Raw genomic sequence first — 57,671 nt, forward strand, 5'->3', positions numbered from 1 at the left:
ACGGAACGCTTAACATAACCCTTGTTATGTAAAGCTTAACATAACAAGGGCAAAATCGAGCGCTTTTTCAAAACCGTCCGTAGCCGTTTCTATCCGCTTTTGACGGCTGCTGATCTTCTGGATCTTGATGTCCTCAACCAACGCTTTGAGGCCTGGCTGGCCCGGGATTATCATCATAAGGTTCATTCGAGTCTCAATGAAGCGCCAATGGTCTTTTATATGCGGGGGAGTGACCGGATCAGGCATTTCTCTGATCCCCGGATTATTGATGAAGCCTTTCTGATCCGGGTTACCAGAAAGGTCAAGTCGGATGCCACCATTTCGCTGCACAACGCCCTTTTCGAAGCCTCGCCGATGTTTATTGGTAAGAGCGTCGATATCCGTTATCCCAATGAATGCCCGGATGAAATCTATATTTATGAAAACAGTGTCCGGATTCTTACCTGCAAAAAAGTCATCATGACAGACAACGCCATTGCCAAACGCAATAACAATCCCATCAGCTACAGCGCGTTAGGTGGTGTGCCTCATGTATAAATCATTTTTCGGATTCCAGCAGGCGCCCTTTGACAAGGGTATTGATTCATCGATGCTCTTTCAATCGGAAGCTTACAGGGAAGTTCTGGCCCGTCTGGATTATCTCAAAACCACCAGAGGTTTTGGTCTGATTACCGGGGATCCCGGGGTTGGTAAAACATCGACCCTGCGGGTCTTTGCCGACAGTTTAAACCCGTCGTTATACAAGGTCATGTATTTCCCCATGTCTTCCGGGACAACCATGGATTTTTACCGGGGTCTGGCCTTTTCGCTTGGGGAACAGCCGAAATTTCGAAAAGTGGAGCTGTTCTTTCAGATTCAGAACGCCATTACCGATCTTTATGATAAGCGCCGCATCACGCCGGTCTTCATTCTCGATGAGATGCAATCGGCGAGCGCCCAGTTTCTTCACGATCTGAGCATCATTTTTAACTTTGACATGGATAAACGCAACCCTTTTATTCTGATTCTCACTGGTTTACCGACGCTGGCCAACCGCCTGGCCTTAAACCAGAATCGCTCCCTTGATCAGCGACTGGTGACCCGGTTTCATTTCTCGCCATTGACCCCGGATGAGGTCCGGGACTATATCAAACACCGGTTCAAACATGCCGGTGTTTCACGGAACCTGATCAACGAGAACGCTTATGAAGCCATTTCGTCTTCAACTGGCGGTTATCCGCGATTAGTGGGTAACCTGGTTACTCAGTGTCTGATTCTTGCCTTTCAAAAGCAACGTGATCTCATCGATGAAGAGATTGTTTTTGCCGCTTCTGCGGAAGCTGGGATTTAACGCCTGACGGCGTTATTTCCCTTTTTTTTCCAGAGAAATAAAGCGTGATTATGTGATTAAAAACTGGCATTATATTTTCAACTCACCATATTTTTCACACTCTTTCCCACATTTCGATCCGTTTTATTGTGATTAAACCAGTCCGAAATAATGTGAAAATTTACACCTTGATAATCTCATCGAAACTTGCCCTCAAATAACTCGAAATGCGGTTGTCCGCAAGGGCATGTGGGTTCGAATCCCAGCAGATATCTTCTGCAGATCGCCTTCATTTTGAAGTTTTCTGTGTTTTGTTTTATCACCGTCAGTAATCTTCATTGTTCTTCACCTCCTCTGGTTCAGTCCTTCCTTTGGTGTCATGACCACCTCCGTACTATGACTTCGGCTGACTTCTCACGATAAATCTTATTTCAACCATGTTTCATACTCTGTTTCCACACGTCCGTGAGATCTCCCCGGGTAAGAATGCAATCTTTCCTTCCATCCATCTGCCACATTTACATCATCAACTTCTGGGTAGTTTTGGGGCTTCGGTTTGTTTTGCAACCTTACCCAGTTGATAATGTCTGATGTGATTTCTGTTCGTCAGACCGGGAGTTTGCCGCCGGCTTCCTTCAGACTCCCCGTCGCCGGGGACACCCTTGCTTTAAGCTATGCACTTGGCACTACCTACCCGTGCTCGGGACTTTCACCCGTTAGATTGCGCCCATGCCGGGCGCACAGTAAAATCCTCGCCTTTCTCCAAAGAGAAAAGCGGGGATTTTTAGGGAGTGTTACTACACTCCCTATGCTTACTGCGTAAGTTTCCTGTCGTTCCTCTCCACGCGGTAGTTGAGTATTTATCGCTCGTATCGGCCAAGAGTATCGTCCCGTCGTAGGTTTTGCCGGTCTTAACGGAATACAGCCCTTCCACTCGTGCCTTGCCGCTTTTCAGCAGCGCGGCGGCGATCTTCGGGGTGAACGCTGTCCTGCGTTCCTCGAAAAAGCGGTTGTTCTTCCACATGACAAACTTACAGGCGCGGTTGCCGCAGTAATAGTTTTTCTTACCCTCATAAACGCTTTTGCCACAGCGGGGACATATGCCGACAACTTTTCTCTCCGGCTGGAACAGTTTTTTGCCGTGCCCGGAAATATGGGAACAGGTCGAAATCAACTCCCGCGTCATGTCTTCAATGCCCTGCATGAACTGTTCCATCTGATTTAAAGCAGGGAAACCTGCTTTTTTTCGATCATTTAATTTGCTCCGTCAAAGCGCTGTTTATTTAATCTTCGGAATCAGGTGTTTATTATGTGCCTTGATAGAGCTTGTTTCATGCAATTCCGGTTAAAATAAAGTGCCTGATTGTGCTTTTAATTTGACGGACAACAACAAAGTCATTAAAACATGATTATAATCGAAAAACTATTGAATCACTTTTGGGTGAAGACGGATCATTCGGTATTAAAATTTATCGGTTTAGCAGAAAGATTCTTTAAAAAAGATTAACCACCAAAACAGATAACGTTTCCAATAGTTATTTATTTAACAATCATTGGATTTTGTGTTATAATTCAGAAAAGATGATATTTTACAAAAATCGGCCAGAGCGTGGTGACGGTCCCGGTAAACAATGGCGGTGTCGTCGAGGTCAATCTGTTTCTGAGTAAAGGTTTTGGAGGCGAATCAATGAGCAAGACATATTTAGAAAACGAAAAAGTGAAAATTCCGCAAGAGGATAGGATCAGCGAAATTAAACTCACCTGTAACAGCTGCCCCCGTCAATGTGAAATGACCTTGCTGATGGAAGGGCTTTCGGTTTTGATGGTCAAGGATGATGGCTGTAAAAAAGGAACCAAGTTTGCCTATAAGGAAATGAAAAACCGTAAAAAAACCGAATTAAAGAAAGTGGTGTATTGTTGTGAAATGGATCGGATTGAAGAAGCGGTCTGAAACAGAGCGTGGTTTGATAAAAATGAGAAAACAGTCACAGACTGTTCAGACTGTCAAAAAAGATAACCTAGTACCGACAATTGTTACATCATGTTGTACGCATCGGAGCGGACACGGCATCGCCTGTCCGATTTCGCAGCGGACAACAGATTAACAATTGGTCGGTACGGGAGTTTATCGACAACCTCAACAGTCACAGACTGTTCATTCTGAATAAAACAATCGGGAAAACAGAAGTTTCCGGTTGTTTTATTTTTTTGTCAATTTTAACTCCTATGTGATGAAATCACAGAGAATCGGGTACAAATCTGGTAGGATGAATTACGTTAATTTATAAACAAATAAAGTCATAAATAAAAAAGAAATCAGGTGAGAGTAATGAAAGATGTAACCTTATTTACCACCCAGACCTGCCCGCATTGCAAGACCGCAAAGGCTTTTCTCAGGCAGAATCACATTCAATTTGTTGAGAAGGACGTTAATGTTGATGTCGCGGCCCAAGAGGAAATGGCCCGCAGGGGCATTCGTGGCGTACCGACCTTTATCATCGGCGATGATGCCGTGATCGGTCTGGATCAGGCCAAGGTACTGGAACTGGTCGATCATCGGGTGGTGACCTGTCCGAATTGTCAGACCAGAATGCGGGCCCCCAGTAATAAGGGCAAAATCACCATCCGCTGCCCTAAATGTAAAACCAGCTTTGAAACCAAATAATAAATAGCAAGAAGGAGATAACCCAATGAAAAAAATACTAATTGTCGGTGGTGTCGCTGGCGGTGCCACCGCAGCCGCCAGACTTCGACGTTTAAGTGAGGAAGATCAGATCATCCTGTTTGAACGGGACGAATATATCTCATTTGCCAATTGTGGATTGCCCTATTACATCGGAGATGTGATTACCGATCGTCAGAAACTGCTGGTTCAAACGGTTGGAGGGATGTCCAAACGGTTTAACCTGGATATCCGCAATTTCAGTGAGGTAACCGCCATCGATCCGGATCAAAAAACCGTGACGGTAAAAAACCATCAAACCGGTGCATCGTATACCGAGAGCTATGATAAACTGATCCTTTCACCGGGGGCCAAACCCATCGCACCGCCGATTCCGGGCTTAGCGGAAGCCAAAAATATCCTGACGCTGCGCAACATTCCCGATACCGATAAAATTAAGGCGGTGGTCGACAGCGGCCAGGTTAGCCGGGCCGTGGTCATTGGCGGCGGTTTTATCGGTGTTGAAATGGCTGAAAACCTCCAGGAATTGGGAATCAATGTGACTTTAGTGGAAAAAATGAACCAGGTCTTAAAACCGCTGGATTTTGAAATGGCCCAGCTGGTTCATCAGGAAATCAATGCCAATGGCGTTAATCTGATTCTCGAAGATGGGGTTGATCATTTCCAGAACGAGGGCCATGAAGTGGTGCTCGAAAGCGGCCAGGTGCTTAAAGCCGATCTGGTTATTCTGGCCATTGGGGTAGTGCCGGAAAATACCCTGGCCAAACAGGCTAACCTGAAAGTGGGGCCCCGGGGACATATCGTTACGACTGCTAATTATGAGGTCTTTATCGGCGAAAATGATGCTGTCAATCCCGATGTTTTTGCCATCGGTGACGCTGTAGAAGTGGTCGATTTTGTCAGCAAAACGCCGACGGCTATTCCCTTGGCCTGGCCAGCGAATCGTCAGGGACGGTTGGTGGCCGATTATATTAACGGTAAAAAAATCGGTAATGTCGGGATTCAGGGAACGGCCGTAGCCAAGGTGTTTAATCAGACCATTGCCGCCACCGGCAATAATGCTGCGCTGCTGGATCTCAAAAAAATCCCCTATCAGGTGGTAGTGGCTCACCGCAGCAACCATGCCGGGTACTATCCCAATGCCACCAATATTGCCTTAAAACTGCTGTATGACCCGCAAACCCTGAAAATTCTTGGCGCCCAGGCGGTTGGCCAGGAGGGCACTGAAAAGCGGATCGATGTGATTGCCACGGCGATGAAATTGGGTGCCACGGTACTGGATCTGCAGGACTTTGAACTTTCTTACGCGCCGCCGTTCTCATCGGCGAAAGATCCGGTGAATATTCTGGGCTATATCGCCGAGAATATTATCGATGGCGTTTATCAAACCGTTCAGTGGCATGAAATTGACCAGATTATCGCAGCTGGCGGATTTCTACTGGACGTCCGCTCACCGATGGAAGTCCGGGCAGGTGGGATTAAGGGTGCCGTGAATATTGAGCTGGATAGTCTTCGGGATCGGATTGGTGAAATTCCAATCGCCAAAGATGCCCCGATTTATGTAAGCTGTCAGGTGGGACAACGGGCGTATCTGGCGATCCGGATTCTTAAGGGCCATGGTTTTACCAATATTTACAATCTGGCTGGCGGCTACAGTACCTATAAAACCGCCCATTATCAATTGGCCGCACTTCAGTTTGAGACGACTGCAAACTAAGTTTAAAAAAGACGGTTGCAGAAGTAGCCGATAAAATTAATAATTTCACAACAAAACCCTCAACAATTCTCGGTTGTTGAGGGTTTTATTTATAAGTTCTTTTTTAATTTTTTCAGTTTTGTGTAAGTGGTTTCCGGTAAGATACCGATAATCGTCTCGCAAAACGCCAGCCCGGCCAGCCCACCGAGGATAAAGTGCAGGGCCGGTACTTCTGGGAACAGGTTATTGGTGAACAAATTGACGAGATTAAATAGGGCAAATAGTATAAGTCCGATTTTTAGTTCTTTTCGCATGGTTGCTTTCATATTAAAAACTCCCTTTCTTTTTATTGATGGTTTTGCTAATTTTTATCCGGGAATAAACCAGAACCGGCAAGTCGGCCAGCATCAGCAGGCCAAAGCTGCGAACGCTCCAATCTGGCAGGGGTACAATCAGCCAGTTAACGACCATGACGCCCAGACAGACCATCAGGATCGTGATAGTCACTGGAAACAAACGATTATTTTTCATCATCGTCCCCCCTTCACATGGTTTTCATACAATAAAGCTTGACCACGGCACTGACTGACAGTTGGGTAGCTACAGCAATGATCAGGGTATAAAAAACGGTGATATTAATGTACCCGGCAATAATAGCGGCAATAATCAGCAACACTGAGGTGACAGCAATCAGCGGCATCCCCGCTTTACTGCGGATGGCTTTCATGCGTTCGTCATGTTCTTTATTGTATAATAGCTTCAGTTTGGTCTCGTCCTTAATCGTCAGGCTCAGCTTGATGATGTCAATCACCGAGAGTACCAGAATGCTGACAATCAGACCAAACTGGAATCCTGCCACAAAACCGTCAGAATGGGTAGCTGTTGAGATATCTGCGGTAATGATTGAGTAAATGCTATAAGCCCCCAAGACCAGGGCCAACAAGGCCATTCCTGAAGAAATGGTAATTCTTCGTTTAACCGTTCTTTTAAATTTTTCCATGATCCTGCCTCCTAAAATTCATTTTCTTCTGAAAAGTCAAAAACTTCTTCGATGGTCAGCCCGAAAAAACGGGCAATTTTATAGGCCAATACCAGCGAAGCCGTATATTTGCCCACTTCAATGGAGGTAATGGTCTGTCGGGTTGTGCCCACCGCCAGGGCCAGTTCTTCCTGGGAGAGTTTTCGTTCTTTTCGTAATTCTTTGATTCGTGTTTTCATATGACACCTTCTAATAATCTGCATAGCATACTTTGCATTTTTAGTATAGTTTGCTTTGCATAAAATGTCAAGCAAACTTTGCAAAAAAGAAATGGCCAGAATTGTAGACTTAGAATAGTGCTGATGATACAAAATAAAAGGCGGTCTTTCAATAAAAAAACAGCCGTTATCCATATAGCCGTCACATAATCCGCCTATAATAAAAAAAGCGAGGCGGGCACCTTAAAATGATCAAGAGATTCTCATTTACTACAAAGTCTATCCCTGATTATGTGAGAATATTGCCGATATAAAAACGCCTCATAAAGTCTAACAGAAAAAGAGAGGAAAGAATTCAATGAAAAGATTAAAGAGGATGATACCATTTTTATTAGTGATAATGGTATTTTTGGGCGGTTGTAGTTCAAATTCACAGACGACAACGGCTGAAAGCACCGCCGAGGCAGTTACTGAAACGACTGCTGTTTTAAGCGCCGTGGTGTCACCAACATCAACGGTTGTTGTCGATCCGGAATTTACCGATCGTGACCTGGAAACAAGCTATGATGACGCCACTGCGGTTCAGGTCACTCTGGATGGCAGCACTATTCAGGTAACCGGAGACGGTGCCACGGCCAGTAATGGGGTTCTGACGATTACCAAAGAAGGGACCTACGTGGTCACCGGTAATCTGTCTGATGGACAGATTGTTGTGGCTGCCGCCGATACCGATAAGATTCAGATTGTGCTAAATGGTGCGACCATCAATTGTGCCGACAATGCCCCAATCTATGTGAAAAGCGCCAATAAGGTGTTTATTACCCTGGCAGCCAACACCGTCAATACCTTAACCGATGGTAGCGCCTACGTCCAGACCGATGATAATACGGTCGATGGGGTGATTTTCAGCAAGGCTGATCTGACTCTCAATGGCGAAGGGACCCTGAATATAACCGCAAATTATAAAGATGCCATTGTTTCAAAGGATGATCTGGTGATTACTGGCGGTACTTACACGATCAATGCGGCCAAAAATGGTCTGAGTGCCAAAGATGCGGTAAAAATCAAAGATGGCACGATCACCATCACTGCACCAAACGGGAAAGCGATCACCTCCCAAAATGATGAAGATGCAACCAAAGGTTATGTTTATATCGCTGGCGGAACCATCAAAATCACAAATAGTAACGAAGGGATCGAAGGCACTGCCATTGTGGTGGAAGGTGGTACCATCGATCTGATTTCCAAAGATGATGGTTTTAATGCCGCCAGTCCCGGGGCAGCCGAGACTGAATCCGGTGGCCGAGGCGCCGGTATGGAGGCAGACAGCAATGCCTATCTGTCAATTGCCGGTGGCACCATTTTTGTCAATGCCTCCGGGGATGGCTTGGACAGCAACGGCAATGTCTATATCTCAGGTGGTACAGTAGAAGTCAGCGGCCCGACCAATAATGGCAATGGAGCCCTTGATTATAACGGCACTGCTGATGTCAGTGGCGGAACGGTTGTGATTGCCGGTAGCACTGGAATGGCTCAGTCGTTTTCCGAAACCTCGACCCAAGCATCCCTGCTTTACAATCTGACCTCGAGTTGTGCAGCCGGGACAGAAATAAAACTGACCGATGCCAGTGGCAAAACGGTGGTTTCCTATACGCCGGATAAAACCTATCAATCGGTCGTGATCAGCACTCCTGATCTGGCCCAGGGATCAACCTATACCCTGATCTGCGGCAGTCAGACCGTCGAAATCCCCCTGACCGGGATGGTCACCAGCAACGGACAGACAGGCATGGGCGGACCGGGCCAGGGTCAACCCCAGGGCGGTCAAAAACCGCAATAGTGGTACAGCCTGCTTGATAAAGAACCGCAAATCAGGAAAAAGCATGTCCTTCTCATCAAAGGGCATGCTTTTTTATTTAGTTTGGTGAAAATGATTAAATCAGTGGGAATGAAGGAAAAATGAAATTTAGGCCCTTCGCCAAAAGGTCACCGTAACAGGAACGGATCGTTCCATAAACTATTTTTATCCTGGCACCGGGGTAATTTGCCATTTTGACACCACTTTTTGCTGCTAATCGGGTGCGGTCGGTCAGAACTGCATCCGTTATAAACTTCGGGTTTGTTAGATAAATATACAGTTTAGCATTGGCAAAAAGATTGCTATCGGCGTTTTCCATGGGCTTCCGGGAATTGATGAGTCATCAAAAATGACTTCAAACATCCATTTGGGTTTGCGTAACACCCCCGGTTTGTTTTTAATTGGGAGGTTTATCTGTTAAATGATCCTGCAGGTTGATATGTTGGCGAGATCAAAAACGGCGACCCCTTCCAGGCGAAGGGCTATCTTTTGGCGATAGCCAGAGATAGCTTATTAAAGAATGGCTTATTTTTGCAGCCACGAATTATATCATTTTAGAAAATTGATTATGTTAATCACAGTGCCAGTCGCTCTGGACTGGCATAGACATAGCCTTTGTTGCCTCTGACATAGCCTAATAAGGTCATATTATATTGTTTGGCCAGCCGGATGGCAGCGGTGGTTGGGGTCGACCGGGAAACCAGAATCGGGGTTCCCAGGCGGACCGCCTTGGTCATAATCTCTGACGAAATCCGTCCGCTGACAAATAGAATACTTTCTGACGCCAAGTCAAGGCGGCCAGCTTTTAATAGCATCCCGGTGATCTTATCAAAACAATTATGACGGCCAATATCTTCGTTTAAAATCTGATAGTCGGGGTGATAAAATAACACACTGTGAACCCCGCCGACCTCCATAAATATTTTAGACGATGTTAAAAAGTCTTTCATCACCTGCAAAATGGTATTCAACGAAAAGGTTTTTTCGGTTTCAATCGAACAATACTGGCTTTGTTTCAGGGGATTAATATAGGTATAACACTTGCCGCAGCCAGAGGTAATGCTGCGCAAGCTTTCCTGTCGATTAATCAGAATATCCTTTTTTAGGGTGATAATCACCGCAAACAGCATGTCGTTATAGCTGATCGATTCAACATCAGAATAGGCGTTGATCACCCCTTCACTATACAAAAATCCCAAAGCCAGTTCTTCCGGACACTGATTCAAACATAAGAGCGAGACCAGTTCTTCACCGTTGACCATAACTTTTAATGAAATTTCGGTAATCACCTTTTTGGTGGTTTCTGTTAATTTGCAAACTTGATCGACTTTACTGATTTCTAATACTTCATAGTTTTCATAGATAAGATCTTCCATGTTTCTCCCTACTGCAACTGCTCTTAAACAGCACGTCATTATTTATAAAACAACCCGCCATTGCCCAATTTGGCCAAATCACTGGTGGTGATGTCCAGATCGGCCAACAGCCGGGGGAACAGCAAATCAAAACTGAATCGGTCATTATAAATGCCGCATCCTGGGACGCCGACGATTTGGACATCATCGATTTTGGCGGTAACCAGCATTGAACCCGGCAACACCGGTACCCCATAAAGCAGGTCTTTGGCCCCAGCGTTAATAATTGCTTCCAGCGTCATATCATCAGGATCAACAGATAGTCCGGCAGTGGTAATAATTAAATCAGCCCCGGATTGAATCATCTGATGAATTTTGTCACTGATGGTGGCAACGTTATCCGGTGCCATTTCTCGGGCCACCACCTCACAGCCATAGGCTTCCACCTTGGCCTGCATGATCTCGGTATACTTGTCTTCAACCAGGTTTTCAAAAACTTCGGTGCCAGTGATTAAAATACCAACTTTGGCTTTCTTCAGGGGATGGACAGCAAAGACAGTTTCCTTTTTCAGGCAGTTTAGGGCTTTTAAATAGTCTGTATGTGAAATATATAAGGGAATGGCCCGGGTAGCGGCTACCACCTCGCCCTTTTTAACCACTGTATAATTGGGTAGGGTCGCACAAATAACCCCAGGGGATTCATTAAACAGCTGGAGCTGGGCTTCGTCGGCGACAAAGATCCCATCGCTTTCGGCGACCAGATTGATCCGGCCTTCTTTGGGGATCGGGTTATAATTCATATTTAACCCGCACATCTGGTCTGCAAAAGCCAGAGCGGCCTCATCTTCGTGGACATAACCTTTGACAAAAGGATTATGCTCGGCCACAAATAGATTATTTTTTCCCAGTTCCCGGAGCATCTGGACATTTTCGGTGGTGATTTCATGGCCTTTTTTAAATGCCACCCCTTTTTCTTTTTTATAAATAATGCGGGTCACATCGTGAAGTAAATGCATCCCCACTGATTCGGCAACCGGAGTTTTGGTTAATAATACTTCTGTTGGATTATTAGCCGGATCATCCGCCGTTTGATCAGCTTGAATTAAATCGTAGGGTAAATCGCTGGCGCAGCCCCGACAGATGCTGCCGTGTTTCGCCGGATAGGTTTCATTGCAAATGGGGCAGGTGGTGGTTTTGCCCATTTTTTCTTTTTTCAGGTAGTTTTGATGGACTTTTGCCGGTGTCATGCTAAAAACTGAAGTACCGGCTTGACGCATTTGGGCAAACAGTAAGTCAGAATCCTGATCGTGTTTGGGTTTGAGTTTTAAAAACCAGGTATGGATCTCGCCCCATTTTTCAAGTTCGCTTTTATCAATGGTAATGCGGATGCCGACACCGGTGTACTTGTCATAAAAGATCGCCGCATAGCGGCCGTGATCCAGGACTTTTAGCCAGCCATTGCCAATTGAGCAGGGGGTCAGCAGCTGAATGGCATCCGGTAAACAGGTTTTTGTTTCGCAGATGACATCATAGAAACCTTCTTTAGGAAGATTTTCCATGGCCAGATTGACCATAAAGCCCCCCAGCAGGATACCCGGTGCCACCGTGCCATGAAAAGCCTTAATTTTTTGGGTATAGTCATCATAAGTTAATTCGCCAAATTTCATTTTTCACCTCTAAAATATGTAATATCTCAATCTATCAAATAAATTTATATTTATTTCTAAAAAGCATTGGCTAAATAACAATGCTTTTTAGAAATAGTAATAGTTAGTGCAGATGTTAAAAAAGGGGGTGTTAAAGTCAGAACTCTAAGATAATGTAGTACCGACAATTGTTACATCATGTTGTACGCATCGGAGCGGACACGGCAACGCCTGTCCGAGTCCGTAGCGAACAACAGATTAACAATTGGTCGGTACGGGAGCTCACCGAAAACCTGATGGTATTGGGTGTAACACTCCCGTTAATAAGCTATTGTTTATTGAATTTTTTCTATCGCAACAGCGCAGGCTTTGTATTCAGGGGTTTTTGTGATGGTATCACCAGACCGGGTGGTTAACCAGTTGGCATTATTTTCAAAGTAATGCATGGCCATCCAGACAAGTCCTTCCGGAATCCGTTCTGACACCTGGGCTTTAACTTTTACCGTTCCACGACGGGATTTGACAACAATCATTTCGCCATGTTCGATTCCCAGCCTCGCTGCATCCACTTCGGAAATATCAGCATATTCTTCAGGCAACAATTCATTAAGACCTTCACAGCGACCGGTTTGAGTCCGGGTGTGGTAGTGGTACAGACGTCGACCGGTACTTAAGGTGAAAGGATAGTCAGCATCTGGCACTTCCGCCGGTGGGGTCCAGTCAAGGGCCATTAAATGACCTTTGCCATGGGTGAAATTACCGTCTAAATGAAGGATCTGGGTGCCGGGATCTTCTGGCGTTTTACAAGGCCATTGAATTCCACCCTGATCAAGTTTGTCGAAGGTCGCTCCGGCAAAGACGGGCGCAAGTGGGGCAATTTCATTATCCCATAATTCCTGTCCGCTGTCGGCTTCCCAGGTCTGGCCAAAACGTTTGGCGATTTCCCGGAAGATCCACCAGTTTGGTTTGGCAATACCGGGTGCTTCTTTGACTTTGCGAACCCGACTGATGCGGCGTTCACAGTTGGTGAAAGTACCTTCATCCTCACTCCAGGCAGCCGCTGGTAAAACAACATCGGCATATTGGGTGGTTTCGGTCTGGAAGATATCATTACAGACCACAAATTCAGCGGCTTCCAGGCATTTGATAACGTGGGAAATATCCGGTTCGGTTCCGACAACATTTTCACCAAAGATGTAGATCGCTTTCATTTCTTTGGTTTCCAGTTTTTCAAACATATCGGGAATCATCAGACCCAGTTTGTCCGGCAGGCCTTCGACATTCCAGGCCTGTTCGAATTTTGCTTTAGCAGCAGGATCGGTAACGCTCTGGTAGCCATGGTAGGTGTTTGGCAGAGCGCCCATATCGCAGGCACCCTGAACATTGTTCTGGCCTCGTAGGGGGTTGACACCGGTATTTGGTTTCCCCACATTGCCCAGCAGCATCTGCAGATTGGCAACGGACATAACATTATTGGTTCCGCAGGTATGTTCGGTGATACCCAGGGTGTAGATGGCCATACCCGGTTTATTGTCAGCCAGCATATGGGCAATACTGATAATCTGCTCTTCGGACACACCGCTGATTTCAGAGGCCCGTTTTGGAGGGTATTCCAGCACTTTTTCTTTTAATGCATCAAAATTATCACAGTGATCGCGGACAAAGTCTTTGTCATATAAATCTTCGGTGATTAATACATTCATCAAACCGTTGAGGAAGGCCACATCGGAACCTACTTTAATCTGGGCAAATTCATCAGCATAGTCAGCCAGTTTGGCTTTTCGGGGATCAACAACAATCAGTTTAGCGCCATTGCGTTGACCATTTTTAACAAAGGTTGAGGCGACCGGATGAGCTTCTGTCATGTTGCTGCCGATGACAAAGAGGCAGTTGGTGTCGGCGAATTCTTCAATCGAGTTGGTCATTCCACCAGTCCCGAAAGATTTGATCAAACCGGCAACGGTGGGGGCATGACAGACTCGGGCGCAATGATCGATATTAGGGGATTTAAAGGCAGCCCGGAACAGTTTTTGCATCTGGTAGGAATCTTCGTTGATGCTGCGGGCACAACTGATGCCACCCACGGCGTCGGGACCATCAGCAGCAATAATTTCTTTGAATTTATTGGCAACCAGATCCAGTGCTTCGTCCCAGGATGCTTCCCGGAATTTACCGTTTTCTTTAATCAGTGGTGTTGTTAAACGTTCGGGAGAGTAGATAAAGTCATAACCATAGCGACCTTTAACACAAAGACGGCCTTTATTGGGATAAGCATCTTCGACGCCGGTTACTTTAACGATTTTGTCACCTTTTACGTGCAGGTTCAGCTGACAGCCAACACCGCAGTAGGGGCAGGTGGTACGGACTTTTTTAACTTCCCAGGAGCGGGCTTTGCCAATCGATTTTTTATCAGTTAAAGCACCGACCGGACAGGCTTGAACACATTGGCCACATTGCACACAGGATGAGGAACCCATGTCGATGTTGTTATCGCAGATCACGGTAGTGTCGCTGCCTCTGAAACCAAGCGATAAAACGTCGTTGCAGACAATATCATTACAGGCAGTCACACAGCGGCGGCAGAGGATACATTTGCGGTTATCGCGAACAATCATCACGGAAGAATCGTCCACGGTTGGTTTTTCGATGCTTTCCATGATAAATGGTGGCGCTTCGATGCCCAACTCATAGGCAATGCTCTGCAGGCTGCACTCGCCGCTTTTTTCGCAGGATAAACAATGGTGTTCACCGTTGGATAAGAGCAGATTGACGATGTTGCGACGGGCACTGAGGACACTTTCGGTAGCCGTGTTGACGACCATCCCGTCAGCGACTTTTCCGGCACAGGCGGGAATCAGTGTACGGGCACCGACTACCTCAACCACGCAAATTCGACAGGAAAAAGAATCATGGATGCCATCCATGTGACAGAGGGTGGGAATATGAATGCCGTTATCAGTTGCCACTTGCAGAATGGTTTGATCTGCTTCGGCTTGACATAGTTTATTATTAATTGTTACTGTAATCATTACTAACCTCCTTAATTCAATTGTTATTATTTTTTGATCGCTTCAAACGGGCATTTTTCGAAACAGACACCACACTTGACACACACAGTCGGGTCAATGACAAAGGGGATTTTTTCTTTTTTGTTACCGCTAATGGCATTAACTGGACAGTTTTTCGCACAAAGTCCACAGCTCTTACAGTTTTCTTCGATAATTTCATAAGCCAATAACGCTTTACAGGAGCCAGCCGGACATTTTTTATCGCGGATATGGGCTTCATACTCATCCCGGAAATAATGCAGGGTACTTAAAACCGGGTTAGGAGCAGTTTGCCCCAGGGCGCACAAAGAAGATGCTTTGATATCCCGGGCCAGAGTTTCCAGTTCGTCAATATCACTCATGACACCTTTACCCTTGGTAATCTTTTCCAGAATATCTTTCATGCGTCGGGTTCCTAAGCGGCAGGGGGTACATTTTCCGCAGGATTCATCAACAGTAAATTCCAGGAAGAATTTGGCGATATCAACCATACAGGTGTCTTCATCCATAACAATCAGCCCACCGGAGCCCATCATCGCACCCAATTCGATTAACGATTCATAATCGATGGGGGTATCAATATGGCTGGCCGGAATACATCCACCAGAAGGTCCACCAGTTTGTGCGGCTTTAAATTGCTTGCCGCCAGGGATACCACCGCCGATTTCATAAACAACTTCCCGCAGGGTCGTGCCCATGGGGATTTCCACTAAACCAGTGTTATTGATTTTGCCACCAACGGCAAATACCTTGGTACCCTTGCTTCTTTCAGTACCCATGCTGGCAAACCAGTCGGCACCTTTTAATAAGATAACCGGAATATTGGCAAATGTTTCAACATTGTTCAGGATGGTCGGCTTTTGCCACAGTCCTTTAACCGCTGGGAATGGCGGTCGAACCCGTGGCTCGCCACGTTTGCCTTCAATGGAAGTCATCAGGGCGGTTTCTTCGCCACAGACGAATGCGCCAGCACCCAAGCGGATTTCCAGATCAAATTTAAAACCGGTATCTAAAATATTATCGCCTAATAAGCCATATTCGCGGGCCTGATCAATGGCAATTTGCAGACGATGAACCGCAATCGGATATTCGGCCCGGACATAAACAAAACCGTGAGTGGCACCGATGGCGTAGCCAGCAATGGTCATCGCTTCAATAACTGAGTGGGGATCGCCCTCTAAAACACTTCGATCCATAAAAGCCCCGGGATCGCCTTCATCGGCGTTACAGCAGACGTATTTTTCATCGTTAATCTGCTGGGCTGCAAAATCCCATTTAGTACCGGTGGGGAATCCGCCGCCGCCGCGGCCTCGCAGACCAGAATCTTTGATGGTCTGGATAACCTCGCCAGGAGACATTTCAGTCAGGGCTTTGGTCAACGCCTTATAACCATCAAAGGCAATGTATTCATCAATTTCTTCAGGATTAATCCGGCCGCAATTTCTCAGGGCAACCCGTAATTGTTTTTTGAAGAAACTGGATTTTTCAATATCTTGTTCGTCTTCCTGAACCTGGCTGCTGGCTTCCAGCAAGCGGGTCACCAGACGGCCTTTTAAAAGATGTTCTTCGACGATTTCAGGGACATCTTTCACATCCACCCGGCAGTACATCGTACCTTCCGGGTAAATAACCATAATTGGGCCTTCTTCACACAGCCCAAAGCAGCCGGTTTGAACAACCTTCACTTCAGCATCAAGTTGATTTTTAACCAGCTTTTCATTTAATTCAGTCATTATTGCTTCAGAATTTGAAGAGGTACAACCTGTACCACCACAAACTAAAACATGGGAACGAAACAATTGCATGTAGTTTTCCTCCTCGTAAAATTTATATTATTGATTTTCTTTTAGGGTGTATTCCGAGCAAACCTTGCCATTGGCCAGATGCTCCAAAACAACTTTGGCAACCTTTTCTGGTGTCATATTTACGTAGGTAACCTTATGACCTTCTTTATCGATGATATCAACGATCGGTTCTAAACTGCAAACACCGATACAACCGGTAGCAGTGACGGTCACATTATGAATATCTCGCTTTTGGGTTTCGGTTAGAAAAGCTTGCATGACTGGACGCGCGCCAGCGGCAATCCCACAGGTCGCCATACCCACAACCACTCGGATCGAATCGTTGTCAGTACGCATGCCCACTTCTTTTAACGTTTTTTCTCTGATGGCCTCTAGTTCGGCAATGGTTTTCATAGGACACTTCCTCCTTCAGTTTTACAGCCTTCAATAATTTCGGGAATATCGTCTTTAGTCAGACGACCAAAAACTTTTCCATTAATGGTCAAAACTGGCGCCAAGCCACAGGCACCCAAACAGCGACAGTCTTCAAGGGTAAATTCACCATCCTCGGTTGTTTCACCGACCCCAATTGCCAGAGTTTCTTTTAACTTGTCCAAAATCGGGCCAGAGCCTTTGACGTAACAGGCTGTTCCCATACAGATGGAAATCTTGTGCTTGCCCTTTGGATTCAAAGAAAAGAATGAGTAAAATGAAATTACCCCAAACACCTCTGAAATAGGGACATTCATTTCTTTGGCAATGGTTTCCTGGGCTTCTACTGGTAAATAGCCATATAGTTCCTGGACCTCATGTAAGATCGGGATTAGTGCTCCCTTTGAATTCTTGTGCTTGGCAACGATGTCGGTAACTAAATGAGTTCGTTCATCTTTTTCCATGCAACCACGTGCATTTGCGTTCATAAAACCGCCTCCTTAAAGTTTTTTGTTTAATGAATTATAAAAATTCAAAAAAATAAACTCTAATCTGTGGAGATTAGAGTTTAAAACTAATGTAAAGGATTGCATGCCGGGCAATCCAAATAAAACAGCAAAATACAAATATTAGGAGTTACAGAATACAAATATTTTGCCCTTTTATTTTATAGTTTCTCCTTTCCACAATGGGAGGCATTACCGTTTCCAGTAATACCCTACGGATCAATGGTTCATAGATCGCAAAACAACGCAAACCCTTAGACTCCATTGATTTGGAGTAAATTCAATATTTGGTCACATTATACATGGGTACATATTCTTTGTCTAGCAAAGAATAACACGGAAAATATCGTAAAAATATAATATGTACGAAAATAAGAAAATAATACGAGGACTTTTTTGCGTCAGAAAGATTTTAGAATTGCTCAAAAAATGGTCGTAAATATGGGTTTTTAAATAAAAATATGCCAAAATAAGATTGAGTACGATCATTTTTGGAGATTGGTGATTTTCGTGATCAGCTAGAATCTCAAATCGGCGAGGCGCTTACAAGAGCTATAGACACGAAAACAGAAAAGCTTTAAAATCGATATTAATGAAATAAAGTGCAATGAGTTATTTTACTCGTTTTTTTTCCTAATTTTAGAATTCCAGAATTTAGAGGAAAATTTTTCCAGATTTCGAAGAACTGCAAATGATAATTTAATTTTTTTACACGGACTAATAAAATTTTTTAAACTTCCCATTTTTGAATCCCAAATTCTTCAAAGTGGAGGATGACGAACGGACACAAAACAAGATGGTCGAAAATTAAATTAAATAGTCGGAATAGATTTCACCTGAGAAAAGAGAGCGACACCCATAATTATTAAAGGTTGAAATAGTATTTTAAAGCCATTTGTCGGATAATGATCAGGAAATAAAAAGCTGTTTGTTACATAACAAACAATATTTTGGCGAAAAATATCGTTATCGATGAATTTAAGTAATCCAAATAATTCCTTGTTAAACATTTGACAAAAAAAGTGCTTTAATTTTAATTGCAAATTCATGCTACATTCGATATAGTTATTTATAGTTACGTTTTATATTGTATTACTTTGAATGAAATGTTATTGTCATTTTGTTGCTGTGAGATTGTTAATTTTAAGCCAAAGTACAAAAAAATCCTGATGGGGTAAAATTTCAATGGTTTTGGGGTGACGGCGATGTTATTTCTGATAAAAAATTTGACAGTTACGGACATCGAGTTTATAATTCAAAAGTTAAAAAGGCGAACGATAACATCGTTAAATAAATAATTAACAATATTTAAATTTTGATATTTTGTTAAGTTTCTTTTGTCTGACAATTAACAAACAAATTATTGTTGGAGATAAAAAAATTCTCGATAGGTAATCATAATTATGAATGATGGTGTAAAATTTAGTAATCACTGCCTCCAATAAATGCGGAAAGTTTCAACAAATACCCTGATATTATGTCGCTTTTTAAGCAATATAACTTAAGAAACTTTAAGTAAAGTCGAAAAATACATAAAAATTCGGGTATTTTTGAATGAAATCACACGTACTGGGAATAAGATTTCCCTGAATAATCGTAAAAATCAAATTGTTAAATATCGTGTTTATTCAGATTAGAAAGATTCAGAGAATAATTTTAAATGCATTTAACAATATGGAGTAATGCCGTTCAAAAAAATTTTTTGGAAAAAAGCGGTGTTTCATTAGCAGAATTCAATTCTAAAGAAAGCTGATAGGGATGCAATTATAACGGAACAATGGTATGATTTATTTAGAATGATCGGATAATCAAAGCGAATGACTTTCTCGACTCAGTCGAGAGGATGGGAGTATGTGTGAACTGGGATTGTTTAATTGTCGATGATGAAGTGGAGCTGGCGAAAGCAACCTGTGAATATTTTGAAATGTTTGGCCTGACCTGCGCCGTTGTGACCAATTTTGAGGAGTGCGTCTTGTTCATGGAAAACAATCAGGTTAAACTGATTTTGCTGGATATTAATCTGGGAAATGACAGCGGCTTTGAATTGTGCAAAGCACTCCGGAAAAATACTGATGTGCCGATTCTCTTTATTAGTGCCCGACAGAGTGATGATGACGTCCTGATTGCCCTGAATATCGGTGGTGATGATTACATTAAGAAACCCTATTCGCTCAGCGTCTTGCTGGCCAAGGTGAAGGTCATCATCAAACGTTATGATGAGGCGGTACTAAAAACGGGGAGCAGTGATGAGGTCAGCACGCAATTAGACGGGCCGGATCGTTGCGGCAACCTGAGAATTGATAAAGATGCCATGAAGGTTTATCGCAATGAAAAAGATGTGGGTTTCAAAACCAAAGAATTCAAGCTGTTTTTATACCTTTATGAAAATAAAAACCGGGTGATCGCCAAAGATGAGTTGTTTGCCAAAATTTGGGGGGATGCATTTTTCAGTGACGGTACCCTGAATGTCCATATCCGCAAAATTCGCGAGAAAATTGAAGAAAATCCCAACCAGCCGCAGTTGATTAAAACTATCTGGGGGATCGGATATATGTTCGAGACTCAGGAAAACCAATAGCACTGGTTGCGCTTTTTACATAAAAGAGAATGTTCAGTCGAGGAAATGTATGAAAATAAGAAATATGGTGATTCTGTTTACGGTGATAATAGTTGGCGCTTATCTAGTCGCAATCACCACCATCAATACCAGCCAGATCAATCAAGTGGATATTACCGAGATTAACCAGGTCACTAAAACCATTGAGCAGGACTGGAACGCTGGCGATACAAAAAAATCCGGTACGAAGGGGGAACTGGCCTACCAGATCGCCCTGGTGACGGAAGAAACCTATCAGGCTGTCTTATTTGACGCTATTAAGAATCATCAGACGATCATCGATTTGACCAAAACTGCAGCAGATGGCCAGCAAGAAATGCTGGGAAAGATCATCTTTTTGACTGACGGCAGTGAAGAAGCAACCATGAAAAAAAATCTGACGATCCTGATTACCCTTACCTTTGGGCTGGTGCTGCTGATGGTTTATTTGCTTTTGGGGAAGGTACATACGTCAATTCTTAAGCCCTTTGGGGTAATGAAAGCGTTTGCTAAAAAAATTGCCGACGGCGATCTGGAGTTCCGGCTGCCGATGGACCGGGGCAATTACTTTGGCGCTTTCACTGAAAGTTTTGATCTGATGCGGGAAGAGCTGAGAAAGGCCCGGCAGGGCGAATATCAGGCCAATATCAGCAAGAAAGAGCTGGTGGCGGAACTGTCCCATGACATTAAAACCCCGGTGGCTACCATTAAAGCCATCTGTGAGCTGCTTGAGATCAAGCTGGCAACCGTGAAAAAAGAGGATTTGCCGGGGTCAACGGCAACAACGACCCTCACCGAAAGTCTTGAAAAAATTGCGGTGATCGATGCCAAAGCAGATATCATTGATGCGCTGATCAGTAATCTGTTTCATGCCACCCTGGAAGAACTGGAAATGCTGAAGGTCAATGTCAGCGAGCAACCCAGCACCGTGATTATTAAAATGTTCAAGGAAATGGATAATTTCGGGAAAATCCGCTTTAAAAATGACTTGGCGGAGTGTCTGATTTTTTGTGATCCGCTACGGCTGGGTCAGGTGATTGACAATGTCCTCAGCAACTCCTATAAGTATGCCAATACCGATATCGATATCTGGTTCGATCTGGACAAAACAGACAAAAACCTGACCATAAAGATCAAAGATTACGGGGCGGGAGTGGAGCCCGATGAATGTCCGCTGGTATGTGAAAAGTTTTTTCGGGGGTCCGGGGAAACGGTCCAGAATACCCCCGGTTCCGGGCTGGGCCTCTATCTGGCCAGGCAGTTTATGGCCGCCATGGGTGGTAGAATCCGCTGCTATAATGAGGAGGGGTTCACGGTGGAACTGGGCATCAGGGTGGTGTAAGGTTCTTTTCAGTTAAGAAACAGATAAGGATTTAATAAGAGTTGGCAAAAGACCGGTTAAGAACATATGAAATATAATTAGGCCATGGAAAGCAAAAGCCGACCATGGTCTTTTATCTTTGGGATAAAGATCCAATCAGTCTAGGTAATTGCGAAATGAAAAAGCATTGAACAATGGTTGCTTTGTGTGCAGTTTCCACAAACAATTTTGTAACGTGTAGGCGAACAGTTCAGAGAACTGTCCGCCGTACAGTGTAAAAATTGTTTCGTGCGAAACTGGGCGCAAAGCTCACGGTAGTTTTGCAATTACCTAATCTAATCAGTCAATTGGGAGGAAACAAAATGTCAAACACCATTTTAAAAGCAGAAATGCTCAGTAAAACCTATTCAAACGGCAGCATCATGCAGCATGTTTTAAAAAATCTCAACATTGAAATCAAAGCCGGAGACTTCACGGTTATTATGGGGAGCTCGGGTTCGGGAAAATCGACCCTGCTTTATGCCCTGTCGGGGATGGACAAGCCGACCCTGGGAACCATCGATTTTAAAGGCGAAGCGATTTCCAACTATTCCAATGATCAACTGGCGGTGTTTCGTAGAAAGCATTGCGGCTTTGTGTTTCAGCAGATCTATCTCAATGATACCATGACGGTGCTCGATAATATTATGATCTCGGGACTATTGGTCAGCCGCAACAAAAAGGCCGTCGCCGCCCGGGCCAGGGAACTACTGCAGCAGGTGGGGTTAAGTGATGTCAGCTATCAAAAATATCCCTCTCAGCTTTCCGGCGGCGAAGCCCAGCGGGTGGCAATTGTCCGGGCGTTGATCAATGCCCCAGAAATCGTCTTTGCGGATGAACCTACCGGCGCCCTCAATTCGACCAATGCCATCAACGTGCTCGACGTACTGACTGAGGTGAATGCTTCCGGTCAGAGCATTATCATGGTGACCCATGATATCAAAACGGCCCGCCGGGCTAACCGTATTCTGTATTTAAAAGATGGGGTCATTATCGATGAACTGAATCTGGGCGCCTATGTCAAAGATGATCCGGATCGCCATCAAATCCTCCGGGAATTCCTGGAAAGGATGGGCTGGTAGTATGAACAGTCTGATGATTGCAACCAACAATATCAAAAAGGCCAAGGTGGCCACGGCCACCCTGATCATCCTGATTGCCATTGCCACAATTTTTCTTTATGTGGGAATATCGGTGCTGGCCAATATGGATCGCTTTATTGATCAGAAAAATGCCGAAGCGAACGGTGCCCACCTGATCTTTATTACCGATGGTACGCATGACCAGGATGTACGGGAAATTTATCAGTCCATCCCGTCTTATTCCTATAGTGAACAGGAAGAGGGAGTGATATCGATATCGGCCTCATTTCAGAATATAAACACGGGGGAAGAGGCCAACAGTATTCCGGCGGTCTTTTTAAATCTGGATACCGCCCGGAAAATATCTCAGGTTAAGATCATTGATCCGGCCGAGAATATGCCCCCTAATGGAGTCATTGCGCCATATGTTTTAAAAGCAGCTAACGGTTATCAAACCGGCGATACCCTGAAAATGACGGTGGATGAAGTCAGTACTGAGCTTGAGATCGCCGGTTTCTATGAAGATTTGATGTTTGCCAGTCCTTCCAATGTCAGTATGTATAAATTATATGTAGGCGAACAGCAGTTGCAGGAGTTTTTGGCGCAGCCTCAGTTTGGCTCAAAATGCAGCTACTTCGCAGTAATGACCACTGACATCAATAATACCGAAGCCTTTGAATCGGAATATGTCAAAGAAACAAAAAACAGATTACCTGATGGGACGGGTAGTTACGTCTCCATTTGTTATGGAACAACGAAAACCGGCGTAGCTATTTTTATCAATATCATTATGGCGGTGCTGGTATCCTTCTCGATTATCATCTTGGCGATTGCCGCCATCGTCATCAAGTTTTCCACCACCACTCACATTGAAAACAACATTAAAAATATCGGCACTTTGGAAGCCATGGGCTATACAACCCGGCAGATTCTCAACTCGATTTTGGTGGAATATCTGTTGATGACTGCTGTTGGATTTATGGTGGGGCTAGGCGCCGCATTGTTAATTTCGCCGGTGATTACCAATGTGGTGTCATCCTCAATCGGGCTGCGTTGGGCCACCGGACTTTATCCCCAGGCGGTGTTGGCAAGTCTGTGCGTGATTACGATGGCGGTATTGGGAATTTCCTATTTCAGTGCCGCAAAAATCAAAAAAATCACCCCCTTAACCGCCCTGCGCAGCGGCATCGAAACCCATCATTTTGGGAAAAACCGCATCCCCCTGGATCAGACCAGGTTGAGCCTTAATACGGCCATGGGTTTTAAGTCACTGATTTTTAATAAACGGCAGAATCTCATCGCCGGGCTGATCATCATGCTACTGAGTCTGGTAACCGTCTTTGCGCTGGCGTCGTACTATAATTTTTCGGTCGATAAAACCGCCATGATCAAACTAATCGGACTGGAAACCGCTGAAGTTGAAGTGAATGCCGTAGATGATGAAGAAACAATCTTTGCAGAAATTGCCGCAATGCCGGAGGTCGAAGATACCATCCGGTTAGTTTCCTTTGATGGCGTGATTAAATTTAAAGATAAGGAAAGCAGTGCCATGACCCGAGTCACCGAAGATTACAGCCGCCTGAAAGTTGATACCTGTGTAAAGGGGCGGATGCCGGTGTATGATAATGAAATTGCCATCACCAGTATTGTACTGGGTAAGCTGGGTGCTCAGATGGGTGATACGGTATCGATCGATTACAACGGTATTAACTGCGAATTCCTGGTGGTAGGAGTCATTCAACAGTTTAATGCGTTGGGAAAAGCCACAGCCATCACCACCGCCGGAATGAAAAAACTACTGCCGTCCTATCGGGAACAAAACCTGATGGTATATCTGGCTGAGGGTCAGGATACCGAAAAATTCATCACCAAAATAAATAATCAATATGGATCCGAGAAAATAAAAACCAACAGCTATTTTGAGTCCGTCGAGATGATGTTGGATTCCTTTGAAGCGTCGATAAAAATTATCGTCACTGGTTGTTTAGGGATAATTGCTGTGATTATTGTGTTCGTTCTGTTTCTGGTGATCCGGGTGCGGATCTTGCGGGAGCGGACCCGACTGGGGGTGTCCAAGGCTCTTGGTTTTACCGCCAATCAGCTGATTGGTCAGATCTTAATCAGTCAGATGCCGGTTATTATCGGGGCTGCGGTGGTCGGAGCCATTGCTGGCTATTTTGCCACTAATCCGCTGCTGGCCCTGATGCTTTCGGCCAATGGGATTCTCAATTGCGATTTTTATGTGGACCCCGGCCTGGTGCTGCTTACGGCAATTGGCATCAGTCTGCTGGGGCTGGCAACGGTGTTGATTGTTGCCGGTAAGATTAGAAAGATCAGCCCCTGCCAGATGTTTGAAGAAGGGGTGGATTAAGACTGATGACGGAGCTCGGAAATAGCTAGCGTCAGAAAATCGCTGGCTGCGCCGGAACTGTTCTCAAGAGAAGCATGATCCACTATTGAAAAAAGGTAACGCAACTGGTATGATGAGAAAAATGCCCGTTCAGAATCAGGCAGTATGAGGAAGCCGGATTGGAACAGAGAGGATTGTGACCCATGCCATTTGAAATCATCCGCAACGATATTACTAAAATGACGGTGGACGTCATCGTCAATGCCGCCAACAGTGGCTTGAAAATGGGCGGCGGGGTTTGTGGGGCGATCTTTGCCGCTGCCGGGGCCGAGGCGCTCCAGGCCGAGTGTGACCAGATTGGTGGCTGCCCAGTGGGCGAAGCCGTGATCACTGACGGTTACCAGTTGCCGGCAAAAAAGATCATCCATACCGTCGGGCCGGTTTGGCAGGGCGGTGGTGCCGACGAGGCCCGGCTGCTGCACCGGGCCTATACCCGTTCGCTAGAGTTGGCCCTGAAACATCATTGTAAGAGCATTGCTTTTCCCTTGATATCGTCGGGCATCTATGGCTATCCCAAGGATCAGGCCTTGAAGATTGCGGTAGTGGCCATCACAGAATTTTTGCTGGAACATGAGATGTTTATTTATCTGGTGGTTTTTGATAAGAAAGCCTTTGCTTTCAGTGAAAAGCTATTTACCGATATCGAAAAATTTATTGATGATCATTATGTGGATGAACATCCGATTTATGAACGCAATATGGAATTCGAGCCGGAGTTGCCCAGCTATAATCGCAGCCAAATGCGGGCTCAAGTCGAAAAATTGGCCGAAACCCGGCCCTTTATGCCAGCTCCGGCGGTATCAGTCAAACGAAGTCTGGCCGATGTGCTGGGCCAATTGGATGAGTCCTTTTCAGAGATGCTGCTGCGGCTGATTGATGAAAAGGGCATGACCGATGTCCAAGCCTATAAAAAAGCCAATATCGACCGGAAACTGTTTTCCAAGATCCGTAGCAAGAAAGATTATAATCCCAGCAAGGCCACTGCCATCGCCTTTGCCATTGCCCTGGAGCTAAGCCTTGACGAGACCCATGATCTGCTGGGGCGGGCGGGCTATGCCCTGTCCCACAGCCATATCTTTGATCTGATCATTGAATATTTTATCAGTGCCGAAAATTATAACATCTATGAAATCAACGAAGCCCTCTTTGCCTTTGATCAGGCATTGCTGGGGGCCTGATTGTCGTTTTAAAAGCGACCACCAGCCAGACCAATCGTGCTATTCTCTACTTATCAAAGAAACGGAGGATAATATCATGAAAACAAACCAAACAAGTAAAACGGAACTGGTCTTTATTCTGGATAAAAGCGGCTCGATGTCAGGATTGGAAAGCGACACCATCGGTGGTTATAATGCCATGCTTAAAAAACAGCAACAGGCGCCCGGCGAGGCTCGGGTCACGACCATACTTTTTGATGATGGTTACGAAGTGCTTCATGACCGGATTGATATTCATGGGGTTGCCCCGATTACTGAAAACGACTATTATGTCGGCGGCTGCACCGCCCTGTTGGATGCGATCGGAAAAACCATTCACAAGATTGCCAATGCCCAGCGTCATACTCAGCCGGAGCATCGCTCCGATCAGGTCATTTTTGTGATCACCACCGATGGCCTGGAAAACGCCAGCCGGGAATATTCCTATGAAAAAATTAAGCGTCTGATTGAACTGGAGAAAACCCAGTATCAGTGGGAATTTATTTTCCTGGGGGCCAATATTGATGCCATCGAAACCGCCGCCCGGTTTGGGATCGGTGCTGATCGAGCCGCTAATTATCATGCCGATAGTCAGGGAACCCAACTGAACTATCGGGTGGTCAGTGAGGTGGTCAGTGAAATGCGGGCCTGCAACCCGATTCCGGCCAACTGGAAGGCTGAAATTGATGAGGATTACAAACGGCGGGGAAAAAATTAGAAGCGGGAGAGATTAGCAAGCAACTATGAACAGGTATGTCAGTCTTATCAATGAAACCGTTGATTATATTGAAAAAAACATCACCCGAGCCCTTACACTGGAAGAGCTGGCGGAACATTTCTATGTCTCGGCCTTTCACTTCAATCGGATCTTTAAGATCGTGGTTGGGATCAGTTTAAAGCAATACATCCTGGGACGTAAGCTGACCCAGTCATTGGAGCGGCTGGATCACAGGGATGCAGCTGTGATTGATGTCGCCTATGACTTTGGCTTTGAATACCCGGAGGTATATAGTCGGGCCTTTAAAAAGCAGTTTGGGATCTCACCTTCTGTTTATAAAAAAGAAAAAAATGCCGGCGTTCGGGTGGAAAAAATCGCTGTGGTGGAACGGGATATTATTAATTACAAAGGGACACTGGTGCTAAAAGAAAGTTTTGTCTATCGCCAAGCCATCCCGTTACAGGGGCGAAGTATTGAAGTCAACCGCGGGGATGAAAGCTTTGCGGTTGATCTCAATCGCTTTGGCAGTCAATTTTTGACCGAAACCGGCCAATATGAAGGGCTTGATCACAATTGTTTTTTCACGATTGTCAATTGTCATGGCAGCGAAGATGAGGGCTATACCGTATTCTATGGAAAACAGACCGAAAGTAACAATTTTGATCAGCGCTTGACAGTGCGGATCATTCCTGAGGGCTGGTATATGAGCTTTACGTATCGTGGTGATATGTTTAATATTGGCGAAACCTTTGAAGAAGATCTGTACCGGCTGATTATGATTAAAGAAATTGAAATTAAACCCATTGGCATCGGTATGATCAACATTTACCGGGCGGACTATTTTCAGACCAATGCTGTTGAAATCCTCATCCCAGTCAAAAAGCGGCTTTAAATAGCAAGAAATGTCATGAAAAATACTCCGAAAAGATTTAGGATGGTAGTGACCAACTAAATGATGATAAGGAGTGGAGCATGATGTTTGATTTAAGAGGAAAAGTTGCCGTTGTTACCGGAGCCAGCCGAGGTGTGGGGCGAGGTATCGCCCTTGGATTGGGTGAAGCAGGTGCCACCGTTTATGTGACCGGCCGGGAAAAACGGGAATATCCCTTACCGGAATTTTTGAATCGGTCGACCCTGGCGGATACCGCAGCGGCCATCAATCAACTGGGGGGAGAGGGGATTGTTCACTATTGTGATCATTGCGATGACGAAGCGGTGAAGACCCTCTTTGAACGGATCACAAAGGAACAGGGCCGATTGGATATTCTGGTAAATAATGCCTGGGGCGGAGGCATTCATGCCATGAGCGATTACTTTTTCAACACCCCGTTTTGGGAACAGCCGGTTGCCTTATGGGATGATCATTACCAGGTGGGCGTACGTTCAAATTATGTCGCCGGCAAATATGCGGCAGCGCAGATGGTCAAGCAGAACAGTGGTTTGATCGTGAACATATCGTTTTATGGCGGTCAGCGGTATTTCAATAATGTTGCCTATGGCGTCTGTAAAGCCACTATCGACAGGATGTCAGAAGATATGGCCCATGAACTGAAACCCTATGGCGTGACGGTCATCTCCCTTTATCCCGGGAATGTGAGCACCGAAGGGATGGTTGAATTGGCCAAATATAATGAAGCGGTTGAGCTGTCAAAAATGGAAAGTCCCCAGTTTGTTGGGCGGAGTATTGCGGCCCTTGCCCAGGATGAACAAAGGCTGCGTGAGACCGGAAAAATCCTGATTACGGCAGAATTAGCCGATTACTACGGTTTTACCGATATAAACGGCAATCACCCGGAGTCCCTGAGAAGCCTGTTATGGGAGGACTAATAAAATATGGCTAAAAAAATGAGATCCGGGCATTGATATGTTTATCAACTTCCGGATCTCTGATTATGTACAGTGAGTTAGAATTTTTCAGTTTTTCAAGTGTTCTTTAATCAGTATTCAGGGCTACCTCTTTGATTGCTTCATCGATGGTGGCGTGGGCCAGGAGGTAGCCGTTTTGGTTCGCACGTTTTGAATTCTCATTTCACACGCATGCGGTTTATTTCCAGTGAATCGCCCGGTTTTCCGTCGCCAGGGCCGCTTCTTTAATTGCTTCCCCGATCGTGGGGTGAGCATGGATGGTAGAGATGATTTCTTCCACCGTGGATTCCAGCCGCAGCGCCAGGGCGCCTTCGACAATCAGGTCGGTGGCCCGGGGGCCCAGAATATGAACGCCTACCACTTCTTTATATTTTTTATCAGAGATGATTTTGATCATTCCCTCGGTAGACCCCATAATCAGTGACTTGCCATTGGCGGCCAGCGGAAAGCGGCCGATGGAATAGTCTTTTTCCCGACCCCGGATATCTTCTTGAGTCAGACCCACACTGGCGAATTCGGGGTTGGTGTAAACACAGGAGGGGTTGGTTTTTTCGTCATAGATAGCCTCATGGCCCAAGGCGTTTTCGGCGGCAACTTCCCCCTGCTGCGAGGCCACATGGGCCAACATTGTTTTCCCCAGACAATCGCCGATGGCGTAAATATTGGGGGCGTTGGTCTGCATTTTCGGATTAACAAGAATGCCTTTTTTATCGGTTTTAATGCTTGTGTTATCCAGTCCCAGTGTTGATAATTCGGCTTTTCGGCCAATTGCCACCAATACCTTTTCGCCGATGATGGCACTGTTGTTGCCATCCTTGTTGATGTTAACAGTCACCTTATTGTCATTGTCGTCAATCGATAAGACCTGGGTACCGGTTAAAATCTCAATCCCATCCCGCATCAGTTTTTTTCGTAGCATTTCTCCCAGTTCGCCATCCATCAGCGGCAGAATCCCCGGCTGCATTTCGACAATCGTTACCTTGGAGCCAAACTGATTATAAACTGACGCCATTTCCACACCAATGACGCCGCCGCCGATAATGACCAGACTTTCTGGAACCTGAGCCAGTGACAGGGCGCCGGTGGAATCGATGCAATCGGGATGGTTGATCCCGGGAATCGGTGGCAGGGCAGGGATTGATCCGCTGGCAATGATAATTTTATCCGGCCGTAGTTCGTCCGTTTTTCCCGATGCTTCCGTGACCAGCAAGACGTCATCGTTTAAAAACTGGGCATTGCCAGTGATGAGCTTGACGCCATTGGCCTTTAGCAGGCCCTTGACGCCGCCTGAAAGCTTGGTACTGATCTGTTCCTTATGTTTTTGAATTTTCGTCCAGTCAAAACCTGCTTCAGGGATGATTAGGCCAATTTGGGCAGAATTTTTGGCTTCGGTCAGCACCTCGGCAGAATGGAGCAGGGCCTTGGTGGGGATACACCCCACATTTAAACAGGTGCCCCCCAGCTTGTCTTTTTCGATCAGGGTAACCTGGGCGCCCAGCTGGGCTGCCCGAATGGCCGCCACATATCCTCCGGGGCCACCGCCGATGATTGCTAGATGTGTCATAGATTTACCTTCTTTCACAGTCTTAAACCAGCAGTAGCGAGGGGTTTTCAAGATATTCCCCGATCCGCTGCAGGAACTGAGCAGCCAGCATGCCGTCGATGATGCGATGGTCAGCGGTGAGGCTCAGATTCATCATTGGCCGGATGGTGATTTGACCACCAATAACCACCGGCGTATCAACCATCGCATCAATCCCTAAAATTGCCAGCTCCGGTTGATTGATAATCGGTGAAAAGGAAGTGATCCCATAAGCCCCCAGGTTAGTCAGGGTAAAGGTGCCGCCGACCAGGTCATCCATTTGGGTGCAACCGGCTTTGGCATCGGCAATCAGCTTTTCAGTTTCAGCAGCGATTTGAGAAAGCGGCTTGCTGTCGCAGTTTTTCACATTGGGTACCAATAGTCCGGAATCCAGACCGATGGCCAGACCGATATGGGCGTGAGGATGAAGGACCAGGGTATCATCAACCAGGCTGCCGTTAATATGCGGATACTCCAGCAAGGCCTGGGCGCAGACCTTCATGATAATATGATTAAAGGTCAGCTTGAGCCCCCGTTTATCAAACTCCGGTTTTAGTTTAGCACGGAATTCTTTCATGGCAGTGGCATCGACTGGCCGGGTATAGGTGACCCGGGGCGAGATACTCCAGCTTTCGCTCATCCGTTTGGCGATGGTTTTACGCATACCTTTAAGCAGGATGGTTTCTGGGGCCGTTTCGATTGTTGACGATTCAGTTAACCGGGCGGCCACATCTTTTTTCATAATCCGACCATCGCCAGCTAGGGTACTTAAATCAAGCCCCGACGCTTCAGCCATTTTTTTAGCAACCGGAGAAACAGAGACTTTCTGGTCAGCTTCGGCTACCGGGGTATAATTGTTGACATCGTCCACGGTGATGCTGCCCTTGGCACCGGTGCCGGTGATTAAGGAAAGATCAATGCCCTTTTCTTTAGCCAGTTTTTTAGCCAGCGGGGACGCATTGATCCGCCCGCCAGCGGTTTTGACCGGCGTTTCACTGCGAACAGTAACCTCGATGGGCGCTGCTTCCTCAGCCGCCTGGGGAGTTGTACCGCCGGATAAGCCGGAAATATCTTCATTGGCTTCACCAATGATGGCAATCGGTTCCAGACAGGTAACGGTGGCACCGTCACCCTCGATGATTTTTAGCAGTACCCCGGCTTTGGGGGATTCAAATTCATTGGTCAATTTATCGGTTTCGATTTCGCAGAGAATATCGCCTTCAGCAATGGTGTCGCCAACAGCTACATTCCAGCTGCCAATGGTGCCTTCTGTCATTGTCAGCCCAAACTTGGGCATGACGATTAATTGTGCCATAATAACCTCCGTAATTTTTTGATTTCATGGTTAACCTTAAAAATTAAGCCATCACTTCCTTGACGGCATTGTAGATGTCGACGTCGTTGGGCAGGACAAAGTTTTCCAGGTTGGGCGCAAAGGGAATCGGGGTATCCAGGGCGTTGACCCGTTTGATCGGGGCATCCAGATTAAAGAAGCAGGCTTCGGAAATCATTGCCGCCAATTCCCCGGCAAAGCTGCCTCGCTTGACTTCTTCAGTGGCAATAACCACCCGGGTCGTTTTTTCAATGGAGTTAAAAATCATTTGTTTATCCAGCGGATAAAGGGTGCGGGGATCGATGACTTCGACAGAAATCCCTTCCTGTTCCAGCTTGGTAGCGGCTTTTAAGGCATCATGAACCATTTTGCCGGTGGCCACCACGGTAACATCGGTGCCGGCCCGTTTGATGTCGCCGACCCCCAGTTTAATCGGAACGATCACATCATCAACGTCCCCTTTCATTCCATACATCGCCTTATGTTCGACGAACATAACCGGATCTTCATCATCGATGGCGCCAAGCATCAGACCCAGGGCGTCCTGTGGGGTGGAGGGATAAACGACTTTTAATCCGGGAACATGTGTCAACCAGGCTTCTAATGACTGAGAATGCTGAGCGGCAGCACTGACACCACCGCCACCGGGTAAACGGACAACCATCGGCACGGAAATATTACCACCGAACATATAGCGCATTTTCGCAGCCTGATTGACCAGCTGATCCATCCCGACAGTTAAGAAGTCAATAAACATCAGCTCGGCAATGGGGCGCAGGCCGGTGGCAGCTGAACCAACGGCACAGCCGATGATAACCCCTTCCGAAATCGGAGTATCGCGAACCCGCTTATCACCAAATTCGTCGAAAAGTCCGGCCGTGACACCGAAACAGCCACCAAAAGCCCCGACATCTTCGCCGAAAATACATACATTTTCATCTTCTTGCATGCGAATCCGCATGCCCTCACGAATGGCTTCGCCATAAGTCATTTGTTTCATCTTGAACGAACCTCCTCAACAATATCAAAATAAATATCTTTAACCGCACTGGATAATTCCGGATAAGCACTGGCATTGGCGAATTCAATCGCTTCGGCAATTTCTTTGACGACAGAGTCCTGAAGGTCGGCCAATTCTTCGGCCGAGAAAAGGTCGCTATCGAGCATGTATTTTTCAATCCGTGGCATCGGATCTTTTTTCATCCACATTTCCTGCTCTTCGGTGGGTTTGTATTTACCGGCATCGCCTTCGAAATGCCCCCGTTGACGGTAGGTTTTACACTCGATCAGGGTCGGGCCCTGGCCGTTGCGAGCCCGTTTAACGGCTTCAACAGCGGCTTCGTGCACGGCAATTACGTCATTGCCATCGACTGAAATGCCGGGAATACCATAAGCGGTACCACGGTCAGCGATATCTTTAATGGCTTGATGACGGGCTTGGCTCATCGAAATGCCATAACCGTTGTTTTCGCAGACAAAGATAACCGGCAGTTTCCAGATACTGGCCAGATTCATCGATTCATGGAAGGTTCCCTGATTAGTGGAGGCATCGCCAAAAAAGCAGACGCAGACTTGATCCGTGCCCCGGTATTGAGCGCTGAAACCGGCGCCAACAGCCAGATTATGGCCTGCGCCGACGATACCATTGGCACCTAAAATACCCTTGGTGGCATCGGCAATGTGCATCGAACCGCCCTTGCCCTTGCAATAGCCGGTTTCTTTTCCGTAGAGTTCCGCCATCATATATTTCAGATCGCCGCCTTTGGCAATGATATGACCATGACCGCGGTGGGTACTGGTGATGTAGTCGGCATCGTTAAGGGCTTGGCAGACGCCGGTGGCAACGGCTTCTTCACCCAAATAGAGGTGCACAAAACCGGGGATCGCCCCTTCGGCAAAAAGGTTCATGGCCTTTGTTTCAAATTCCCTGATCCGTTTCATGCGGATGTACATGTCTTTGATAATTGCTTTATCAAGTTTCATAAATTCAATAGTCTCCTTTTTTGTATTATCCAAAGATTTTAGATGACTTAACTAATAACAAGAACCGTGCCAACTTTTAAATTCAGCGGGAATTTTTTTGAAATGGCTTTAAAATAGGATTTGATTTGAGAATGGGATTTTTTGAACAAAAAAAGATACGCCAGATTGATCAGGCGTATCTCATATTTGCGAATCGATTGTCGCAAAAATGAGAAAAATCTCACATTTGCGACAGATAACGGAAATCCTTGATATCGATCTTGTATTTTTTTATTTTGCGGTACAGCGAAGCCCGGCTCAGACCCATCATTTCGGCGGAGGCTTCCACACAGCCATGGGTTTCTTTGAGGATTTTCTCCAGATTGGCCTTGACCAGATCATCCAGGGTCGGGCTGGTGGCCAGTGGCAGGACACTGGTTTCGACGAACTGACGGGGGGGCGGGGTCGGCAGGTAATCGCTGGAGATAATCGGCTCGGGACAGAGGTAAAAGGTTCGTTCGATGTAATTCTGCAGTTCTCTGACATTGCCCGGCCAGGGATGCAGCTTCAGACCTTCCAGAAATTCTTTGGACAAGCTTTTATTATGCTCCGGATATTCCCGATTGAGGCGATCGAGGAAGTGGGAAGCGGCCCAGACAATATCATCGCCCCGCACCCGCAGCGGTGGAATGTGCAGATAAATCACATTGAGACGGAAATAGAGATCTTCCCGGAAGCTTTTGTTTTTAACTTCCTGCTCCAGATTGCGGTTGGTGGCAGCGATAATGCGGATATTCAGCTTGCGTTCGGTTTGGCTGCCGATCCGGGAAACGGTGCAGGTTTCTACCACCCGGAGCAGTTTGGCCTGAACTTCCAGTGGCATTTCGCCGATTTCATCAAGAAAAATGGTGCCACCTTCAGCCAGTTCAAATTTTCCCGGCTTGCCTTCGTTAAGCGCCCCGGTAAATGCGCCCTTGCAATAGCCAAACAGTTCGCTCTCGACCAGATCCCGGGGCAGGCAGGCGCAGTTGACGACAATAAAGGGGCCCTGGGAAAAGGCACTGGCCCGGTGAATGGCATGGGCAAACATTTCTTTACCAGTACCGCTTTCTCCTTCGATCAGGATACACTTTTTAAAGCGGGCCATTTTTTCAGCCGTTTTGATAATCATCCGCATCTGCGGGTTCTGGGTGATGATGTCGGAAAAGGTATAGATGGCGACGTTGCCGCTGACCCGGTTGACGGCGCTGTGAAGATGCTTGATCTCCCTGATGCCGATGGAGTAGCCCTGAATCTGATCGTTTTCTAGAATTCTTGAAATATTGGCGCTGCACTGAATTTTCTGGCTGCCGATATGGGCGGTGACATCGGTATAGTAATGGGTGGTTTCATCACTATTCCAGATTTCACAGCCTATGTCCATTTTTTTAAAGATTTTTTTAAAGCCGATCGTATTAAATTCATCCATATTTATCCGCAGGACCTTCTGGGCGCCGACATTCATCCACTGCAGATTGAGGTTTTCATCGGTGACCAGAATCCCATCTTCAGTGCTGTCCAGCGAGGCTGACATGGACCGGTAGGTATGAGAAAGTGCCAGTTCATTCTCGATGCTGTAGGCCGCCGCCACTACGATTCCCAGGGTATGGGAGTGGAGCTTATGGCTTTCCCCGGACATATTAAGAACGCCGATGATTTCGCCCTTGACATTGTGAATGGTGGTGGCCGAACAGGTCCAGGTATGGTGGGAAACACAATAGTGCTCAGCACCGACCACGTGAACCGGGCCATCTTCATCCAGGGCGATGCCGATGGCGTTGGAGCCCACCGCCGCATTGGTCCAAACGGTGCCCTTTAAAAACCGCAACTCGGAAGCCCGCATACTGACCACCTCATCACCGATGGTGTCCAGGAGGACGCCGTTTTTGTCAGTTAAAACCAGCACAAAATGGGAGGATAAAACGATTTCATAAAGATTCTGCATAATCGGCTGGGCGATTTTAATCAGTTCCCGGTTTTGGGCCAGAACCTGGGCCAGCTGGCAGGCATCAATGCTTTCGCCCTTACCACCGTTCACATCCAGCTTGATTTTTTGACAGTATTCCCAGGAACGTTTAATAATTGGCCGGGTATTGCTATCGAGAATGCCATGTGCAACAAAGTTTGTCCAGTTATCTTTTAGTTTATTCAGATCAGGTTCCATCTTAATTAATCCTTTCTGGAAAGAATACGGCAAAACAGCGGAAGAATGGTATGATCGCAGAGAATCCGATTGGCGGCAAGAAGGCAACGGCAGCATTAATGTGCAGATAAAGCCGATTCACGGCGTCAGGCGATGTTCTTACTGCCCTTATTGACTCACATTATAGCGGAGTTTTTAAAATAAATCAAAAATAATCGTAAAAAATAATAGAAATTGCAATTAATTGATCAGGTTTTACAATACCGGAAGACCGGATGGGGTTGGTGAAAATGCCAATTTATGCTATATTAATGAAGTGAAACGAATTTAGCAGCAGTGTTTAAAAATAAATGACCGTTTAGGAGGATCTTATGAACATCGAAATGAGAACTTTACGTCAGGCAGATATGCAACAGGCCACTGAAATTTGGAATTTTATTGTGGAGGAAGCCAATAGTTTTCCCGGTGATCAGGTTCTTTGTGAAGCCGAAGCAGCGCTAATGTTTGCTCAGCAAACCGAAACAGTTTGTGCCCTCCGGGGTGACGAAGTCGTTGGGCTTTATATCCTGCATCCCAATAATATTGGCCGCTGTGGACATATTGCCAATGCCTCGTTTGGGGTTAAACCGGCCTATCGGGGGAAGGGCATCGGACGCCAGCTGGTGGAAGACTGCCTTAAGCGTAGCCAGGATAAGGGTTTTAAGGGGCTTCAGTTTAATGCCGTGGTATCCACCAATTATCCGGCCATCACCCTGTACTTAAAGCTGGGCTTTAAAATCATCGGGACGATTAAAGATGGCTACCGCCTAAAAGACAATGTCTACGTGGATACCCTGATCTTTCTTAAAAGCTGGTAGGTGGGTTGAGACGAAAATACAGAAGAAAGGGTGTGAAACGAATCAAACTGTTGAAATTGGCAGAAAAAGATTTTGAAAACGTATATGAATTGATGGAAGGGGCTTTCCCCGTGGAGGAAGTCAGACCTCGGGAAAATGCGATTGCTCAGTTGCGTGATCCCCGATACAGGATTCTAATTTCGCAAAACGAAGCGGATCAAATGCTGGGTTTTATTGCCCGGTGGGATTTGGAAACCTGTATTTTTGTGGAGCATTTTGCGGTGGATTTAAGTCTTCGGGGGGGCGGTATCGGTTCTGGGATGATGCGGGCGTTTTTATCCCAGGCGGAAAAACCGGTGGTCATTGAAGTGGAAGATGAAAAAACAGAAACCAATTTAAGACGCATTCATTTCTATTTGCGGCTGGGCTTTCATTTATCTCAATATGGTTATAACCAGCCAGTTTATCGGGGCGATATGAGTAAAAAAATTCCCCTGAAGCTGATGACCTATCCAAACCCCCTCACGGCAGCCGGTTTTGAGGATTTTAGACAGCAGGTTTTTACCCAAATCTACAAGATTATCAAAACGTAACAAATAAAAAGGATGAATCGCCTGATTCATCCTTTTATCGTTATTTTTAGAGCAGCGTCACCTGGTTTTTGCCACTACTTTTGGACTCATAAAGGGCTTTATCGGCGCGACGGAGGATGGTATCTTCGGTATCAATATCGATCGCCTGGGTTATTCCGATGCTGACGGTGATATTGAATTCAGAAAGCATGGGATCATTGACAATTTCAAGCCGCAACGCCTCCATTTTTTCAGCCGCTAAAACCCCAGCAAGGTAAATGATGCCGCTGAATTCGTCACCACCCCAACGGGTGATCAGATGATCACTGAGGGCGGCCTTGCACAGGTTCATCACATGGATTAAAATCTTGTCCCCCTGTAAATGGCCGTAGGTATCGTTAACGTCTTTAAAATGATCCAGATCCATTAAGAAAACGGACCAGGCACCCCGGGTCTCATCGCTTTGGGCCAGGGTGGCTGTTAAATGCTGATCAAAATCCTTGCGATTGGAGAGGATACCCAGATTATCGAGCAAGGCCAGCTTCTTCATTTGCTGGTCATTTTTTTTGATAATCCGCTGAACAATAATCAGCACCGAGGTCAGCACCAGGATGACAACAAAGAGATCATAATACAATTGCTGATTAAAAGACTGGGCCAGTTCCGAGGTATCTTTTCGGACAATCAGCGTCCAGTCCAGCTCTTCAATATAATGGCTGATGATGTATTGCTGATTATATAAGTTGTCGTCGTTAAAGACGTTGATGGCATCCGCTTTATTATAGAGATCGGGTCCGATAGCGGCATAGATGTCGAGATCGTTGATGTTTTGATTTTCAATCAGATTGGGATTGGTGTGGGCCTGGATCAACCCCGTTTCATCAACCAGAAAGGCTTCCAGGTCATAGTCCCGTTCAAAATTTTCCAGCAGTTCCTGAACATAGGTCATTTCAATGCCAACCCCGGCCACCCCCATCAAGTTGCCCTGTTTGTCAAGGATTTTGCAATTGATAAAGATGGTAAGGCGCTGGTTATCGACCTGATCCTGATCCACGTCCAATACATAAAGCTTATCCTGATTGATAAAATCATAGTACCATTGATCATGGTCATCCTGGGGTGAAATGGTTTTAAACAAGCCGTTGTAATGAAAATAATTCAGTGATTGGGCAGAAATCAGAAAGACGGAATGATAATTATATTTGCTTCGGATACCTTCCAGATAATCAATGATTTCCGGATTGCGTTGCGGGTCTTCCTGGGCCAGCCACTGTTTGACAAAGCTGTCATTAGCCATGGTCAGGCTGACAAAAATCGGTTTGGTCAGTTCGTTATTGATTTCCGAATAAATATTGGTGGAGGTGAGTTTGGAAATATTCAGCACATCATCTTTAATAATTTTGCTGTAGGTGGTAAAGCTGAAGAATACAATCGCCACGATACCAATGAGGATAATCAGTGAGATGAGCAGTCCGACTTTATTACGTTGTTTCATAATGGCCTCGTCAGATTCGTTTTATTTCAATTTTTAACATTAAAAAGAGGTTTTGTCAATCATAATTAACAAAACCTCTTTTGATTGGGAGGGGCCATTATCTGATTCATCGCCGGGGTCAGATCGTCAGATCAATATGCTGGATGGTTCCGGCCGAACCATTTTCGTTTAAATAGATCCCGGTGCGCTGGAGTTGGCCGTTAGTCTGATTGTTGGCGCCTTTAAGGGCAAAGCTGGTATTGACGTTACCCAGATAAATGGCACCGATCCCTTTTTGGCCCAGAGCCATCAAAACATCTTTACCAGCAGCATCTTTGGACCAGATTTGCAATTTGTCATAAATAGCATCATTTTCATCGATCCAGTTATTGCCATCGGTATCGTACTTAGCCAGATCGTCAAAACCGTTGCCGCTTTGCGGCCCGAAGAGTTCGCTGCCGTCATTAATAGTGCCGTCTTCATTGAGATCCAGGGCCAGAAAGCCGCTGCCGGGACCGACAAAAGAAATTTGATCGAGGCTGCCGTTGGCATCAATATCAAAGGCATATTTTTGCTCAGAGAGTGAGGCACTGCCAGTTCCGAAATTGATGACCAGCGGGTCGACTTGAACGGGTTCATTGCCAGCTTTGATATCCAGATTGGACTGGGAGATGAATTCCCGACTGAGATTTAATTGCAGATCGATATTGATCTGTCGGCCATCGGCAGTTGTGACGGCTGCCTGGGCCTGAAATGACGTGCTCTGGGCTTCATAGTGGGTGACACTCTGATGGTATTCAAAGCCACCACTGGCAGGAACGCTGTTGCGGGGTTGTGCACCGGCTAAACCCTGAGCCCATCCGGCGGCAGCACTCAGCAGTGAACTCCGGGTGGAATAGGCACTTTGGATCGCCTGACTCATTTTCGGGTCTTCCAGAGTGGCTTTTTTGGGCACCACAAATCTGATTTTTTTCTTGGTCAGTGCCTCAATCATCCGTTTTAGCAGGGTCAGCTGTTGTTCTTCCTTACTGGTCAGGGAGGAGGTTTCCTCCTCTTCGGCTGGGGCCGCCGATAGTGGCGCCGGGTTGTTTAACTGCAGATTTTTAGCCGCTTCTGATATTTCAAGGGTATCCATTCCCTTTGCTGAAGAAATGGTTGTGGTTGTCGTTTTAGAGTTGCCCTGAGCATCCCAGCTACGCAAGGATTCGACCGTTTTGGTGGCTTCCATATAACTGCTTTGGCTGGCCATTGTAACGTTTGAACTTTCGATTTTCATAAATCCACCTCCATGTTTTTACGAAATGATTACGCCAGAAATAGACGCAATCCGCTAACATGGATATCGGCTGATTAAGAAAAAAGATAAGCTAAAATTGATCAAAAAACGAATAAAGTTGATTAATTCTCAGCGTGCAGGGACACGGTTTGACCATCCAGAATCATATTGGTGGTGCGCACGGCACACATTTTCCCACACATCGAACAGCTGTGTTTTTCTTCGGTGGGGGTGCTCTCATAATAGGCCTGGGCTTTTTCGCCATCGATGGCCAGCGCAAACATGGTTTCCCAGTCAATCTGGCGCCGGGCATCGGACATTTTATTATCCCAGTCCCGGGCCTGGGGAATGCCTTTGGCAATGTCGGCGGCATGAGCGGCAATCTTGGTTGCGATGATACCGTCCTTGACGTCATTGATATCGGGCAACCGTAAATGTTCGGCTGGCGTCACATAACAAAGAAAATCGGCGCCGTTGGCAGCAGCGATGGCACCGCCAATGGCGGCGGTAATATGATCATAGCCTGGAGCCACATCGGTGACCAGCGGACCGAGGACATAGAAGGGGGCATTGTGACACAGCCTTTTTTGAATAACCATATTGGCGGCAATCTCGTTGATGCCCATATGGCCCGGGCCTTCAACCATTACCTGAACGTCTTTAGCCCAGGCCCGTTTGGTCAGATGACCCAGTTCAATCAGTTCGCTGAGCTGGGAAGCATCAGAGCTGTCGTCAATACAGCCCGGGCGCAGGGCATCCCCCAAGCTGATGGTGACATCAAACTCCCGGAGGATTTCTAAAAACTCGTCGTAATATTCATAAAAGGGATTTTCGTTGCCGGTCATTTCCATCCAGGCAAAGATCAGTGAGCCACCCCGGGAGACAATATTGGTGCGTCGACCCGACCGCTTAAAGGCTTCCACCGCCCGCTTATTGATTCCGGCGTGGATGGTCATAAAGTCCACCCCTTCTTCGGCGTGGGCCCGAACCACCCGCATGAAATCCTGGGCGGTAATCGCCTGCAGATCTTTTTCCAGGTAGCCGATGGCATCATACATCGGAACCGTACCGATCATTGCCGGCGACAGTTCAAGCAGCTGCTTTCTAAAGGTATTTGTTTTTCCATAATTACTTAAATCCATAATCGCCTCGGCCCCAAATTTCAGGGATAGTTTGACCTTTTCCAGCTCCAGACTATAATCGTTGCAATCCCCGGAGACCCCCAGGTTGACATTGATTTTGGTTTTCAGACCAGTACCGATGCCTTCCGGCGAAAGCGAATGATGTCGGACATTGGCCGGGATGGCAACCTGACCACAGGCGACCAAAGCCATCAGTTTGGTCACATCGAGGCCTTCTTTTTGGGCCACGGTTTTCATTTCCGGGGTGATAAGCCCCTTTTTTGCCGCCTCCATTTGGGTTTGGTAATTTTTCACAAGCGTTTCCTTTCTGATTTAAAATCTGGGGTAATAAAAAAGTGCCTTCCACAATAGGAAAGCACCAAACGTACGTATTAGAAATTAAGCCAAAACGCCTTGCCTCCCTACGTTAGTATTAACTAACAGGTTCAAAGGGTCAGGTTTTAACCTTCTCAACAATAAGTCCCCCCGCAAAAAATATTTAATTGTCAGCATTATATCATGGAAAATGAAAATGTCAAGATGTAAGAGCCGATCGGGCTGTTTGCGAAATAAGTGCCCCCAGGGGGACTATACCAACAGCACGGCCATAAGTGCATTTTTATCGGGTGTCCCCAAAGGCCTGTTTATAGCCCGGGGATCAGGTCAAAAATTGCAGTGGTATTTACAAATAGGGACTGTCATTTTTGTTTGATTATTGTTATGATAAGGTTAAGATCGATTTTAAGGATAAAAGCGCCGGTATACGGATACAATCAGAAAATGGCAATGCTAACGTTTAATAATTGTCGGATGTGTCAGAAAGAAATCAATGAATAACGTGAGTGTTGATTTTGAACAAATTACTGTTGCCGATAAAATGAAAACGATTGACAAATAAAAATGGGTCATAGAAGAAGACCGAGATGGTGTCAGATGAAATTAAAATATAAAACAATTATAATCGCCCTTTGCAGTGCTGCAGTGCTTCTGGGGGTAACCTACGGAATTTTTTATTGGGTTTTTTACGGCTATGTTGATGATGCCCAGCAAAATCAGATGGATAAGGATTTTGAAATGGTTGAGGCGATTATTGACAACGAAAAAGAAAACTTTAATAGCATTTTGAAGGATTGGGCCTATTGGGATGATACCTATAATTTTATCAATGATCATAATCCGGATTATGTGACCGTCAATCTGAATGATGAGACCATGGAAAACCTGAGTTTAAACATGATGCTCTTTGTCAACCAAAGCGGTGTGGTGGTTGGCGCTGACGATTTTGACCTGACCGCAGAACAGACAGCGGCGTTGATCGAAAAAATAACCCAGAATAACTTTTATACCGGGCTGCCGACTGATGAAGCGGATGTCACAACGCGTCTGATGATGCTGGAGGGACAGCCTTATTTAATCGCCTCCGGGCGGGTTAACAATTCCAATCATAATGCGGTCAGTAATGGTAGTCTGGTGATGGTCAGAACAGTTGATGACGAAATGATAGCGTACATTGAATCCTTAACTGGCGTCAATGTGGAATTTAGAGAAGTAGGAGCAGCCGCCACCATTCTCGAAAACCAAATTATCAAGAGAGAATTCGATGGCAAGCCCTATCTTACTGCCAGTCGGCTCCTTCCGGATGGCAGTGGCGAAGAAAATCTTGTCATGACGATTTCCCGGATGGAAGAAAACTATAGCTTTGTCAAGCACCAATTTAATCTCTTTATGGTCAGTTTTATTGTCTTATTGTTACTGGTGCTGGGGATTGATTATTTAATCGTGAATCGCTATTTTCTTAAAAGAATCGAAAAACTGATCGCTTTTACCAAAGAAGTGGGGATAAAACGGGATACCTCCCTATCGATCAGTATGGAAGGGCAGGATGAGCTTAAAACCCTGGCGGTTTCCACCAATCAGATGCTTCAGGAAATTGATCAGGCGAATCAGCAGATTAAAATGATGGATGAACGCTATCGTCTGATCATGGAAGCTACCAATGACGGGTATCTGGATGTCTGGCTGCAAAAAAAAGAGGCCTATATCAGTCCCGAATGGAAACAGTTAATCGGCTATCGGGGAAAAGACGGCCGTCAGCTTTATGAGGATTATTTTTTGAAAATACATGGGGATTGCAAAAACCGGCTGGAAAGCAGCTTTATGGATATGCTCAGTGGTAAGGTAGACTACTTTGAGGGAGAATACCGGGTAATGTCGGAACATTATGGCATGATCTGGGTTTCCCATCGGGGCAAGGTGGTTCAGCGTGATCAGAATAATGAGCCGATTCGTTTTATCAGTACCCTTTCGGATATCACCAGAAGAAAGATCAATGAGGAAGAAATTCTCTTTTTGAGTTATTCAGATCCCCTGACCCGGCTTAAAAACCGGGCTTATATGAAAAAGCAGTTTGAAGTCCTCAGTCAGCAAAAGGAGATCCACTATTTTATTATCATGTGTGATATCAATGGTCTCAAGCTAACCAACGATGCCTTTGGCCATCAGGAGGGGGATCAGGTCATGGTGGCGGTAAGCAATGTGCTGCGGCGGATGTGTCGGCCCACTGATTTTATTTCCCGTTGGCCTGGCGATGAGTTTGTCATTTTACTCAAAAACATTGACCAGGAAGGGGTCTGTCAGCTGATCCGGGATATTAGCGGTGAAATTGATAAAATCCGGGATTTCCACTTAAATATTAGTGTGGCCATGGGTTATGCAGAAAGCAATGCCGATTTGAAAAGGCCGGAAGATGTGTTGAATCTGGCTGAAAATCGGATGTATCGTAATAAGCTGATGGAAAGCAGCAGTTCCCGGAATGCCACGATCCGGTCTCTGGCCCGGACCCTCCATGAAAAGAGCACCGAAACCGAAGCCCATACCATGCGGATTACCCAGTTGAGCAAGGCCCTGGGCAGTCGTCTGAATCTCCGCAAGGATCAGCTGGACGAGCTGGAACTGTTATCGCTGCTCCATGATATTGGTAAAATCGGGATCCCGGAATATATTCTGGATAAACCGGCCAAACTTAGTGCGGATGAGTGGGAAATCATTAAAACCCATCCGGAAATCGGCTATCGGATTGCCAAGTCAACTCCGGCACTGGAACATATTGCCGAGGATATTCTGGCCCACCATGAAAAATATGACGGCAGCGGCTATCCCAATGGGTTAAAAGGCCAAACGATTCCCTACCTGGGTCGTATCATCAACGTGATTGATTCCTTTGATGTCATGACCCACAGCCGCAGTTATAAAAAGGCTAATGATCTGTCCTACGCCATCAGTGAGCTAAAAGGTTGTTCTGGCACTCAGTTTGACCCGGAAATCGTCAGAGTCTTTCTTAACATGATCGCCGATGAAGGTTTGCCGGTACAACTGGAAATCTCAGTTGTAAGCAATAATCAGGAAAATTGAAATAATTACCTAACAATTGTTAATTTAAGGAGGAATCAATTATGACAGAGATCATTCAATTAGGGGCCATGGCGCCAGATTTTGCGTTAGCGGATCAAAATGGTGAGCTGGTCACCCTGAGTCAGTTTAAAGGGAAAAAGGTGCTCTTGTCCTGGCATCCCCTGGCCTGGACCTCGGTATGCACTGACCAGATGCGTGCTCTGGATCGCAATGCCGATCGTTTTGCCGAAAAGAACACCGTGGTATTGGGTCTCAGTGTTGATCCCCAGCCATGCAAATCAGTATGGGCCCGGGCCTTATGTCTAAAACAGCTCAAGATCCTCTCGGATTTTAATCCCCTGGGGGCGGTTGCCCGGTCCTATGGGATCTTCAGCACCGAACATGGCGCTTCCAAACGGGCCAATATCCTGATCAATGAAGTGGGGATGGTGATCTGGGTTAAAAAATATGAAATCCGAACCTTGCCGGATGTGGAAGAAGTATTGGGAAAACTGTAATAAACCAGTCGCTTTTGATACAGCGTTGCCCCAGTCCCCTGGATCAAGAAACTGTTTGGTAAAGTTTTCAGCCGGTCAATACCCTGGGCAACCAGGGTGTTTTTTGAATTGTTTCGGGTATAAAAACAAGCAGATTTGAAATGAAGGGATGAATATATGAGCAGAAAGAAAATCATCGTCATCGGAGCTGGGGTCAGTGGCCTTGCCAGCGCCCTGCGGTTGTTAAATGAGGGCTTTGAAGTTGAGCTATATGAGAAAAATGACCAGGTCGGAGGACGGATGGGCGTTATTTCCGGAGACGGTTTTACCTTTGATCTGGGCCCGACCATTTTGATGATGCCCCAGATCTATAACGAAGTCTTTAGTGTTTGTGGCCGGAACCCGGCCGATTATCTCCAGATGGAACGGCTGGACCCCATTTACAAGGTATATTTTGACGATGGCACCACCCATGAGGCGTCTTCAGAACTAAGCAGCTTGATTAAAACCCTGGAGTCGGTGGGTGAAGCAGAAACCCAGGGTTATCTGGCCTATCTGGCCGATGTCTATCAACGCTACCTGGTGGCCAAGGAACATTTTATTGAGCGTTCGTTCCGCAGCGCCAGTGATTTTTATAATCCGAAAACCCTATTGGCGGGGCTACGGCTGCGCACCTTTGACAATGCCTTTGACTCGGTCGGGAAGTTTGTCAAGGATCAAAAACTCAAGGAGCTGCTGAGCTTTCAGACCCTTTACATTGGCATCTCACCCTTTAATGGGCCTTCGATTTATACGATTATTCCAATGATCGAACTGACCTATGGTGTCTGGTTTTTAAAAGGGGGAATGCGGGCCATGGCTCTGGCGATGGAAAAACTGTTTTTGGAAATGGGCGGTAAGCTGGTTCTTAATGCCCCGGTAGAGCGGATTAATTGTGATGGCAACCGGGTTCGCAGCATCACTGTTGCGGGCCAGGAGCAAACCGCTGATGCGGTAGTCTGTTCAGCGGATTTTCCCTATGCCATGAAAGCCCTGCTACCGGACAATTTCAAGCACAAAAAATATCAACCTGACAAGGTCGAGGCGCTGGACTATTCTTGTTCAGCCTACATGCTCTATCTGGGTCTTGACAAGCGGGATTTTCCCGGCCTCAACGTTCACAATCTGGTTTTTTCACAGAATTTTAAAGGCAATCTTGACGATATCTTTGCTGGACGTTTTCCGGCGGACCCGTCCATCTATGTTTATGCGCCAGCGTTGCTGGATGAGAGCCTGGCTCCTCCGGGGCAACTGGGCCTTTATGTCCTGGTGCCAGTACCCAATTTAAAAGATGGCCCACTGGACTGGAACGATCAGCAGGTCGTGGCTGGCTACCGTCAACAGGCCATGGATAAAATTCGCCAGATCAAGCCGCTGGCTGATTTTGAAGCCCATATTATTTTTGAAAAAAACTATACCCCCCTTGATTTCCGGGATGACTTCAATGCTCTGTTTGGAGCGACCTTTGGGCTGCGGCCAACCCTTTTGCAGAGCAATTACTGGCGGCCCCAGCCCAAGGCGATGAAGTATCAAAACCTGTATTTTACCGGTTCCAGCGCCCATCCCGGGGCGGGTGTGCCGATTGTATTGACCTCGGCCAAGATTACCGTGGCCGAAGTGGTGAGGGATTTAAAATGATCGAAGATGCGATTCAAAAGGATTTAAACTGGTGCGAAACCCTGATTCAAAAGAATTCCAGCAGTTTTTACCGGGCTTTCCGCAAATTGCAGAAAGAACAGGCCCAGGCAGTCTTTGCCATTTATGCCTTCTGCCGGATTGCCGATGACGCCATTGATGTCGATAACAATCCGGAGGTGGTTAAAGCGATGGCGGTAAAGCTGGCAGCATTTGAGGCCGGAGTAACCCCTGATGAACCGATGTGGCGGGCATTGCGCTGGGCCTTTGACCATTTTCCGCTAAAGATCCGACCTTTTCAGGAAATGCTGATTGGTCAGCTTCAGGATGTTGAATTTAAACAGCCGGAGACCTTTAATCATCTGCTTGACTATTGCTACCTGGTGGCGGGTACAGTAGGTTTAATGCTTTGTCCGCTGTTGGCGGAGCCGGTAACCATGGAAGCAGAGGCCTTGTCGGTGGAACTGGGGATTGCCATGCAGCTGACCAATATTTTGCGTGATGTGGGCACCGACTATCGCTTGCAGCGAATTTATCTGCCCGAGGATTTAATGAGCGCCTGGGGCGTTAGTCCCGAGGATTTGGCTGGACCGGAGCCAAGCTCGGAGTTGATCCAGCTATGGGAGTACCTTGCCACTGAAGCGGAAAGCCGCTATCAAAAAATCACAACAAATCTGGCGGTGTTTGATAAAAAAGCCCGGTTGCCAGTGTTATTGTCGTTACTTTATTACAGTAAAATTTTAAAACGGTGTCGGCAAGCCCGGTATCACTTATTGGATCGGCGGATTTATGTGCCCAAATGGGAAAAGGCCTTGCTCTATATTTCGGCCAACAAACAGCTGACATCTTTTGGGCAATAAGTGACAGAGAAGGGAGGCATAAAATGGAAAATATCTGGAATAATATTCTGGGAATCGTCGTTTCGTTTATCTATGTGTTTGGTGTGATTTTTCTGGCAAAATTTTTGGAGCGCTTCGGCAAGGAAGCCAGCCGCAAGGCGGTTCATATTCTGGTTTGTAACTGGTGGCTGCTGGCGATGGTCTTTTTTGACAGCCCCTTTTGGGCAGCGGTGGTACCGGCTTGTTTTGTGATCCTGAATTATCTGTCCTATCGTTTTCAGATCTTTTCGTCAATGGAACGGGGGGGCGGAAAGGGTGATTTGGGTACGGTCTACTATGCCATTTCACTATTGCTGCTGGCCCTGATTACCTTTGGGCCGCTTAATAACCCGGTGGTTGGCGGCGTGGGGATTCTGATTATGGGTTACGGCGATGGTCTGGCTGCCGTGGTGGGAACCCGGTGGCCGAAACGGCCATATCAAATCTTCGGATCAGAAAAAACTTTGTCGGGCAGTCTGACCATGCTGGGGGCTTCGTTTCTGGTGACGACACTCCTGCTGGCAGCAACTGGCCAGCCTCAGGTGCTGATCCCAGCCATTACCCTGGCGCTACTGGCAACCCTGCTGGAAGCCGCAACCCCCCTGGGCCTCGATAATCTGACCGTGCCTCTGGTCAGTGCTGGAACTTATTATTTTTTGTTTGTCTGATTGGAGGTGCAAAGTGGAAAATTTAACAAACTATAGTCTGGCAGCTCAGACCGGATCGCCCCTGGAACACGTGGTATATATTTTTTTGTCACTGGCGGTTTCTGTTTTTGCCTTAAGGCGCAATGCCTTAACCGTATCGGCGGCACTGGGAGCCTTTTTTCTGGCCGTGGCCCTGTATCTGGCCGGAGGGCCGCTGTTTTTTATCCTTTTGATGGTATTTTTTTTCAGCTCCACCTTTTTATCGCATTTCAAAGCCAGCTTGAAAGATCCCATTGAGGTTCGGATGCATGCCAAGTCCGGCCCCCGGGATCTGGTTCAGGTCGGAGCCAATGGTGGGGCCGCACTGATTATGGCGATTCCCTTTGCCTTATCGCAAAACCCCGCCTATCTGGTGGCAGTGGCGGCGTCCTTTGCGGCCTGCAATGCCGATACCTGGGCCTCGGAAATCGGAATTCTCAGTAAGAAGGCCCCGGTTTCGCTACTTACCTTAAAACCGGTCAGCCCCGGACTTTCCGGGGGGGTCAGTCCGCTGGGTTTTTTAGCGTCGCTGGGTGGGTCGGTTGTGGTGGCCCTGACCTATGGTCTTTACCAGTTGGCGGCTGGCAACAGCGGGGTGCTTTTATGGATGCAAATCCTGATGATTACCTTTGGTGGGCTGTTGGGATCAGTTCTGGATAGCTTTATGGGCGCTGCTTTCCAGGCCAAATATATCAGCCATGAAACCGGTGAGCTGACCGAAAAACCGGTGGATAATAATAAACCCAATCAGCTTTATAGCGGGCTGGCCTTTGTCAACAATGACTTTGTTAATTTTGCCAGTTCATTGCTGGCCGCCAGCCTGGTGTTGCTTTTTGTCCAGCTGCAGTAAAGGCCGGGATGGGGAAATCGTTTTGAGGAAAGGAAAAGATTGATGATTAAGCAGGCTTATTTTCAGGGAAAAAACAAAAAACGCCGCTATTTTGAAGGCTGGTATTTTAAATGTATCAGCGCCGATCGCAAACATGCCATTGCCATTATTCCGGGAATGGCCATCGATCCCCAGGGGAACCGGCAGGCTTTTATCCAGGTCATCAATGCTGTCACCGGAAAAACCTGGTATCATCATTTTCCCTATCCCGAGTTCAATGCCAAAACGGATCGGTTTGATGTGGAAATTGAGAATAATAGTTTTAACGCCCAGGGGTTATCGCTAAATGTCGGAACGGCGGAAGGCAGTATCAAAGGGCGGTTGACCTTTCACAATAGCCATCCCTTTCCCAAGGGTTTAAGGCACCCGGGGATCATGGGGCCCTTTGGTATACTGCCCTTTATGGAATGCTACCACGCTATTATCCATTTATATCATGAAATAAAGGGTGATATTGAGCTGGATGGCGAGATTCTCGATTTTAATGGTGGGGTCGGTTATATTGAAAAAGATTATGGTCGATCTTTTCCCAAAACCTATCTCTGGCTTCAGGCCAGTCATTTTGATGGGGGAAATGCATCATTTGTCTTTTCACGGGCGAATATTCCTTTTTTAGGGATGGCGTTTCCCGGTTTCTTTGCTTACTTCACTGATTTTAACGGGATTACCCGGCGTTTTGCTACCTATAATTTTTCCCGGCTGGAGAAATGGGAAGTTGATACCACAAAGGGAACCTGCGCTGGGGAACTTGAAGGTCCGAATGGGGCCCTCGCTTTTAAAGCGCAGATGGCCAGTGGCGGTCGGCTGCGGGCACCGGTGGATGGACTGATGGATCGCGAGATTGTCGAGAGTATTACGGCCAAGGTTTGGCTGCGTTTAACAAACAATCAGGGCGATGTCATCTTTGAGAGCATCAGCAGCGATGCGGGGATGGAGATCTGTCTGGAGGAAGGGGTTGCAGTGAAGCAAGAATCCGAATAAATAAAACCCATTGTCAGGCAGAATCATTTATTGAAGTTGCCAAAAAGGTGTTTTATTGGGGATTGCAAGTATGATATAATAAGCCAAATTAAATAATCATTTTCAGGTGCCCCTCGGGGAGAATAGGAAAATAAGTGAGAAGCTTATACGGGCCCGCCGCTGTAAATTGGGAATTTCTGTCAAGATGCCACTGTTTAAAAAATGGGAAGGCGACAGAGGTGATGATCATGAGTCAGAAGACCTGCCGGAGAATTAGATGATGAGAGATGTGGAAAGTCTACGCTTTGTTGGCGTAGCTTTTTTTTGTTTAAAAAGGGTTTGATAGGTTTTGTAAACAGTGACCAGAGAATAAAAAATAAGAGAGGGACGTATTGAAAGCAGTGGTATTGGAAAAACCGGGGGAATTGGTGATAAAAGATAAGGACATGCCGGTCTGCGGTGATGGCGAGATGCTTGTTAAGGTCAGAGCCTGCAATATTTGCCGAACTGATTTAAAATGTGCCACCATGGGCCAACGGGATCTGGTTTATCCCCGGGTTTTGGGACATGAAATTGCCGGTGAGATCATTGCCCGAGGCAAAAAAGTTATTGGTCATCAGGTGGGCCAACGGGTGCACGTTCATCCGGGGATTTCCTGTGGGGTCTGTGATTATTGTAAAAGTGGTCAGGATAATCTCTGTGATCAGATTAAGATTTTGGGCTTTAATTTTGATGGCGGTTTTCAGGAAGTGATCAGAATTGATAAGCAGGCGATCAAATCCAAGATTGTCAATCTGATTCGGAATGATGATCTGGCTTATGAAGAAATATCGTTTATTGAACCACTGGCCTGTTGTGTCAACATTCAGGATCGCCTTCAGTTGAACCGGAAAGCGGCGCTGGTCATTATCGGTGGCGGCCGTTTGGGCCTGCTTAACCTGTTTGTGGCGAAAGCGGAAGGAATCCAAAATATGATCCTGATCGAAGCCAATGAAGAGCGTCGTGACCGTGGCAAAGCCTTGGGATTTGATGCCGTTTTTAGCGGCGATGAGCCAGATCTGCTCGATCAGTTAAAGAGTTGCAGCAATGGTCATGGAGTCGACGGAGTAATCCCCTGCTGTCCAGGGCCAGAGGCCTTTGATCTGGCCCTGGAAATCCTCAGAAAACAGGGAACGTTCGGTTATTTCAGTGGACTAAGCCGCAATGAAGACTTCCAACTGGACATCAACCGGATTCACTACAAGGAAATTACCGTAGTCGGATCTTATGGCTGCAGTGTTAAGCATAGTCAAAAGGCCAAAACCCTGCTTGAATCAAGAAAAATTGATGTCCGGCCACTTATTTCTCATCGGGTCAAACTGGAAGAACTGGAACGGGGAATGGACTATATTAGAAACAGCGATGGTTATTCAACCATTGTGGTGATGAAGTGATGGCCGTCTGTCAAAGTGAGATCGAAGCAGTAGTGAATTAATAAATAAGAAAGAAAAATTAAAGGAGCAATTAAATGGAAAAAACAATCAGCATGAAAGATTATGGTCAGGTGATTACCCAGCTGATCAATAAGGAAAACCTGTCAAAAGATGATTCCAAAGAAATGTTCATGGAAATATTAAGTGATAAGCAAACAGCCATGCAACAGGGCGCTTTTTTAGCGGCCCTCAGTGCGAAAGGGGCAACCCCGGCAGAAGTGGCCGGAAGTTTTGAAGCGATTTATGAAGTGGATACCTTTAAGGTGGAACCGGTCACTGAGTTTCCGATTGTGGATAACTGCGGCACCGGGATGGATAGTTTTAAAACCTTCAATATCAGCACCGTGGCATCGATTATTGCCGCCGCCGGAATCCCCATGGCTAAACACGGTTCCCGGGCCTTGACCTCGGTCTGTGGTACCATCGATGTGCTGGAAGCCCTGGGTATCGATATGGATTCTAATGTCGATCTGGTTAAAGAAAGCATCGAAAAGGCCGGGATTGGTATTTTTAATGGGATGAGCCCGGAGGTTCATCCGGTAGCTTTGGGGCGGGTTTTATCGCAAATTTCATTTGGCAGTGTGCTGAATATTTCGGCATCGCTGGCAAACCCGGCGCTGCCGCAATATGGGGTCAGAGGGGTCTACTCCAAAGAAATGCTGGATTTTGTGCCCCAGATCATGGCGGAGATCGGTTATAAACGGGCCATTGTGGTTTTTGGCGAGGTTGGCGACCAGGCCATTGATGAGGCTTCAACCCTCGGTACTACCCATATTGCTGAGCTGAAAGAAGATGGTAGTGTGGAAAAATATACATTTAATCCACAAGATATGTTGATAACTCCTGGAATTGTGGATGAAATCCGCACCTTTAATTCGGTTGAAGAATCGGCGCTATGTATTGTCCGATTGTTAAAAGGCAAAGAAACCAAGACCCGGGAAGATATTGTTGCCTTAAATGCCGGACTGATTCTGTATTTACGGGACAAGGCGCCCAGTATTCGGGAAGGTTATGAAATGGCCCTGGAACTGATTCATAATGGGGCGGCCTGGGAAAAACTCAAGACCTGGGTCAACTATCAGAATCGTGATGGTGTTAAGGGCCTGAAGATTTTGTCAGCGCTTGAAAAAAAGGTTCAGGGTTAGGCAGCGTTGATGATTCTTTATGCGTTAAAAGCGGCCGAAGGTTATCTGAAAATGGCTGAAAATGGCGGATTTACCCTGGTTGGCATCAACAAGGCCAGCGTTTATCCGGAGAACGGACTAAATCAATTGATCGCCACAAAAAATGACCTGGGTGATGAACTGACCGAGCTTCGGATTGTCAAGTTGACCCTGGAGGAAACTGATTTTTTTGCTTGAATGGTCGCTAAATCAGTAAAGTTATATTTACGGATTTCGATATCAATGGTATGATAAAAACAGAATAAATGGGTGACACCATAAAATTAAAAGAACCTTTTTCTTCGAAAAAGGTTCTTTTAATATCTGAAAAATTTCTGGAACGTTGACCCTTGCTGAAGTTATCCAGGGATATCGATTGTGGATAACTTTTAACCGGGTGTCCGGCTGATGGGGAAAAATGGCTTATTTATCCACATTATACCGGATTTCCCGGGATAATGTGGATAAGTTGTGTGAATAAGGTTAAATTATCGATAAGATTGGGAAAGAAGGGGGAAAAGGATGCATAAATTTGAAAATTGTCTGGTAGTGGGAATCTCTTCCCGGGCGCTTTTTGATCTGGAGGAAGAAAATCGGATCTTTGATGAAGCAGGGGTGGACGCGTACACAAAATATCAGATTGAACATGAAAACGATATTTTAAAGCCGGGAACCGGTTTTGCTCTGATTAAGGCACTGCTGAAGCTTAATGAGATCGGTTCGGAAGAGCGAAAAACCGAAATCATCGTGATGTCCCGCAATAATGCCGATAGTAGTCTGCGGATTTTTAACTCAATCAGGCATTACCAATTGGATATCACCCGGGCGGCACTGGTTAGCGGGGCCATGCTGGCGCCCTATCTGGAAGCCTTTAATACCGATCTTTTTCTTTCCGCCAATGAGGAGGATGTTCAGGAAGCCATTAATGCTGGAGTCGCTGCGGGGATTATTTATACCCAACACTTGACCTATGAAGAAATAAAAGAAATCGATCAGATCCGGATCGCCTTTGATGGCGATGCGGTGCTTTTCTCGGATGAGTCCGAGCGGATCTATAAAAGCCAGGGCATTGAGGCCTTTCAGGCCAATGAAACCAAAAATGCCCGCAAACCTCTGCCCGAAGGGCCCTTTGCCCGATTTTTAAAAACCCTGTCAGCGATTCAGAAAGCCTTTGATAAAAACCGGGCTCCCATCCGCACCGCCTTGGTCACCGCCAGAAATGCGCCAGCTCACGAGCGGGTGATCCGGACCCTACGGGCCTGGGATGTGCGGATCGATGAAGCCTTTTTCCTCGGCGGTATGAGCAAACAGGAAGTGCTCAAGGCCTTTGGAGCCCATATCTATTTTGATGACCAGGCCATCCACACCGATGCGACGGCGGAATTTGTCCCCTCTGCCCGGGTACCGTATAAGAATAATGAGGAATAGGAATAATAAAATGGAACCATTAGTTAACGCCAAGTTATATGAAAACATCCGGATCACTGTCGCCGAGGCCCAGAAAAAAGTTTACGCCACGGTGAATTTTGTCATGGTCGAAACCTATTGGAATATTGGCAGGCAGATTTATGAAGCCCAGGGAGAAAATGACCGGGCGGAGTATGGCACCGGATTGTTAAAAGAATTGTCGGTAAAGCTGACAGCTGAGTTTGGTAAAGGGTTTGAAGCATCAAACCTCAGAAGGATGAGGCAGTTTTATTTGGTGTTTCAGAAACGTGACGCACTGCGCCACGAATTAAGCTGGACCCATTATCGAATGCTGTTGAAGGTCGAAAATGAAAAGGCCCGGGAGTTTTATCTGGATGAATGTGCAAAATCCGGTTGGAGCACCAGACAATTGGAACGCCAAATCAATTCCTTCTACTATGAGCGGCTTCTTTCCAGCCAGGATCAGGATAGGGTCCGAAAGGAAATTCAAAGACTTGAACCGGGCGTGGGCACGAAAGATATTATCAGAGATCCTTATGTTCTTGAATTTCTGGGACTTGAACAAACCTCAAATCTTTACGAAAAAGATTTGGAACAAGGATTAATCAATCACTTACAAAAATTTCTGCTGGAACTGGGACGGGGGTTTTCCTTTGTCGCCCGACAAAAACGCATTTCTTTTGATGGTGAGCATTACTATATTGATCTGGTCTTCTATAATTATATATTAAAGTGCTTTGTGATTATCGACTTAAAAGTTGGTAAACTCACCCATCAGGATATTGGTCAGATGCAGATGTACGTTAATTATTACACCAGAGAGATGAGAAACGAAGGCGATAATCTTCCCATCGGCATTATCTTGTGTGCAGATAAAAGTGAGTCAGTTGTTAAGTATACACTGCCGGAAAATAATAATCAGATTTTCACCTCAAAATACAAGCTGTATATGCCCACCGAGGAAGAATTGAAACAGGAACTGGAGAAAGAACAGCAGTTGCTGGAAATTGAAAAGAACTTATAAATAATCAAGAAAAGAATAGGTACAATTGATGAAGTTTGAAGTAACCGGAAAATTAACCAGACAAATTGATGAGATGCGGTATCTGACCGTGGAAAACGCCTGGCGATATCGCAGTATTCTGCGCTATTTTTACATCCAATACGAAAAAATGAAGTATTGGTTATATAAGGAAGACGTTTATGAGGCTTTGAAGGAAAACGAGGAATTTAAAGAATATACTATGGAAATGTGTAAGCAGGATCTGGATGCTTTGCTGTTATGGAAAAACCTATCAGCGATTCAGGATACTGCCAAGGTTTCCACCGTGGAGGAATTCAAGAATAAGCAGTTTCGCTATCAGCTTTCCGAATACAGTGTGGAAATTGAACGACTGACAATTCGGCTGGAAAATCTCTTTGTAGAAACCGCATCGCTGGAACCGACCCTGCTGGAACGGCTCCGGGAAGAGCTCAAAAAACTGTCCCAGATGGCAAAACAGGGTGAAAAGGAAGTGGGGAGCTGGTGGAGCAGTCTCAACAGTGATTTTAAACGACTCAACCAGAACTATCAGGATTATATCCGCGATCTCTATTCCATCAAAGCTGAGGAAATGATGAAAACCCGGGAGTTTATGATATTTAAGGATAAATTTATCGAATATCTGCGGGATTTTGTCAAAGGTTTGCAAAACCATGCCAACGCCATTGAGCACATCTTAAAGAACCTGGCGTTAGAAGATATTGATGCGGTGCTTGAAAAAGCCATCGCCTATGAGGTGTCAATTCCCAGAATTGATGCCGAGCTTGACGAAGTGGGAATTAAAGAGAATATTTATGGACGTTGGGACAGCCTCAATGCCTGGTTTTTGGGATCGAAGGGCAATGAGAGTGAGGCGGCCAAACTGATGGATATCACCAATGATATTATCAGAAAGATCACCCGCTATGCCGCCCAAATTTCGGAAAGCCGAAACAGTGCCATTAACCGCAAGGAAGAATACCGTAAACTGGCAGAACTATTTGATCAGTGTCGGGATATCAAAGAAGCCCATAAGTTATCCAGCTTAGCCTTTGGCATTTTTAATATGAAGCACATCAAGTCTGACCATTTCAGGGAGACTGAGAGCATCAACAGTCATGTCTTTGAAGAAACACCCGGAACCACGATGTTAAAGCCCCGGGTTCGGGGGTATCAGGAGAAAGCTGAGCGAAGGCCCATTTGCAGCAATAAAGACAAAAAAGAAGCGATGATGAAGCGGATCCAATTGGAACGACAGATCGAGGAAAAGACCATGGGAAATTATGTGATCGACCATTGCATCGACTTTGCGACGCTGCCGGTGATTGAACAGCACGTCCGAACGACGCTGTTGAAATGGCTGAGCAAGGGAATTTCCGGAGCCGATAAAAAAGGCAAAACCGAGGATGGTCGGTTTTATCAGGTGGAACTGCCAATTGAGCGAAATCAACGCTGTGTTTTGCGGTGTGAGGATGGCAATTTGGAAATGCCAGCCTATATAATCCGTTTTTTGGATAGTAAAGAAGAGGTTTGATAGATGAAAGAGCTGGAACTACTGCTGGATCACTACTGGGTGGTAAAAGATGATGATAAGGATGTGTTTTATCGGGTGAAGGACAGCATTCCCGAATTTAAAAGCTTTCTCAATGAGAAACTGGGCTATGGAATTATCATCAATCAGTATTTGATCAAGCTGGAAAAAATCCCCGGTTCCGCCGAGAGTTTTATGGGCATTCAGGAATTCAGCCATCCTATGGAATATGTGCTGTTATGTCTGCTTTTGATGTTTCTGGAAGACCGTTCCCGGGATGAACAGTTTGTCCTCTCAGAAATTACCGAATTCATCGCCGGAAATAATATCGGAAAAGAGAAAATCGACTGGACCCAGTACAGTCACCGCAAGCATTTTATCAAGGTATTACGTTTTGCCCAGACCCTGGGATTGATGAAGGTCAATGATGGTGATGATCAGAAATTTGCTTATCATGACGATGCCGAGGTTTTATATGAAAGCACTGGTTTATCCCGGTATTTTGTCCGTCATTTTACTGCAGATATTATGGATTTTGCCAATTATCTGGATATGGAAAATGCCGAATGGGGGGATCTGAATGCCGATCGGGGTGTCATCCGACGGCAGCGGGTTTACCGCAAGCTGTTGATGGAACCGGTGGTTTACTCCCAGGGGACGGAGGATGTGGATTATGACTATATTAAAAAACAACGGGGTCTGATGGAAGCGGATTTTTCAAAATATCTGGAATATTCTCTCCATGTCCATAAGAACGGCGCCATGCTGGTGGTACCGGCCGAAAAAAATATCCAGGATGGCTTTCCGAATACTAAAGCGATTTGCGATATCACCCTGCTGTTAGTCGCTCAGATTCGGGAGTCGCTTTCCGAAAAAAAGCTGCAGATCAATCCGGCTGGCGGTATAACGCTGTCCCGGGTGGCCTTTGATGAGCAGGTAGCGGTGTTAAAAGAAAAAACGGGAAACAATTGGAGCAAGGAATTCCGGGAAATGTCACCAGTCG

General features: G+C 46.1%; 47 protein-coding genes, 3 pseudogenes and 3 riboswitches (1 of these 53 running past the window's edge). Of the genes and pseudogenes, 30 read left to right on the plus strand and 20 right to left on the minus strand.

All coding sequences use genetic code 11. The features are described from left to right. Window positions 1-42: 42 nt before the first annotated feature. Both B3F51_RS02510 and B3F51_RS02515 read left to right on the plus strand, forming a co-directional pair. Window positions 43-537 (plus strand): annotated as a pseudogene (locus B3F51_RS02510) (Mu transposase C-terminal domain-containing protein); the annotation flags it as partial. After that, a complete protein-coding gene (locus B3F51_RS02515) occupies window positions 530-1,330 on the plus strand; it encodes an ExeA family protein (protein ID WP_286945289.1) in 801 nt (266 codons plus the stop codon). The pseudogene B3F51_RS02510 and the gene B3F51_RS02515, both read left to right, overlap by 8 nt. Window positions 1,331-1,522: 192 nt before the next feature. On the opposite strand, the gene B3F51_RS02520 is transcribed toward B3F51_RS02515, so the two are convergent. Next, a complete protein-coding gene (locus tag B3F51_RS02520; RefSeq protein ID WP_286945292.1) occupies window positions 1,523-1,648 on the minus strand; it encodes a hypothetical protein in 126 nt (41 codons plus the stop codon). A gap of 473 nt (window positions 1,649-2,121) precedes the next feature. Then, window positions 2,122-2,522 (minus strand): annotated as a pseudogene (locus B3F51_RS02525) (DNA topoisomerase III); the annotation flags it as partial. Between the two features lie 474 nt (window positions 2,523-2,996). Here B3F51_RS02525 and B3F51_RS02530 point away from each other — a divergent pair. The 3 genes from B3F51_RS02530 (at window position 2,997) to B3F51_RS02540 (ending at window position 5,709) form a co-directional block, all read left to right on the plus strand. Further along, complete coding sequence (locus tag B3F51_RS02530; RefSeq protein ID WP_148636879.1) at window positions 2,997-3,260, plus strand: hypothetical protein; 264 nt, start codon at window positions 2,997-2,999, stop codon at window positions 3,258-3,260. Between the two features lie 378 nt (window positions 3,261-3,638). Beyond that, the gene (locus B3F51_RS02535; RefSeq protein ID WP_070371712.1) at window positions 3,639-3,974 is read left to right on the plus strand and encodes a glutaredoxin domain-containing protein; all 336 of its coding nucleotides are present in this window, start codon (window positions 3,639-3,641) and stop codon (window positions 3,972-3,974) included. A 25-nt stretch (window positions 3,975-3,999) separates the two neighbouring features. Beyond that, window positions 4,000-5,709 carry a CoA-disulfide reductase gene (locus B3F51_RS02540; RefSeq protein WP_286945295.1) on the plus strand — a complete coding sequence of 570 codons (1,710 nt, stop codon included), beginning with the start codon at window positions 4,000-4,002 and terminating at the stop codon, window positions 5,707-5,709. Window positions 5,710-5,798: 89 nt separating this feature from the next. On the opposite strand, the gene B3F51_RS02545 is transcribed toward B3F51_RS02540, so the two are convergent. From B3F51_RS02545 to B3F51_RS02560, 4 genes are read right to left on the minus strand one after another with little or no spacing between them, the layout of a single operon-like run. After that, on the minus strand, window positions 5,799-6,014 hold the full coding sequence (locus B3F51_RS02545; protein WP_070371710.1) for a hypothetical protein: 216 nt from the start codon (window positions 6,012-6,014) through the stop codon (window positions 5,799-5,801). A 1-nt stretch (window position 6,015) separates the two neighbouring features. Next, window positions 6,016-6,222 (minus strand): hypothetical protein, encoded by a 207-nt coding sequence (locus B3F51_RS02550; protein WP_228877977.1) that lies wholly within the window; start codon window positions 6,220-6,222, stop codon window positions 6,016-6,018. A gap of 10 nt (window positions 6,223-6,232) precedes the next feature. Further along, window positions 6,233-6,688, minus strand: a complete 456-nt coding sequence (locus tag B3F51_RS02555; RefSeq protein WP_070371708.1) for a hypothetical protein — start codon at window positions 6,686-6,688, stop codon at window positions 6,233-6,235. A gap of 11 nt (window positions 6,689-6,699) precedes the next feature. Beyond that, window positions 6,700-6,906: a helix-turn-helix transcriptional regulator gene (locus B3F51_RS02560; RefSeq protein WP_070371764.1), complete on the minus strand. Its 207-nt coding sequence runs from the start codon at window positions 6,904-6,906 to the stop codon at window positions 6,700-6,702. 337 nt (window positions 6,907-7,243) lie between these two features. Between B3F51_RS02560 and B3F51_RS02565 the strand changes: the two genes are divergently transcribed. Then, window positions 7,244-8,725 (plus strand): carbohydrate-binding domain-containing protein, encoded by a 1,482-nt coding sequence (locus B3F51_RS02565; protein WP_286807534.1) that lies wholly within the window; start codon window positions 7,244-7,246, stop codon window positions 8,723-8,725. A gap of 593 nt (window positions 8,726-9,318) precedes the next feature. Here the strand turns inward: B3F51_RS02565 and fdhD are convergent. From fdhD to B3F51_RS02595, 6 genes and pseudogenes are all read right to left on the minus strand, one after another. Next, window positions 9,319-10,119: a formate dehydrogenase accessory sulfurtransferase FdhD gene (gene fdhD, locus B3F51_RS02570; RefSeq protein ID WP_286945299.1), complete on the minus strand. Its 801-nt coding sequence runs from the start codon at window positions 10,117-10,119 to the stop codon at window positions 9,319-9,321. Window positions 10,120-10,157: 38 nt separating this feature from the next. Beyond that, the gene (locus B3F51_RS02575; RefSeq protein WP_070371704.1) at window positions 10,158-11,765 is read right to left on the minus strand and encodes an FmdE family protein; all 1,608 of its coding nucleotides are present in this window, start codon (window positions 11,763-11,765) and stop codon (window positions 10,158-10,160) included. Between the two features lie 314 nt (window positions 11,766-12,079). Then, a complete protein-coding gene (fdhF, locus tag B3F51_RS02580; protein ID WP_286945303.1) occupies window positions 12,080-14,773 on the minus strand; it encodes a formate dehydrogenase subunit alpha in 2,694 nt (897 codons plus the stop codon). A 26-nt stretch (window positions 14,774-14,799) separates the two neighbouring features. After that, a pseudogene (nuoF, locus tag B3F51_RS02585) lies at window positions 14,800-16,608 on the minus strand (NADH-quinone oxidoreductase subunit NuoF); the annotation flags it as partial. A gap of 15 nt (window positions 16,609-16,623) precedes the next feature. Further along, window positions 16,624-16,989, minus strand: coding sequence for a (2Fe-2S) ferredoxin domain-containing protein (locus B3F51_RS02590; RefSeq protein WP_070371701.1), 366 nt, complete (start codon window positions 16,987-16,989; stop codon window positions 16,624-16,626). Beyond that, a complete protein-coding gene (locus B3F51_RS02595; protein WP_070371700.1) occupies window positions 16,986-17,495 on the minus strand; it encodes a complex I 24 kDa subunit family protein in 510 nt (169 codons plus the stop codon). The genes B3F51_RS02590 and B3F51_RS02595 overlap by 4 nt, the downstream gene beginning before the upstream one ends. 172 nt (window positions 17,496-17,667) lie before the next feature. Further along, a riboswitch (molybdenum cofactor riboswitch) is annotated at window positions 17,668-17,800 on the minus strand. A gap of 1,568 nt (window positions 17,801-19,368) precedes the next feature. Here B3F51_RS02595 and B3F51_RS02600 point away from each other — a divergent pair. From B3F51_RS02600 to B3F51_RS02635, 8 genes are all read left to right on the plus strand, one after another. After that, window positions 19,369-20,091, plus strand: coding sequence for a response regulator transcription factor (locus tag B3F51_RS02600; protein ID WP_286945305.1), 723 nt, complete (start codon window positions 19,369-19,371; stop codon window positions 20,089-20,091). A gap of 49 nt (window positions 20,092-20,140) precedes the next feature. After that, on the plus strand, window positions 20,141-21,451 hold the full coding sequence (locus B3F51_RS02605) for a HAMP domain-containing sensor histidine kinase (RefSeq protein ID WP_286945307.1): 1,311 nt from the start codon (window positions 20,141-20,143) through the stop codon (window positions 21,449-21,451). A 341-nt stretch (window positions 21,452-21,792) separates the two neighbouring features. Continuing rightward, complete coding sequence (locus tag B3F51_RS02610) at window positions 21,793-22,551, plus strand: ABC transporter ATP-binding protein (RefSeq protein ID WP_286945309.1); 759 nt, start codon at window positions 21,793-21,795, stop codon at window positions 22,549-22,551. Beyond that, entirely contained in the window at window positions 22,487-24,922 is a 2,436-nt protein-coding gene (locus B3F51_RS02615; protein ID WP_286945311.1) for an ABC transporter permease, read from the plus strand. Before B3F51_RS02610 ends, B3F51_RS02615 begins: the two co-directional genes overlap by 65 nt. Window positions 24,923-25,104: 182 nt before the next feature. After that, a complete protein-coding gene (locus tag B3F51_RS02620) occupies window positions 25,105-26,139 on the plus strand; it encodes a macro domain-containing protein (protein ID WP_286945312.1) in 1,035 nt (344 codons plus the stop codon). Window positions 26,140-26,215: 76 nt separating this feature from the next. Then, entirely contained in the window at window positions 26,216-26,875 is a 660-nt protein-coding gene (locus tag B3F51_RS02625; protein ID WP_286945313.1) for a vWA domain-containing protein, read from the plus strand. Between the two features lie 25 nt (window positions 26,876-26,900). Then, complete coding sequence (locus B3F51_RS02630) at window positions 26,901-27,767, plus strand: AraC family transcriptional regulator (protein ID WP_263992884.1); 867 nt, start codon at window positions 26,901-26,903, stop codon at window positions 27,765-27,767. Between the two features lie 80 nt (window positions 27,768-27,847). Then, window positions 27,848-28,702, plus strand: coding sequence for an SDR family NAD(P)-dependent oxidoreductase (locus B3F51_RS02635; protein WP_250934345.1), 855 nt, complete (start codon window positions 27,848-27,850; stop codon window positions 28,700-28,702). A 217-nt stretch (window positions 28,703-28,919) separates the two neighbouring features. Here B3F51_RS02635 and lpdA read toward each other — a convergent pair whose 3' ends face one another. The 5 genes from lpdA to B3F51_RS02660 form a co-directional block, all read right to left on the minus strand. After that, window positions 28,920-30,305, minus strand: a complete 1,386-nt coding sequence (gene lpdA / locus B3F51_RS02640) for a dihydrolipoyl dehydrogenase (RefSeq protein ID WP_286945316.1) — start codon at window positions 30,303-30,305, stop codon at window positions 28,920-28,922. A gap of 22 nt (window positions 30,306-30,327) precedes the next feature. Beyond that, window positions 30,328-31,638 (minus strand): dihydrolipoamide acetyltransferase family protein, encoded by a 1,311-nt coding sequence (locus B3F51_RS02645; RefSeq protein WP_286945318.1) that lies wholly within the window; start codon window positions 31,636-31,638, stop codon window positions 30,328-30,330. Between the two features lie 43 nt (window positions 31,639-31,681). Further along, window positions 31,682-32,656, minus strand: a complete 975-nt coding sequence (locus tag B3F51_RS02650; protein WP_263992887.1) for an alpha-ketoacid dehydrogenase subunit beta — start codon at window positions 32,654-32,656, stop codon at window positions 31,682-31,684. Further along, a complete protein-coding gene (locus B3F51_RS02655) occupies window positions 32,653-33,639 on the minus strand; it encodes a thiamine pyrophosphate-dependent dehydrogenase E1 component subunit alpha (protein WP_286945321.1) in 987 nt (328 codons plus the stop codon). The genes B3F51_RS02650 and B3F51_RS02655 overlap by 4 nt, the downstream gene beginning before the upstream one ends. 220 nt (window positions 33,640-33,859) lie before the next feature. Continuing rightward, window positions 33,860-35,821 carry a sigma-54-dependent Fis family transcriptional regulator gene (locus B3F51_RS02660; protein ID WP_286945323.1) on the minus strand — a complete coding sequence of 654 codons (1,962 nt, stop codon included), beginning with the start codon at window positions 35,819-35,821 and terminating at the stop codon, window positions 33,860-33,862. Between the two features lie 350 nt (window positions 35,822-36,171). Here B3F51_RS02660 and B3F51_RS02665 point away from each other — a divergent pair, with 350 nt between their 5' ends. Together B3F51_RS02665 and B3F51_RS02670 are read left to right on the plus strand one after the other, a co-directional pair. Further along, on the plus strand, window positions 36,172-36,657 hold the full coding sequence (locus tag B3F51_RS02665) for a GNAT family N-acetyltransferase (protein ID WP_286805397.1): 486 nt from the start codon (window positions 36,172-36,174) through the stop codon (window positions 36,655-36,657). 32 nt (window positions 36,658-36,689) lie between these two features. Beyond that, a complete protein-coding gene (locus B3F51_RS02670) occupies window positions 36,690-37,229 on the plus strand; it encodes a GNAT family N-acetyltransferase (protein ID WP_286945325.1) in 540 nt (179 codons plus the stop codon). Window positions 37,230-37,275: 46 nt separating this feature from the next. Here the strand turns inward: B3F51_RS02670 and B3F51_RS02675 are convergent, their stop codons facing one another. From B3F51_RS02675 to thiC, 3 genes are all read right to left on the minus strand, one after another. Further along, window positions 37,276-38,703, minus strand: a complete 1,428-nt coding sequence (locus B3F51_RS02675) for a sensor domain-containing diguanylate cyclase (protein ID WP_286945327.1) — start codon at window positions 38,701-38,703, stop codon at window positions 37,276-37,278. Between the two features lie 118 nt (window positions 38,704-38,821). Beyond that, complete coding sequence (locus B3F51_RS02680; RefSeq protein ID WP_228877904.1) at window positions 38,822-39,958, minus strand: hypothetical protein; 1,137 nt, start codon at window positions 39,956-39,958, stop codon at window positions 38,822-38,824. A gap of 122 nt (window positions 39,959-40,080) precedes the next feature. Beyond that, window positions 40,081-41,373 (minus strand): phosphomethylpyrimidine synthase ThiC, encoded by a 1,293-nt coding sequence (thiC, locus tag B3F51_RS02685; protein ID WP_148636917.1) that lies wholly within the window; start codon window positions 41,371-41,373, stop codon window positions 40,081-40,083. 107 nt (window positions 41,374-41,480) lie between these two features. Beyond that, window positions 41,481-41,577, minus strand: a riboswitch (TPP riboswitch). Between the two features lie 435 nt (window positions 41,578-42,012). Here thiC and B3F51_RS02690 point away from each other — a divergent pair. The 14 genes from B3F51_RS02690 to B3F51_RS02755 all read left to right on the plus strand — a co-directional run. Beyond that, the gene (locus B3F51_RS02690) at window positions 42,013-44,490 is read left to right on the plus strand and encodes an HD domain-containing phosphohydrolase (protein ID WP_187389175.1); all 2,478 of its coding nucleotides are present in this window, start codon (window positions 42,013-42,015) and stop codon (window positions 44,488-44,490) included. A 41-nt stretch (window positions 44,491-44,531) separates the two neighbouring features. After that, window positions 44,532-44,987, plus strand: a complete 456-nt coding sequence (locus tag B3F51_RS02695) for a redoxin domain-containing protein (protein WP_148636849.1) — start codon at window positions 44,532-44,534, stop codon at window positions 44,985-44,987. Window positions 44,988-45,143: 156 nt separating this feature from the next. Further along, a complete protein-coding gene (locus B3F51_RS02700; RefSeq protein ID WP_286945331.1) occupies window positions 45,144-46,643 on the plus strand; it encodes a phytoene desaturase family protein in 1,500 nt (499 codons plus the stop codon). Continuing rightward, a complete protein-coding gene (locus tag B3F51_RS02705; protein ID WP_286805388.1) occupies window positions 46,640-47,500 on the plus strand; it encodes a phytoene/squalene synthase family protein in 861 nt (286 codons plus the stop codon). Before B3F51_RS02700 ends, B3F51_RS02705 begins: the two co-directional genes overlap by 4 nt. A gap of 23 nt (window positions 47,501-47,523) precedes the next feature. Next, window positions 47,524-48,186: a diacylglycerol/polyprenol kinase family protein gene (locus B3F51_RS02710; protein ID WP_286945333.1), complete on the plus strand. Its 663-nt coding sequence runs from the start codon at window positions 47,524-47,526 to the stop codon at window positions 48,184-48,186. Between the two features lie 13 nt (window positions 48,187-48,199). Beyond that, window positions 48,200-49,054: a DUF92 domain-containing protein gene (locus tag B3F51_RS02715; RefSeq protein ID WP_286945335.1), complete on the plus strand. Its 855-nt coding sequence runs from the start codon at window positions 48,200-48,202 to the stop codon at window positions 49,052-49,054. A gap of 42 nt (window positions 49,055-49,096) precedes the next feature. Next, window positions 49,097-50,074 carry a tocopherol cyclase family protein gene (locus B3F51_RS02720; protein WP_070371677.1) on the plus strand — a complete coding sequence of 326 codons (978 nt, stop codon included), beginning with the start codon at window positions 49,097-49,099 and terminating at the stop codon, window positions 50,072-50,074. 87 nt (window positions 50,075-50,161) lie between these two features. Then, window positions 50,162-50,337: riboswitch (cobalamin riboswitch) on the plus strand. A gap of 117 nt (window positions 50,338-50,454) precedes the next feature. Continuing rightward, window positions 50,455-51,486 carry an alcohol dehydrogenase catalytic domain-containing protein gene (locus B3F51_RS02725; RefSeq protein WP_286945425.1) on the plus strand — a complete coding sequence of 344 codons (1,032 nt, stop codon included), beginning with the start codon at window positions 50,455-50,457 and terminating at the stop codon, window positions 51,484-51,486. A gap of 74 nt (window positions 51,487-51,560) precedes the next feature. Continuing rightward, a complete protein-coding gene (gene trpD / locus B3F51_RS02730; protein ID WP_148636835.1) occupies window positions 51,561-52,670 on the plus strand; it encodes an anthranilate phosphoribosyltransferase in 1,110 nt (369 codons plus the stop codon). A gap of 9 nt (window positions 52,671-52,679) precedes the next feature. Then, the gene (locus B3F51_RS02735; protein WP_070371674.1) at window positions 52,680-52,886 is read left to right on the plus strand and encodes a hypothetical protein; all 207 of its coding nucleotides are present in this window, start codon (window positions 52,680-52,682) and stop codon (window positions 52,884-52,886) included. A gap of 324 nt (window positions 52,887-53,210) precedes the next feature. Continuing rightward, the gene (locus B3F51_RS02740) at window positions 53,211-54,116 is read left to right on the plus strand and encodes a 5'-nucleotidase (RefSeq protein WP_148636833.1); all 906 of its coding nucleotides are present in this window, start codon (window positions 53,211-53,213) and stop codon (window positions 54,114-54,116) included. Window positions 54,117-54,126: 10 nt separating this feature from the next. After that, a complete protein-coding gene (locus tag B3F51_RS02745) occupies window positions 54,127-55,140 on the plus strand; it encodes a PDDEXK nuclease domain-containing protein (protein ID WP_148636831.1) in 1,014 nt (337 codons plus the stop codon). A gap of 28 nt (window positions 55,141-55,168) precedes the next feature. Further along, window positions 55,169-56,671: a TIGR02677 family protein gene (locus tag B3F51_RS02750; RefSeq protein WP_148636829.1), complete on the plus strand. Its 1,503-nt coding sequence runs from the start codon at window positions 55,169-55,171 to the stop codon at window positions 56,669-56,671. Window positions 56,672-56,674: 3 nt separating this feature from the next. Next, a protein-coding gene (locus B3F51_RS02755; RefSeq protein ID WP_286945339.1) for a TIGR02678 family protein crosses the window boundary here: on the plus strand, window positions 56,675-57,671 show its 5' portion. The gene runs 149 nt beyond the window's last position; 997 of the gene's 1,146 nt are visible here — the first part of the coding sequence; it begins with the start codon at window positions 56,675-56,677; its stop codon lies beyond the right edge, outside the window.

Origin of the sequence: Acetobacterium sp. UBA5834 (assembly GCF_002435675.1) — a bacterium.
GTDB lineage: Bacteria > Bacillota > Clostridia > Eubacteriales > Eubacteriaceae > Acetobacterium > Acetobacterium wieringae.

Coding starts and splice junctions, on each gene's coding strand:
- B3F51_RS02720 (WP_070371677.1), top strand. CDS start 49,097: ATGATTAAGCAGGCTTATTTTCAGGGAAAAAACAAAAAACGCCGCTAT.
- B3F51_RS02620 (WP_286945312.1), top strand. CDS start 25,105: ATGCCATTTGAAATCATCCGCAACGATATTACTAAAATGACGGTGGAC.
- B3F51_RS02590 (WP_070371701.1), bottom strand. CDS start 16,989: ATGAAAACCATTGCCGAACTAGAGGCCATCAGAGAAAAAACGTTAAAA.
- B3F51_RS02520 (WP_286945292.1), bottom strand. CDS start 1,648: ATGAAGATTACTGACGGTGATAAAACAAAACACAGAAAACTTCAAAAT.
- B3F51_RS02515 (WP_286945289.1), top strand. CDS start 530: ATGTATAAATCATTTTTCGGATTCCAGCAGGCGCCCTTTGACAAGGGT.
- B3F51_RS02605 (WP_286945307.1), top strand. CDS start 20,141: ATGAAAATAAGAAATATGGTGATTCTGTTTACGGTGATAATAGTTGGC.
- B3F51_RS02660 (WP_286945323.1), bottom strand. CDS start 35,821: ATGGAACCTGATCTGAATAAACTAAAAGATAACTGGACAAACTTTGTT.
- B3F51_RS02550 (WP_228877977.1), bottom strand. CDS start 6,222: ATGATGAAAAATAATCGTTTGTTTCCAGTGACTATCACGATCCTGATG.
- B3F51_RS02530 (WP_148636879.1), top strand. CDS start 2,997: ATGAGCAAGACATATTTAGAAAACGAAAAAGTGAAAATTCCGCAAGAG.
- B3F51_RS02700 (WP_286945331.1), top strand. CDS start 45,144: ATGAGCAGAAAGAAAATCATCGTCATCGGAGCTGGGGTCAGTGGCCTT.
- trpD (WP_148636835.1), top strand. CDS start 51,561: ATGGAAAAAACAATCAGCATGAAAGATTATGGTCAGGTGATTACCCAG.
- B3F51_RS02735 (WP_070371674.1), top strand. CDS start 52,680: ATGATTCTTTATGCGTTAAAAGCGGCCGAAGGTTATCTGAAAATGGCT.
- B3F51_RS02650 (WP_263992887.1), bottom strand. CDS start 32,656: ATGAAACAAATGACTTATGGCGAAGCCATTCGTGAGGGCATGCGGATT.
- B3F51_RS02560 (WP_070371764.1), bottom strand. CDS start 6,906: ATGAAAACACGAATCAAAGAATTACGAAAAGAACGAAAACTCTCCCAG.
- B3F51_RS02665 (WP_286805397.1), top strand. CDS start 36,172: ATGAACATCGAAATGAGAACTTTACGTCAGGCAGATATGCAACAGGCC.
- fdhF (WP_286945303.1), bottom strand. CDS start 14,773: ATGATTACAGTAACAATTAATAATAAACTATGTCAAGCCGAAGCAGAT.
- B3F51_RS02565 (WP_286807534.1), top strand. CDS start 7,244: ATGAAAAGATTAAAGAGGATGATACCATTTTTATTAGTGATAATGGTA.
- B3F51_RS02615 (WP_286945311.1), top strand. CDS start 22,487: ATGTCAAAGATGATCCGGATCGCCATCAAATCCTCCGGGAATTCCTGG.
- B3F51_RS02545 (WP_070371710.1), bottom strand. CDS start 6,014: ATGAAAGCAACCATGCGAAAAGAACTAAAAATCGGACTTATACTATTT.
- B3F51_RS02705 (WP_286805388.1), top strand. CDS start 46,640: ATGATCGAAGATGCGATTCAAAAGGATTTAAACTGGTGCGAAACCCTG.
- B3F51_RS02655 (WP_286945321.1), bottom strand. CDS start 33,639: ATGAAACTTGATAAAGCAATTATCAAAGACATGTACATCCGCATGAAA.
- B3F51_RS02555 (WP_070371708.1), bottom strand. CDS start 6,688: ATGGAAAAATTTAAAAGAACGGTTAAACGAAGAATTACCATTTCTTCA.
- B3F51_RS02750 (WP_148636829.1), top strand. CDS start 55,169: ATGAAGTTTGAAGTAACCGGAAAATTAACCAGACAAATTGATGAGATG.
- B3F51_RS02740 (WP_148636833.1), top strand. CDS start 53,211: ATGCATAAATTTGAAAATTGTCTGGTAGTGGGAATCTCTTCCCGGGCG.
- B3F51_RS02575 (WP_070371704.1), bottom strand. CDS start 11,765: ATGAAATTTGGCGAATTAACTTATGATGACTATACCCAAAAAATTAAG.
- fdhD (WP_286945299.1), bottom strand. CDS start 10,119: ATGGAAGATCTTATCTATGAAAACTATGAAGTATTAGAAATCAGTAAA.
- B3F51_RS02595 (WP_070371700.1), bottom strand. CDS start 17,495: ATGAACGCAAATGCACGTGGTTGCATGGAAAAAGATGAACGAACTCAT.
- B3F51_RS02680 (WP_228877904.1), bottom strand. CDS start 39,958: ATGAAAATCGAAAGTTCAAACGTTACAATGGCCAGCCAAAGCAGTTAT.
- B3F51_RS02625 (WP_286945313.1), top strand. CDS start 26,216: ATGAAAACAAACCAAACAAGTAAAACGGAACTGGTCTTTATTCTGGAT.
- B3F51_RS02535 (WP_070371712.1), top strand. CDS start 3,639: ATGAAAGATGTAACCTTATTTACCACCCAGACCTGCCCGCATTGCAAG.
- B3F51_RS02710 (WP_286945333.1), top strand. CDS start 47,524: ATGGAAAATATCTGGAATAATATTCTGGGAATCGTCGTTTCGTTTATC.
- B3F51_RS02540 (WP_286945295.1), top strand. CDS start 4,000: ATGAAAAAAATACTAATTGTCGGTGGTGTCGCTGGCGGTGCCACCGCA.
- B3F51_RS02745 (WP_148636831.1), top strand. CDS start 54,127: ATGGAACCATTAGTTAACGCCAAGTTATATGAAAACATCCGGATCACT.
- thiC (WP_148636917.1), bottom strand. CDS start 41,373: ATGGAGGCGGCAAAAAAGGGGCTTATCACCCCGGAAATGAAAACCGTG.
- lpdA (WP_286945316.1), bottom strand. CDS start 30,305: ATGACACATCTAGCAATCATCGGCGGTGGCCCCGGAGGATATGTGGCG.
- B3F51_RS02645 (WP_286945318.1), bottom strand. CDS start 31,638: ATGGCACAATTAATCGTCATGCCCAAGTTTGGGCTGACAATGACAGAA.
- B3F51_RS02690 (WP_187389175.1), top strand. CDS start 42,013: ATGAAATTAAAATATAAAACAATTATAATCGCCCTTTGCAGTGCTGCA.
- B3F51_RS02630 (WP_263992884.1), top strand. CDS start 26,901: ATGAACAGGTATGTCAGTCTTATCAATGAAACCGTTGATTATATTGAA.
- B3F51_RS02695 (WP_148636849.1), top strand. CDS start 44,532: ATGACAGAGATCATTCAATTAGGGGCCATGGCGCCAGATTTTGCGTTA.
- B3F51_RS02675 (WP_286945327.1), bottom strand. CDS start 38,703: ATGAAACAACGTAATAAAGTCGGACTGCTCATCTCACTGATTATCCTC.
- B3F51_RS02610 (WP_286945309.1), top strand. CDS start 21,793: ATGTCAAACACCATTTTAAAAGCAGAAATGCTCAGTAAAACCTATTCA.
- B3F51_RS02635 (WP_250934345.1), top strand. CDS start 27,848: ATGATGTTTGATTTAAGAGGAAAAGTTGCCGTTGTTACCGGAGCCAGC.